General features: G+C 72.4%; 50 protein-coding genes and 1 riboswitch (1 of these 51 cut by a window edge). Of the genes, 17 read left to right on the top strand and 33 right to left on the bottom strand.

What is annotated here, in order from left to right; genetic code table 11:
- Nucleotides 1-229 precede the first annotated feature (229 nt).
- The 8 genes from ACFWJW_RS00465 to ACFWJW_RS00430 all read right to left on the bottom strand — a co-directional run bounded on the left by ACFWJW_RS00465 (nucleotide 230) and on the right by ACFWJW_RS00430 (nucleotide 8,237).
- The gene (locus ACFWJW_RS00465; RefSeq protein WP_387232719.1) at nucleotides 230-367 is read right to left on the bottom strand and encodes a hypothetical protein; all 138 of its coding nucleotides are present in this window, start codon (nucleotides 365-367) and stop codon (nucleotides 230-232) included.
- A gap of 98 nt (nucleotides 368-465) precedes the next feature.
- Nucleotides 466-678 carry a hypothetical protein gene (locus tag ACFWJW_RS00460; protein WP_387232716.1) on the bottom strand — a complete coding sequence of 71 codons (213 nt, stop codon included), beginning with the start codon at nucleotides 676-678 and terminating at the stop codon, nucleotides 466-468.
- Between the two features lie 176 nt (nucleotides 679-854).
- On the bottom strand, nucleotides 855-1,847 hold the full coding sequence (locus ACFWJW_RS00455; RefSeq protein ID WP_387232713.1) for an ABC transporter substrate-binding protein: 993 nt from the start codon (nucleotides 1,845-1,847) through the stop codon (nucleotides 855-857).
- A 2-nt stretch (nucleotides 1,848-1,849) separates the two neighbouring features.
- Nucleotides 1,850-3,847 carry an ABC transporter permease gene (locus tag ACFWJW_RS00450; RefSeq protein WP_387232710.1) on the bottom strand — a complete coding sequence of 666 codons (1,998 nt, stop codon included), beginning with the start codon at nucleotides 3,845-3,847 and terminating at the stop codon, nucleotides 1,850-1,852.
- Entirely contained in the window at nucleotides 3,844-4,014 is a 171-nt protein-coding gene (locus ACFWJW_RS00445; RefSeq protein WP_387232707.1) for a hypothetical protein, read from the bottom strand. Before ACFWJW_RS00445 ends, ACFWJW_RS00450 begins: the two co-directional genes overlap by 4 nt.
- Nucleotides 4,014-5,135 (bottom strand): glycine betaine/L-proline ABC transporter ATP-binding protein, encoded by a 1,122-nt coding sequence (locus ACFWJW_RS00440; protein WP_387232705.1) that lies wholly within the window; start codon nucleotides 5,133-5,135, stop codon nucleotides 4,014-4,016. Before ACFWJW_RS00440 ends, ACFWJW_RS00445 begins: the two co-directional genes overlap by 1 nt.
- Nucleotides 5,135-6,676 (bottom strand): GMC family oxidoreductase, encoded by a 1,542-nt coding sequence (locus ACFWJW_RS00435; protein WP_387232702.1) that lies wholly within the window; start codon nucleotides 6,674-6,676, stop codon nucleotides 5,135-5,137. Before ACFWJW_RS00435 ends, ACFWJW_RS00440 begins: the two co-directional genes overlap by 1 nt.
- Before the next feature lie 58 nt (nucleotides 6,677-6,734).
- On the bottom strand, nucleotides 6,735-8,237 hold the full coding sequence (locus ACFWJW_RS00430; RefSeq protein WP_387232699.1) for an aldehyde dehydrogenase family protein: 1,503 nt from the start codon (nucleotides 8,235-8,237) through the stop codon (nucleotides 6,735-6,737).
- Nucleotides 8,238-8,451: 214 nt separating this feature from the next.
- On the opposite strand from ACFWJW_RS00430, the gene ACFWJW_RS00425 reads away from it, so the two are divergent.
- The 4 genes from ACFWJW_RS00425 to ACFWJW_RS00410 all read left to right on the top strand — a co-directional run bounded on the left by ACFWJW_RS00425 (nucleotide 8,452) and on the right by ACFWJW_RS00410 (nucleotide 11,412).
- Entirely contained in the window at nucleotides 8,452-9,252 is an 801-nt protein-coding gene (locus ACFWJW_RS00425) for a hypothetical protein (protein ID WP_387232696.1), read from the top strand.
- A gap of 94 nt (nucleotides 9,253-9,346) precedes the next feature.
- Nucleotides 9,347-9,919, top strand: coding sequence for a Uma2 family endonuclease (locus tag ACFWJW_RS00420; protein ID WP_387232693.1), 573 nt, complete (start codon nucleotides 9,347-9,349; stop codon nucleotides 9,917-9,919).
- A gap of 232 nt (nucleotides 9,920-10,151) precedes the next feature.
- The gene (locus tag ACFWJW_RS00415; protein WP_387232690.1) at nucleotides 10,152-11,054 is read left to right on the top strand and encodes a TolB family protein; all 903 of its coding nucleotides are present in this window, start codon (nucleotides 10,152-10,154) and stop codon (nucleotides 11,052-11,054) included.
- 148 nt (nucleotides 11,055-11,202) lie between these two features.
- Nucleotides 11,203-11,412 carry a DUF5988 family protein gene (locus ACFWJW_RS00410; RefSeq protein WP_042147532.1) on the top strand — a complete coding sequence of 70 codons (210 nt, stop codon included), beginning with the start codon at nucleotides 11,203-11,205 and terminating at the stop codon, nucleotides 11,410-11,412.
- Between the two features lie 24 nt (nucleotides 11,413-11,436).
- Here ACFWJW_RS00410 and ACFWJW_RS00405 read toward each other — a convergent pair whose 3' ends face one another.
- The 5 genes from ACFWJW_RS00405 to ACFWJW_RS00385 all read right to left on the bottom strand — a co-directional run bounded on the left by ACFWJW_RS00405 (nucleotide 11,437) and on the right by ACFWJW_RS00385 (nucleotide 15,934).
- Entirely contained in the window at nucleotides 11,437-12,492 is a 1,056-nt protein-coding gene (locus ACFWJW_RS00405; RefSeq protein WP_387232686.1) for a hypothetical protein, read from the bottom strand.
- A gap of 2 nt (nucleotides 12,493-12,494) precedes the next feature.
- The gene (locus ACFWJW_RS00400) at nucleotides 12,495-12,869 is read right to left on the bottom strand and encodes a hypothetical protein (RefSeq protein ID WP_386689182.1); all 375 of its coding nucleotides are present in this window, start codon (nucleotides 12,867-12,869) and stop codon (nucleotides 12,495-12,497) included.
- On the bottom strand, nucleotides 12,856-14,727 hold the full coding sequence (locus tag ACFWJW_RS00395) for a hypothetical protein (RefSeq protein ID WP_387232683.1): 1,872 nt from the start codon (nucleotides 14,725-14,727) through the stop codon (nucleotides 12,856-12,858). Before ACFWJW_RS00395 ends, ACFWJW_RS00400 begins: the two co-directional genes overlap by 14 nt.
- A 147-nt stretch (nucleotides 14,728-14,874) precedes the next feature.
- Nucleotides 14,875-15,057 (bottom strand): DUF397 domain-containing protein, encoded by a 183-nt coding sequence (locus tag ACFWJW_RS00390; protein WP_387232680.1) that lies wholly within the window; start codon nucleotides 15,055-15,057, stop codon nucleotides 14,875-14,877.
- Complete coding sequence (locus ACFWJW_RS00385) at nucleotides 14,975-15,934, bottom strand: Scr1 family TA system antitoxin-like transcriptional regulator (protein ID WP_387233411.1); 960 nt, start codon at nucleotides 15,932-15,934, stop codon at nucleotides 14,975-14,977. Before ACFWJW_RS00385 ends, ACFWJW_RS00390 begins: the two co-directional genes overlap by 83 nt.
- Before the next feature lie 204 nt (nucleotides 15,935-16,138).
- On the opposite strand from ACFWJW_RS00385, the gene ACFWJW_RS00380 reads away from it, so the two are divergent.
- Together ACFWJW_RS00380 and ACFWJW_RS00375 are read left to right on the top strand one after the other, a co-directional pair.
- Complete coding sequence (locus ACFWJW_RS00380; protein WP_387232677.1) at nucleotides 16,139-16,528, top strand: hypothetical protein; 390 nt, start codon at nucleotides 16,139-16,141, stop codon at nucleotides 16,526-16,528.
- Nucleotides 16,518-17,687: a glycosyltransferase gene (locus ACFWJW_RS00375; RefSeq protein WP_387232674.1), complete on the top strand. Its 1,170-nt coding sequence runs from the start codon at nucleotides 16,518-16,520 to the stop codon at nucleotides 17,685-17,687. Before ACFWJW_RS00380 ends, ACFWJW_RS00375 begins: the two co-directional genes overlap by 11 nt.
- A 16-nt stretch (nucleotides 17,688-17,703) precedes the next feature.
- Here the strand turns inward: ACFWJW_RS00375 and ACFWJW_RS00370 are convergent, their stop codons facing one another.
- The 6 genes from ACFWJW_RS00370 to ACFWJW_RS00345 form a co-directional block, all read right to left on the bottom strand.
- The gene (locus ACFWJW_RS00370; RefSeq protein WP_387232672.1) at nucleotides 17,704-18,138 is read right to left on the bottom strand and encodes a low molecular weight protein-tyrosine-phosphatase; all 435 of its coding nucleotides are present in this window, start codon (nucleotides 18,136-18,138) and stop codon (nucleotides 17,704-17,706) included.
- Nucleotides 18,135-18,704 carry a DegT/DnrJ/EryC1/StrS family aminotransferase gene (locus ACFWJW_RS00365; RefSeq protein ID WP_387233409.1) on the bottom strand — a complete coding sequence of 190 codons (570 nt, stop codon included), beginning with the start codon at nucleotides 18,702-18,704 and terminating at the stop codon, nucleotides 18,135-18,137. The genes ACFWJW_RS00370 and ACFWJW_RS00365 overlap by 4 nt, the downstream gene beginning before the upstream one ends.
- A 315-nt stretch (nucleotides 18,705-19,019) precedes the next feature.
- A complete protein-coding gene (locus tag ACFWJW_RS00360) occupies nucleotides 19,020-20,012 on the bottom strand; it encodes a malate dehydrogenase (RefSeq protein ID WP_387232669.1) in 993 nt (330 codons plus the stop codon).
- A gap of 457 nt (nucleotides 20,013-20,469) precedes the next feature.
- Nucleotides 20,470-21,561 (bottom strand): helix-turn-helix domain-containing protein, encoded by a 1,092-nt coding sequence (locus ACFWJW_RS00355; protein ID WP_387232666.1) that lies wholly within the window; start codon nucleotides 21,559-21,561, stop codon nucleotides 20,470-20,472.
- Nucleotides 21,562-21,812: 251 nt separating this feature from the next.
- Nucleotides 21,813-22,784, bottom strand: coding sequence for a helix-turn-helix domain-containing protein (locus tag ACFWJW_RS00350; protein ID WP_387232664.1), 972 nt, complete (start codon nucleotides 22,782-22,784; stop codon nucleotides 21,813-21,815).
- Complete coding sequence (locus tag ACFWJW_RS00345; RefSeq protein WP_387232661.1) at nucleotides 22,781-23,737, bottom strand: helix-turn-helix domain-containing protein; 957 nt, start codon at nucleotides 23,735-23,737, stop codon at nucleotides 22,781-22,783. The genes ACFWJW_RS00350 and ACFWJW_RS00345 overlap by 4 nt, the downstream gene beginning before the upstream one ends.
- Before the next feature lie 328 nt (nucleotides 23,738-24,065).
- On the opposite strand from ACFWJW_RS00345, the gene ACFWJW_RS00340 reads away from it, so the two are divergent.
- Nucleotides 24,066-24,479: a peptidase inhibitor family I36 protein gene (locus ACFWJW_RS00340; protein WP_387232658.1), complete on the top strand. Its 414-nt coding sequence runs from the start codon at nucleotides 24,066-24,068 to the stop codon at nucleotides 24,477-24,479.
- 130 nt (nucleotides 24,480-24,609) lie between these two features.
- Here the strand turns inward: ACFWJW_RS00340 and ACFWJW_RS00335 are convergent, their stop codons facing one another.
- Nucleotides 24,610-25,038 (bottom strand): DUF3017 domain-containing protein, encoded by a 429-nt coding sequence (locus ACFWJW_RS00335; RefSeq protein ID WP_387232655.1) that lies wholly within the window; start codon nucleotides 25,036-25,038, stop codon nucleotides 24,610-24,612.
- A 66-nt stretch (nucleotides 25,039-25,104) separates the two neighbouring features.
- Complete coding sequence (locus ACFWJW_RS00330) at nucleotides 25,105-25,959, bottom strand: bifunctional methylenetetrahydrofolate dehydrogenase/methenyltetrahydrofolate cyclohydrolase (RefSeq protein ID WP_042147487.1); 855 nt, start codon at nucleotides 25,957-25,959, stop codon at nucleotides 25,105-25,107.
- A gap of 242 nt (nucleotides 25,960-26,201) precedes the next feature.
- Here ACFWJW_RS00330 and ACFWJW_RS00325 point away from each other — a divergent pair, with 242 nt between their 5' ends.
- Nucleotides 26,202-26,972 carry an RDD family protein gene (locus ACFWJW_RS00325; protein WP_387232652.1) on the top strand — a complete coding sequence of 257 codons (771 nt, stop codon included), beginning with the start codon at nucleotides 26,202-26,204 and terminating at the stop codon, nucleotides 26,970-26,972.
- 116 nt (nucleotides 26,973-27,088) lie between these two features.
- A complete protein-coding gene (locus ACFWJW_RS00320) occupies nucleotides 27,089-27,661 on the top strand; it encodes a hypothetical protein (protein WP_387232649.1) in 573 nt (190 codons plus the stop codon).
- 82 nt (nucleotides 27,662-27,743) lie between these two features.
- Here ACFWJW_RS00320 and purH read toward each other — a convergent pair whose 3' ends face one another.
- Both purH and purN read right to left on the bottom strand, forming a co-directional pair.
- On the bottom strand, nucleotides 27,744-29,327 hold the full coding sequence (gene purH / locus ACFWJW_RS00315) for a bifunctional phosphoribosylaminoimidazolecarboxamide formyltransferase/IMP cyclohydrolase (protein WP_387232646.1): 1,584 nt from the start codon (nucleotides 29,325-29,327) through the stop codon (nucleotides 27,744-27,746).
- Entirely contained in the window at nucleotides 29,324-29,980 is a 657-nt protein-coding gene (gene purN, locus ACFWJW_RS00310; RefSeq protein ID WP_387232643.1) for a phosphoribosylglycinamide formyltransferase, read from the bottom strand. The genes purH and purN overlap by 4 nt, the downstream gene beginning before the upstream one ends.
- A 245-nt stretch (nucleotides 29,981-30,225) precedes the next feature.
- On the opposite strand from purN, the gene ACFWJW_RS00305 reads away from it, so the two are divergent.
- Nucleotides 30,226-31,101 (top strand): hypothetical protein, encoded by an 876-nt coding sequence (locus ACFWJW_RS00305; protein WP_387232640.1) that lies wholly within the window; start codon nucleotides 30,226-30,228, stop codon nucleotides 31,099-31,101.
- A 26-nt stretch (nucleotides 31,102-31,127) separates the two neighbouring features.
- Here ACFWJW_RS00305 and ACFWJW_RS00300 read toward each other — a convergent pair whose 3' ends face one another.
- Entirely contained in the window at nucleotides 31,128-32,732 is a 1,605-nt protein-coding gene (locus ACFWJW_RS00300) for a DUF6350 family protein (RefSeq protein ID WP_387232637.1), read from the bottom strand.
- A gap of 99 nt (nucleotides 32,733-32,831) precedes the next feature.
- Here ACFWJW_RS00300 and ACFWJW_RS00295 point away from each other — a divergent pair, with 99 nt between their 5' ends.
- Nucleotides 32,832-33,761 carry a sigma factor-like helix-turn-helix DNA-binding protein gene (locus ACFWJW_RS00295; protein ID WP_387232634.1) on the top strand — a complete coding sequence of 310 codons (930 nt, stop codon included), beginning with the start codon at nucleotides 32,832-32,834 and terminating at the stop codon, nucleotides 33,759-33,761.
- Nucleotides 33,762-33,870: 109 nt separating this feature from the next.
- Here the strand turns inward: ACFWJW_RS00295 and sucD are convergent, their stop codons facing one another.
- Both sucD and sucC read right to left on the bottom strand, forming a co-directional pair.
- Complete coding sequence (gene sucD / locus ACFWJW_RS00290; protein ID WP_387232630.1) at nucleotides 33,871-34,755, bottom strand: succinate--CoA ligase subunit alpha; 885 nt, start codon at nucleotides 34,753-34,755, stop codon at nucleotides 33,871-33,873.
- Between the two features lie 20 nt (nucleotides 34,756-34,775).
- Nucleotides 34,776-35,951, bottom strand: coding sequence for an ADP-forming succinate--CoA ligase subunit beta (sucC, locus tag ACFWJW_RS00285; RefSeq protein WP_387232627.1), 1,176 nt, complete (start codon nucleotides 35,949-35,951; stop codon nucleotides 34,776-34,778).
- 864 nt (nucleotides 35,952-36,815) lie between these two features.
- Here sucC and ACFWJW_RS00280 point away from each other — a divergent pair.
- A complete protein-coding gene (locus ACFWJW_RS00280) occupies nucleotides 36,816-37,736 on the top strand; it encodes a peptidoglycan-binding protein (protein WP_387232624.1) in 921 nt (306 codons plus the stop codon).
- A 134-nt stretch (nucleotides 37,737-37,870) separates the two neighbouring features.
- On the opposite strand, the gene ACFWJW_RS00275 is transcribed toward ACFWJW_RS00280, so the two are convergent.
- The 5 genes from ACFWJW_RS00275 to ACFWJW_RS00255 all read right to left on the bottom strand — a co-directional run bounded on the left by ACFWJW_RS00275 (nucleotide 37,871) and on the right by ACFWJW_RS00255 (nucleotide 45,329).
- Nucleotides 37,871-39,250: a hypothetical protein gene (locus ACFWJW_RS00275; protein WP_387232621.1), complete on the bottom strand. Its 1,380-nt coding sequence runs from the start codon at nucleotides 39,248-39,250 to the stop codon at nucleotides 37,871-37,873.
- Between the two features lie 94 nt (nucleotides 39,251-39,344).
- Complete coding sequence (locus ACFWJW_RS00270) at nucleotides 39,345-40,205, bottom strand: hypothetical protein (protein WP_387232618.1); 861 nt, start codon at nucleotides 40,203-40,205, stop codon at nucleotides 39,345-39,347.
- Nucleotides 40,206-40,339: 134 nt separating this feature from the next.
- Entirely contained in the window at nucleotides 40,340-41,695 is a 1,356-nt protein-coding gene (locus tag ACFWJW_RS00265) for a VWA domain-containing protein (RefSeq protein WP_387232615.1), read from the bottom strand.
- Nucleotides 41,692-44,178 carry a DUF5682 family protein gene (locus ACFWJW_RS00260; protein ID WP_387232612.1) on the bottom strand — a complete coding sequence of 829 codons (2,487 nt, stop codon included), beginning with the start codon at nucleotides 44,176-44,178 and terminating at the stop codon, nucleotides 41,692-41,694. The genes ACFWJW_RS00265 and ACFWJW_RS00260 overlap by 4 nt, the downstream gene beginning before the upstream one ends.
- A complete protein-coding gene (locus tag ACFWJW_RS00255) occupies nucleotides 44,175-45,329 on the bottom strand; it encodes an AAA family ATPase (RefSeq protein WP_387232609.1) in 1,155 nt (384 codons plus the stop codon). Before ACFWJW_RS00255 ends, ACFWJW_RS00260 begins: the two co-directional genes overlap by 4 nt.
- 167 nt (nucleotides 45,330-45,496) lie before the next feature.
- Here ACFWJW_RS00255 and ACFWJW_RS00250 point away from each other — a divergent pair, with 167 nt between their 5' ends.
- Complete coding sequence (locus ACFWJW_RS00250; RefSeq protein WP_387232606.1) at nucleotides 45,497-46,858, top strand: SWIM zinc finger family protein; 1,362 nt, start codon at nucleotides 45,497-45,499, stop codon at nucleotides 46,856-46,858.
- 68 nt (nucleotides 46,859-46,926) lie between these two features.
- Nucleotides 46,927-48,690, top strand: a complete 1,764-nt coding sequence (locus ACFWJW_RS00245) for a DUF5691 domain-containing protein (protein WP_387232603.1) — start codon at nucleotides 46,927-46,929, stop codon at nucleotides 48,688-48,690.
- Nucleotides 48,691-48,864: 174 nt separating this feature from the next.
- Here ACFWJW_RS00245 and ACFWJW_RS00240 read toward each other — a convergent pair whose 3' ends face one another.
- Nucleotides 48,865-49,323: a cobalamin B12-binding domain-containing protein gene (locus ACFWJW_RS00240; RefSeq protein ID WP_387232600.1), complete on the bottom strand. Its 459-nt coding sequence runs from the start codon at nucleotides 49,321-49,323 to the stop codon at nucleotides 48,865-48,867.
- Nucleotides 49,324-49,691: 368 nt separating this feature from the next.
- On the opposite strand from ACFWJW_RS00240, the gene ACFWJW_RS00235 reads away from it, so the two are divergent.
- Both ACFWJW_RS00235 and ACFWJW_RS00230 read left to right on the top strand, forming a co-directional pair.
- Nucleotides 49,692-50,633: an esterase/lipase family protein gene (locus ACFWJW_RS00235; RefSeq protein ID WP_387232597.1), complete on the top strand. Its 942-nt coding sequence runs from the start codon at nucleotides 49,692-49,694 to the stop codon at nucleotides 50,631-50,633.
- Between the two features lie 286 nt (nucleotides 50,634-50,919).
- Nucleotides 50,920-52,695, top strand: a complete 1,776-nt coding sequence (locus ACFWJW_RS00230; RefSeq protein WP_387232595.1) for a M23 family metallopeptidase — start codon at nucleotides 50,920-50,922, stop codon at nucleotides 52,693-52,695.
- Between the two features lie 118 nt (nucleotides 52,696-52,813).
- Here the strand turns inward: ACFWJW_RS00230 and pcrA are convergent, their stop codons facing one another.
- Nucleotides 52,814-55,267, bottom strand: a complete 2,454-nt coding sequence (gene pcrA, locus ACFWJW_RS00225; RefSeq protein ID WP_387232592.1) for a DNA helicase PcrA — start codon at nucleotides 55,265-55,267, stop codon at nucleotides 52,814-52,816.
- Nucleotides 55,268-55,557: 290 nt separating this feature from the next.
- Nucleotides 55,558-55,742: riboswitch (cyclic di-AMP (ydaO/yuaA leader) on the top strand.
- Between the two features lie 7 nt (nucleotides 55,743-55,749).
- Between pcrA and ACFWJW_RS00220 the strand changes: the two genes are divergently transcribed.
- Nucleotides 55,750-55,863: the 5' portion of an NlpC/P60 family protein gene (locus ACFWJW_RS00220; RefSeq protein ID WP_387232590.1), read on the top strand. It continues 1,035 nt past the right edge of the window; only the first 114 of its 1,149 coding nucleotides appear in the window; it begins with the start codon at nucleotides 55,750-55,752; the stop codon falls past the right edge of the window.

Genomic DNA, 55,863 nt, shown 5'->3' with positions numbered 1-55,863 from the left:
TTCCGGCCGGAGCGGCCCGCCTCGGGCCGACTCGCCGCGGATGACGCGGAGTTGGTGGTCGCGCGGCACCCACGGCGCGCGGAGGTCAGACACGTCATCGACACCGGCGGGCCGGGCAGCCGGCCCCGCAGCTCAGCGGATGCGCAGGCCCGCCGGCGGTGGAGCCGGTGCGGGCGCGCAGGCGGAGCCGGCGGCGCGCCGCACTGAAAGCGTCAGGCCCGCCGCGCGTTCACTCCGCGCTGCGGAGCTTGTCGAGCTGCCTCGCGAGGTCCTTCGTCTCCGCGATCAGCCGGTCGTGCGCCTGCTGCTGCTCCTTGCCGCCCTGCGCCTTGGAAGCCCCACCTTCCCGGGGTGATACCGAAGCCACGGCCCGAACCTGACCTCCGGATTATGAGGGATGACCCTTATGCCCACAATGGCCCATTTACAGCGTTTCGCCCCATCGATGGCCAGTCGGTGGCCGCTCTACCTGCGGGCCGTCCGCGGGTCCCGGTGGGCCGCGGCGGGCCGGCTCGTTCCGTAGCGGAAGTCCTGGAGCTGTTCGGCGGTGGGGTACCACTGTTTGCGGCAACGGCAGCACCACCAGCGCCAGTTGTCCCAGTCGGTGTTGGTGTGCGCGGTGTCCTTCCACAGCCGGTCGTCGCAGTCGGGGGTGGGGCAGGTCGGCGGCAGCGGCATGACGGGCCTTTCGTCGGTGACGGCTGCCCAGCCTTCTGGGCCGGGCGCCGCGCCGCGCGGTGGTTCGCCGGCCGCCACCCGAACGGGTAAGTCCGGCCCGCAAGGCCCCCGGAACGCGCTCGCGGGCAGCCGCACACACCGTGCGACTGCCCGCGGGTTCCGCGCTTCCCGTGCGGCTACTTCTTAGTCAGCCACTTCTTCCAGACCTCCGGGTGCTTCTCCACCCAGCGCTTCGCCGCCTCGTCGGCGGACAGACCGCCCGAGGCGATCGACTCGGAGACCTCGTTCTGGTCGTCCTTGGTCCACTTGAAGTTCTTCAGGAACGCCGCGGCACTGCCGCCCTTCTTGGCGAATTCCGTGTTGAAGTACTTCTGGAGGGGCGTGGTCGGATAGGCACAGTCGATGGACGTGGGGTCCTTGGTGCCCTTCTCCGCACAGGCATCGGTGTACTTGGGAAGCTTGACCTCCTCCATCGGCACCTGATTGAAGAGCCACTGCGGCTCGTACCAGTACGTCAGGAAGGGCTTCTTCTGCTTGGCGAACTGCTGGATCTGGGTGATCTGCGCCGCCTCGGAGCCCGCGAAGACGACCTCGTAATTGAGCTTGAGGTTCTTCACCAGCGCCTTGTCATTGGTGACATAGGACGGCGAACCGTCCATCAGCTGGCCCTTGTTGCCGCTCTCCGAGGTCTTGAGCTGGTCGGCGAACTTGTTGAGGTTCTTCCAGTCCTTGACCTCGGGGTGCTTGTCGGCCCAGTACTTGGGGACGTACCAGCCGATGTGGCCGGTGACGCCGTTGCCGCCACCCGCGGTGATCGTCTTCTTGTCCTTGACGTACCGCTGTTCCTGCTCGGGGTGGCCCCAGTCCTCCAGGATCGCGTCGACCCGGCCCTGGCTGAGGGCGTCCCAGGCGGGGATCTCGTCCACCTGGACGGTGTCGACGTGGTAGCCCATCTTCTTTTCGAGAAGGTACTTGGCGACCGCGACATTGGACTGGGCGCCGACCCAGGTCTGCACCGACAGGGTGACCGACTTGGAGCCCTTGGCCGCCGCGAACGGCGACGCCTGCTTGGTCATGTCGGCCTTGCCGCAGGAGGACAGGGAGAGGGAGAGGACCGCCGTGCCGGCCAGCGCGGCCGCCCCGATGATCATGGTGCGCTTACGGGACATGGTCAGGCTCCCTTCCCCGTCGTGCGGCGTTCCGTGGGCTGGGTGACCCGGTCGAGCATCAGGCCCAGGCACACGATGGCCACACCCGCGACCAGGCCGAGGGCCAGGTCTCCGGTGGCGAGGCCGGTGACGACGTCGTAGCCGAGGGCACCGCCGCCCACCAGGCCGCCGATGATGACGACGGCGAGGACCAGCACCACGCCCTGGTTGACGGCCAGCAGGAGCGCCGGCCGGGCGAGGGGGAGCTGGACCTGGCGGAGGATCTGCCAGCGGGTGGCACCGAGGGACTTCGCCGATTCCATGGCGGCGGGGTCCACCTGGCGCAGGCCCTGGGTGGTGATGCGGATGACGGCCGGCAGGGCGTAGACCACGGCAGCGGCGGCGGCCGGGGCACGGCCCACGGCGAAGAGCGCGACGACCGGGATCAGGTACACGAACTGCGGCATGGTCTGCATGACGTCCAGGACCGGGCGCAAGATCGCTTCGAGGCGCTTGCTGCCCGCCGCCAGGACGCCGACGCCGAAGCCCAGCACCAGGGTCACCACCAGCGCGGCGAGCACCTGGGAGAGGGTGTTCATCGACGGCTTCCACACGCCCAGCACACCGATGGCGGCCATCGCGAGGACGGCGGTCAGCGCGGTGCGCCAGGTGCCGATGAGCCAGGCCAGCGCGGCGACGATGAGCAGCGTGCCGTACCAGGGCAGCGCGGTCAGACCGTCCCGCAGCGGGTTGAGCACCCAGTTGGTGAAGTGCGCGGCCCAGTCGGCGGTGCCGCCGATGACCGGGACTCCGGAGTAGAGGTGGTCGACCATCCACTCCTTGAAGTCGTTGACGGGGCGGGCCAGGTCCACGGCCCAGGCGCCCGGCCAGACCAGCGAGCCGGTCAGCCGCCCGGCCAGGGCGAAGGCGGCGGTGACCACGGCGATGCCGGTCCACGCCTGCCAGCCGCGCAGCCACGCCGGGCCGGTGGTGGTGTCGGCGCCGAGCCGCGCACCGGCCGCGGCCGTGGTGCGGTCCATGACGATGGCCAGCAGCACGATCGGGATGGCGGCGGCGAGCGCGGCACCGACGTCGACCGAGGCGAGCGCCTGGTAGACGCGGTCACCGAGACCGGCGGCGCCGATCATCGAGGCGATCACGACCATGGACAGCGCCATCATGATCGACTGGTTGACGCCGAGCAGGAGTTCCTTACGGGCCAGCGGCAGGCGGGCGGTCAGCAGCCGCTGCCGGCCGGTGGCGCCGAGCGAGGAGACGGCCTCCAGGACGCCCGGGTCGGCACTGCGCAGACCCAGCGCGGTCAGCCGCGCCATCGGCGGCGCCGCGTAAATAACAGTGGCCAGCAGCGCGGCGGGGACGCCGATGCCGAAGACCAGCACGACGGGCAGGAGATAGGCGAAGGCCGGCAGCACCTGCATGGTGTCGAGGACCGGGCGCAGCAGCCGGAAGAGCCGCTCGGACAGTCCCGCGGCCAGGCCGAGCAGCGCGCCGACGACGACCGAGGCGGCGACCGCCACGACCATCAGGGCGAGCGTCTGCATGGTCGGGACCCACATCCCCAGCAGGCCGCTGACCAGGAAGGAGATCAGCGCGGTGGCGGCGATGCGGACACCGGCCACCCGCCAGGCGATCAGCGTGACGCCGGCCGTCACACCCGTCCAGCCGAGCGCGAGCAACAGCAGATAGACGGCGCGTACGGAGATGACCACGGCGTTGGAGAGGTGGCCGAGGAAGTAGACGAACAGCCAGTGGCTGTCGCGGTTGTCGATGATCCAGTCGCTGGTCTTGCCGAGCGGGCCGGAGACGTCGACGGTCAGCGAGGACGGCCAGGCGGCGCCGTACTTGGTGGCCAGCAGCGGCACGAGGACGGCCGCGGCGACGACGAGCAGCAGGAGCTTGGCGAGGCCGCGGCGGTGGAGCAGGAGCTGGGCCGGGCCCTTGGGACTGTCGACGGCGGTCGTGCCGCGCGGAGCAACCGGGGTCGCGGAGACGTTACTCATGCGCGCCCCCGCTTCACGGTGCCCGTGGGCACATTGAGCGCGGCGCAGCGCTGGGCCTCGCGCCAGTGGCGCAGCAGGGTGGCGCGCAGCCGGGCGCGCGGGGTGGCCGCGGGAGCTCTGGAGCCGACGGCGCGGAGGGCGCCGCCGCGGGTGGTCGCGGTGTACATCAGGCAGCCACCTCGCCGTGCTGCGGGCTGTCGACCCGGGCGACCACGTTCAGCAGACAGGCGTGGTCGATGATGCCCAGGCAGCGGCCGTCGTCGACGACCCGGGCCGCGCCGCCGGAGCGGGCGACGGCCTCGATGGCGTCGGAGATCAGGGTGTCGGGGCTCAGCGCCGGACCCTGGTCGGCCTCGCCGTCCTCGGCCGGGCGCATCGCGCGGCGCACGGTCAGCACCTGCTCGCGCGGGACGTCCCGGACGAAGTCGCGGACGTAATCGTCGGCCGGGGAGCCGACGATCTCCTCGGGGGTGCCGAGCTGGACGATCTCGCCGTCGCGCATCAGGGCGATCCGGTCACCGACCCGCAGCGCCTCGGCGAGGTCGTGGGTGATGAAGACCATGGTGCGGCCCTCTTCGCGGTGCAGGCGGACGACCTCTTCCTGCATGTCGCGGCGGATGAGGGGGTCCAGGGCGCTGAACGGCTCGTCGAAGAGCAGCACCTCGGGGTCCACGGCGAGCGCACGGGCCAGGCCGACGCGCTGCTGCTGACCGCCGGAGAGCTGCCCGGGGCGGCGCTTCTCCATCCCGGCCAGGCCGACCTTGTCGACCATCTCGTTGGCCTTCGAGCGGCGCTCCGTCTTGCCCATGCCCTGGATCTCCAGGCCGTAGGCGACGTTGTCGACGACGGTGCGGTGCGGCAGCAGGCCGAAGTGCTGGAAGACCATGGCGGCGCGGCGGCGGCGCAGTTCGCGCAGCGTGGTGCGGTCCATGGCGCGGACGTCCTCGCCGTCCATCTCCAGCTCGCCGCTGGTCGGCTCGATCAGCCGGGTCAGACACCGCACGAGGGTGGACTTGCCGGAGCCGGACAGGCCCATGACGACGAAGACCTCGCCCTTGTGGACGTCGAAGGAGACATCGCGGACGGCGGCCACACAGCCGGTCTGCTCGCGCAGCTCCTGGGCGCTGAGCTCCTTCACGGAGGAGTCGCCGGGGATGCGGTCGGCTTTGGGGCCGAAGACCTTCCAGAGGTTGCGGACGGAGAAGACGACCTCACGGGCGTCCTTCCCGTTCTCGGCGGCCTGGCGGGCGTTGGGTATCTCGGATGCGCCGGCGGAGGTGGTAGCCATCACGCATCACCTCCTTGGGTCGGAGCCTTATGGAGCAGTTCGGCGCACTTCTCCCCCACCATGAGCACGCCCAGCATCGGGTTGACCGCGGGCATGGTCGGGAAGACGGAGGCGTCGGCGATACGGATGCCGGACAGCCCACGGATCTTCAACTCGGGGTCCACGACGGCGAGTTGGTCATCGGCGGCGCCCATCTTGCAGGTGCCGGCCGGGTGGTAGACGGTGTGGGCCGCCTTGCGCACCAGCTCGCTGATCTCCGCGTCGTCGGTGACCTCGGGGCCGGGGAAGACCTCCCGCTTGAGCCACTTGGCGAACGGCTCGGCCTGGGCGATCTTGCGGGCCAGCTTGACGCCGTCGACGAGGGTCCGGCCGTCGTAGTCGTCCTCGTCCTCGAAGTACTTGAAGTCGAGGGCGGGCTTGGCCTCGGGGTCCGCGGAGGTGAGGTAGAGGCGGCCGCGGGAGCGGGACTTGGGGATGTTCGGGGTCATCGACACGCCGTGCTCGGGGCGCTCGTAGCCCAGCCGCTCGGGGTTGTCGGTGAACGGGATCTGGTAGAAGTGGAACATCAGGTCGGGGCCCTTGTGCCCCGGGTCCCGCTTGACGAAGAGGCCCGCGTCGGAGTCCATCGCGGAGTTGCCCGGGATCGGTCCGTTCGTCTCCCAGACGATCACCGACTCGGGGTGGTCGATCAGGTTCTCCCCGACGCCCGGCAGGTCGAGCACGCAGGGCAGACCGAGCGCTTCCAGGTCCTTCTTCGGCCCGATGCCGGAGTGCATCAGCAGCCGCGGGGTGTCGACGGCGCCGGCGCAGACCAGCACCTCACGGGCGGCCTCGACATAGACCTCCTCGCCGTCCTTCGTACGGACGTGGACACCCTTGGCGGTGGTGCCGTCCAGCTCCAGCTTGTGCGCCCAGGTCTCCAGCATCAGCGTGAGGTTCGGCCGGTCACCGGCCTCCATGTGCGGATGCAGATACGCGACCGACGCCGACGACCGCTTGTTGTTCTCCGGGTGGTACGAGAGGTCGAAGAAGCCGACGCCCTCGTCGAAGGGCTTGTCGTTGAAGCCGACGACCTCGGGGACACCGAGGGCCGTCTTGGTGGCCTCGATCCAGTCGGTGGCGATCTGGTTCTGGTCCTTCTTCGCCACCCGCACGATGTTGTTGCGCAGCTTGCCGAAGTAGGGGTCCATCTCCGCGGCGTTCCAGCCGGTGGCACCCGCCGCTTCCCACTCGTCCCAGTCGGACGGCAGCGGCTTGAAGGAGATCAGCGTGTTGTGGGAGGAGCACCCGCCGAGCACCTTGGCGCGGCTGTGCAGGATGTGCGAGTTGCCGCGCGGCTGCTCGGTGGTCGTGTACTCGTAGTCCAGGTCGCCGCCGAGCAGGCCGAGCCACTTGCGCAGCGTCAGCACGTCCTCGCGGTCGATGTCGGACGGGCCGCCCTCGATCACGGCGACGGTGACGTCCGGGTCCTCGGTGAGGCGGGAGGCGATGACGGAACCGGCAGTGCCGCCGCCGACTACGACATAGTCATACACAGGCATTGGGGGTGCTCCTTCTTACAACGTGCGTGGTGCGGGTGGTGCCGGGGAGGCGGGGGTGTCAGCCCGCGAACCAGCGCACCGGCTCCGGCCGGAGGTTTTCGTAAATGTGCTTGCTCTCGCGGTACTCGTCCAGACCCGCGGGGCCCAATTCCCGTCCGATGCCGGACTTGCCGAAGCCGCCCCACTCCGCCTGCGGGAGGTAGGGGTGGTAGTCGTTGATCCAGACCGTGCCGTGCCGCAGCCGGGCGGCGACCCGGCGGGCGCGCGCGGTGTCGGCGGAGAAGACCGCGCCGGCCAGGCCGTACTCAGTGTCGTTGGCCAGCGCCACGGCCTCGTCCTCGGTGCTGAAGGTCTCCACCGTCAGGATCGGGCCGAAGGTCTCCTCACGAACCACCTTCATCTCGCGGTGGCAGCCGTCGAGCACGGTCGGCGCGTAGAAGTAGCCGGTGGCCGGGCGGACGTCCGACGGCTCGGGCCGGGCGCCGCCGCAGCGCAGCTGCGCACCCTCGGCCAGGGCGGAGGCGACATACGCCTCGACCTTGTCGAGCTGCTGCTGGGAGACCAGCGGGCCGCACTCGACACCGTCCTCGGTGCCCCGGCCGAGCTTGATCTTCTCGGCGCGGCGGGCGAGCTCGGAGACGAAGCGGTCGCGCACCGACTCCTCGATGATCAGCCGGGCACCGGCCGAGCAGACCTGGCCGCTGTGGATGAAGGCTGCGTTCAGCGCCTGGTCGACGGCGGTGTCGAAGCCCTCTTCAGTGGCGCAGGCGTCGGCAAACACCACATTGGGGTTCTTGCCGCCCAGCTCCAGCGCGATCTTCTTGGCGCCGGAGACCGCCGCGGCGCCCGCCTTCGTCCCGCTGACGAGACCGCCCGTGAAGGAGAACAGATCGACGTCCGGGTGCTCGGCGAGCCGCTGGCCCACCGGCAGCCCCGCACCGGTGACGATGTTGGCGACCCCGGCCGGCAGCCCGGCCTCGACCAGCAGCTTGACCAGGTGCACGGTCGACAGCGGGGTGACCTCGCTGGGCTTGATCACAAAAGTGTTGCCGGCCGCGAGGGCCGGCGCGATCTTCCAACTCGCCTGGAGCAGCGGGTAGTTCCACGGCGTGATGAGCGAGCAGACACCGACCGGCTCATGCACGATCACGCTGTGCACGTCGGGCGAACCGGCGTCGACGACCCGGCCGCCGCTCTCGTTCATCACCAGGTCGGCGAAGTAGCGGAAGGCGTTGGTGACGTCATCGACGTCGACCCGGCCCTCCTCCAGCGTCTTGCCGGTGTCCCGGCTCTCGATGAGGGCGATCTCCTCGCGGTCGCGCTGGAGCAGGTCGGCGACCCGGCGCAGCAGCGCGGCACGCTCGGCGACGGGGGTCCGGGGCCAGGCGCCCTCGTCGAAGGCCCGGCGGGCGGCCGCGACCGCCGCGTCGGCGTCCTCGGCACCCCCCTCGGCCACCAGCTGGAGCGTCGTCGCGTCGGCGGGGTCGAGGACCTCCCGCGTTTCGCCGGCTGCGGCGGCCTGCCACACCCCGTCTACGTGAATGGTCTCGATTGACGACACGTCGTTCTGCCTTCCGGTTACCGATCTCGTACGCACTGGTGCAACCACTGGCATCACCAGCAACGTGGACCCCTCCCCGGAAGCGGCGGACCTATGCCCAAACATTCATGGAAAGTGACTCGACTCACTGAACGTGCGGCCGAATATCCCGGAACGTACCCTGAATAGCCGTATGTCCCAGGCTGCATTTCCCCTCGGGACCGGAGGTACCCAGATGATCAGCAGACGGCGTGCCGCCACCGCCACCGCGGCCCTGACCTGCGGGGCAGCCCTGATCGCCGGGCCGGCCTGCACCGGCGCCGCGGCGGCCGAGGATCCGGACGGCGGCGAGGGCGACCTCGCCAACAAATCGGCCCAGCAGATCTCCGACGATTCCCTCCACCAACTGGTCGCCGCGAAATCGCTGCGGTTGCGCACCCGGACCAGTGCCGATCCCACCAAACTCGACCTCACCCTCGACCGCGCCGGAAACTGCACCGGCGCCATCAGCAAGGGCGAGCTCGGCCGCGTCGAGCTCGTCAAGCGCGGGAACCAGGTCTGGATGAAGCCGGACGCCGCCTTCTGGAAGAGCCAGCTGCCCGGGAACGAGGGCCGCGACGCCGCCGAGAAATACAAGGACACGTTCCTGCACGGCACCACCAAGGACACCTTCCTCGGCAACCTCTCCGCGGCCTGCGACCTCCGGGCGTTCCAGAAGTCCGCCATACCCCCCGAGCACCCGCCCTCCGGCGCCCCCACGGCCGCGCCCACCCTCACCAAGGGCCGCCCCACCACCCACGAGGGCGCCCGCGTCCTCCCCGTCGTCAAGAAGGCCCAGGGCGCCGTCCAGACCCTCTACGTGGCCATCGACGGCAAGCACTACCCGCTGAAACTCACCGCCGAGGTCGACCACCAGACCGGCACCATCCTGCTCAGCAACTACGACACCCCGGTCTCCACCAAGACCCCGGCCCCCGGCGACACGGCCGATATCTCGGTACTGGAGGACCGGCTCCAGGGGTCACAGAGCGCGTGACCCCTGTTGGTAGCGGTACGTAACCGTTCGTACATACGTATCGTTGAACCGTGCGGCTGCCCGCGGCGCGCGGGCAGCGGGGAGGAGCGGCACGGTGACCATCGAACTGACCGACAGGACCGAGATGGCCAGTGGTAGCGAGCTGGACGACATGTTCGAGCAGATGCACATCCCCCCGGGCTACAAAGCTGAGATCGTCGAGGGGACCATCTACATGGCGCCGCAGCGGGCCACGCACTGGGAGACCATCGCTGACATCTTCGAGCAGCTCCGTACGCGGTATCCGAGGAAGCGCGTGCTGTCCGACGTGCGCATCGACTTCCCCGGCCATCTGAACGGGTTCGCCTCCGACGTGGTGGCGCTGGCCGAGAACGCCACCACGGACGACACAGGCCGCCCGCGCTATCAGGACATCGAGTTCGTCGCCGAGGTGATCTCCCAGAGCACCGGCAAGAACGACTACGGCCCCAAGAAGACGGCCTACGCTCTCGCCGAGGTCCCGGTCTACATGATCGCCGACCCCTACCTCGGCCGGTGCCGCGTCTTCACCGACCCGCAGGACGGCGACTACAAGCTCGACCTCACCGTCGCTTACGGCACGCCCGTGGACCTCTCCCACACGGTCGTCGGAATCACCTTCTCCACCGAAGAGTTCCCCAGGGACTGACCCCACGGGCCGACGGCCTCCCGGCCCCTGCTGGCGATGCGGACGCGGGTCAAGTGGAGGCCCCGTGAAGGGTGTGACGTTTTCTGGATCACCGGCGCTTCTTCATATGCGAGTTCGAATCCCGGGCTCGCATACTCCGAGGCCCCCGGGCCTCGTCACGGAAGGAGCGTACGTGCGGATTTCACGCACTGCGTTGTCCCTCAGTCTTGCTGTCGCGGTGAGCCTGCCCCTTATGGGCAGCGCGTCCGCGGCGGCCCCCTTCACTTCGGAGAGCTCCGGCAGCCTGAGCGAGGACAGGCTGCTGGTGTCCGAGCGGACCAGCGACTACCGCCGGACCGTGGAGATGGATCCCGCCGGCGGAGCGGCCACCCGCACCGTCGCGGACGGCCTGGACGGCGTCTACTCCCCCAGCGGCTCCCAGATCGCCTACATCCGCTACGGCGACACCTGCGTTCCGCAGGGCGAGGGCTGCACCTACCGCCCCGACCTGGTGACGGCCACGGCGAGCGGCGCCAACCAGCATGTCCTGGTCCCGGGAATCGAGAGCGAGACCGGAGAGGTGTATGTCGCCAATCCGGACTGGGCTCCGAACGGCAAGCGCCTCGTCTTCGACTCCCCCCGCGGCATCGAATCGATCAACGCGGACGGAACCGGTTCCGAGACGCTGACCGGCTCGGGGCTCCGCGCCACCTTCTCACCCGACGGCACCCGGATCTCGTACCTCCGGACCACCTCGTACGAGGGCCCCGACGGCACCGAGTACGGCACGGATGTGTTCGTCATGGACCTCGCCACCCGGGAGAGCCAGCAGGTCACCACCGACCACCAGGCCGTGTCGACCCCGGCCGACTGGTCCCCGGACGGCCGGCACCTCGTCTACGGCGGAAGGTACGGCCTGAAGACCGTCGACCTCGCGACCGGTGCGCAGACGGACCTCCACGACGACGCCACCTGGCCCGGCGCCCTCACGGACGTCAGGACCCCGGTGTACTCCCCGGACGGCACCCGTATCGCCTTCTCCGGCTGGGACGACGCCACGTCGACGCGGCGCATCTACACCGTCGCCGCGGACGGCAGCGACCTCCGGACCGTCGCCGAGACCGGTGGGACCCTGACCGACTGGATCGCCAAGTAGCCCCCAGGTGACACCGCGCCGGGCCCGGTGGGGTGACACCCCGCCGGGCCCGGCCGTTCGCGGGGCCGCCGGGTCGGCGTCGGCCGGCCGTCACCCGCGCTGCCGAACCAAAGGGGCCGCGGCCGGCCGCCCGGACGACAATGCAGGCATGGCTGACACCGCGGCGAAAGCAGTGCTCGAAGGCGGTCCCGAGGAGTTCCCCGGGCGGATCGTGCCGATCGATCCGCCCGGGACCGAGCTGAAGATCCCGTTCCGTAACGGCTATGAACACTTCCGGGCCACCAGCCGGCAGCAGAAGACCTCCGAGGGGACGCTGCCCGTCTACGAGTGGTGGGAGCGCACGGAGCTGCCCGGATAGCGAGGCGCCGGGCGCAGGCACCGCTCAGGTGTGGGGGACGAAGGTGCGCAGCGCGATCTCCTGGGTCTGCTCCTGCTCCGGCCAGTCCTCCTCGGCGCCCAGGACGAGCACGGCGAACTGGCGGCCGTCGGCGGCGGTGAAGGCACAGTCGACGACCTTGACGCGGGTCCCGAGCCGCTTGCTGTCATAGGCGTAGACCAGTTGGTTGGCGTCTATGCCCGGTCCCGGGAAACCGAGCGGTTCGAGGCTGATCTCGCGGTAGCCGGGGTTGGCGGACAGGCCCTGGGATGCCTGCCGGAGGGCCTCGCGCGGGGTGATCTCGGGGTCGGTGATCTCGAAGATCTGCACCAGTCCGCGGTCGTCCGGGGCGGTGTAGAACACCCCCGTCTTGCGCTCGCTGCGCGTCCAAGTACCGGGCACCGCGAGGGTGAAGCCCTTCTTGTCGTGGGCGAGGCGGAAGCCGTCCGGCAGGTCGGTGAGGGTGGGCGCGGGCGTGACGCTGTCCGGGGCACCGGTGGACTGCCCGGTGGCCGTACGGGACGGGGCGGATGCCTTGCTGCGGGCCGGGGGGTGAGCGGCGGCCGGATCGTCGTCGTGTCCCCAGAGCAGATAGCCGGCGCCGATGACCGCCGCGATCACGGCCACCGCCGCCCCGGCGACCAGCCCCGTCCGTCGTCGGCCACCGGGGGCGTAGGCGGAGCCTGCTTCGGGAGGGAGATACGGGTCGGGGGTGTACGGGTCAGTGGGGTACCGGTCGGTGGGGTGCGGGCCGGTGGTGTACCAGTCGGTGGGGTGCGGGTCGGCCGCGGGATCCGGTAAGCCACCGGCCAACGAGCTCGGGTGCGGGTAGGGGTAGGTGCCGCGCGGTGCGGCGGGCGCCGGGGGCGGGTCGGCCGGAGGTGCGTCGGACGGGGGCGCGGCGGACCGGGGCGCCTCGGCTCCGCCGTCTTGGGGCCCGCTCACCGACGGCGTGAAGGACGGCCGGGGCGGCATTGGGCCCGTGTAGGGGGCGGGCGGTGGGGTGCCGGTCTCCCAGCGCTGGGTTTCGCTGTTCCAGCGGGGCGGGCCGCCGCGCTTCATGGTCAGCCTCCCGCCAGTGCCGCGACCGCCTGGCTCACCGCGGCGCCGGAGGCCAGCAGGCCCACCACCGCACCGGCGTCCGCGAGCGCCGTACGGAGCCGGGACAGCCGTCCGGGCCCGGCCGCGCCGTGGTCCGCGATCTCCGTCTCCGTTTCGGTGAGTTCCCCGCTCAGGGCCGTGATCTGCGGGCTCTCCACCGCCCGGGACAGATCGTCGCGCAAGGCGCGGACGGCGCGCAGCAGTTCCTCCTGCGCCGGGTCCACCGCCGGTCCGGCCGGGCCCTCGTGGTGGGTCACCGTGTTGTGGTCGCCAATGGCGAAGGCACCCCGGACGCTGCCGATGTGGATGCCGTTTCCGCGCTCGTCAGCCCTTGCCACGCTGGGCACTTCCCTTCGTCCCGTTCCCGCGCGTCGTCCCGTTCCCGCGCGGGGGTGCGGAGTGGTGGTTGATCGTGTTGTGGTCGCCGATGCCGACGGCGCCCTGTGCGGATTCGACATACACGCCGCCCTCGGCGACATGCACGACCCGCTGCTCGAACTCGTCGGTCTGGTAACCCGCCTCGCGCAGCGCCGTGGTCACCCCGGCCGCCACCCGCTGCTGAATGGTCTTCAGATAGCGGGCGACGTCCATGTCCTGGAAGAGCGAGGACTCGCCGAACGAGCCCAGCTCGCGTACGGCGACGCCGGGGCCTTCGGGCAGCGCCCCGCCGTGTCCCCCGGTGGCCAGCCGCCAGGCCGACAACAGTCCGCGGGCCAGCGTGCCGAGGGCGTGCCCGGCGGAGCGGGGCGTTTGGGCCAGCGCCCAGACCGCCTTGCCGAAGTGGTGATGGTGGCGGTACCGGTGGGCGATCCGGTCGGCGTCCTGGAAGCGCTGCCGCAGCGGCCACAGCACATGCGGTGCGACCTCCAGCATCAGCATCCCGCCCTGGGTGTGCACCCGTACGAAGACCGTGGTGACGATGCCCTCGTTCCAGCCACCGACCCGGATGCGCAGGAAGTGCCGCCGGGTCTCGCCGCCTTCCTCGACCGCCGCGGCCCGGTGTTCCTCGAACGCCTCCGGGGCGTACGGCGCCGCCTCCCGGCTCGGCAGCCCCTCGGCCGGCAGGAAGACACACTCGTCGATCTCCAGCGCGCGCAGCCGGTCGCGGACCGCGGCCGCGGACGCCGGCGAACCGTGCGGCGACGGCACCCGCAGCGCCGCCACCAGCGGCACGATCCGGGCCAGGATGGCGCTGTTGTCCAGCGGTTCGGCGACGCGGTCGGCGCGCGGGTTCAGCTCCACCGACAGCGACCAGGTCTTGTACGGCTGCCCGGCGCCGCAGAACGGGTTGGCCGCCCGGTACATCACCAGCGGCCCGTGCTGCTCGGTCCGCACCCGGTCCCGCAGCCGCAGGAAGCGGTAGCTCTCGGAGCGCTCGGCGGGGTCGGACCGGACGTCGGGGAAGCGTTCCCTGGACAGCTCGTGCGCCAGCACCCGGGCGAACTGCCCGCGTTGCAGGGCGACCAGGAGGGCCAGGACCAGCGGCAGCAGCAGCGCGATCCACACCCCGACCAGCAGGCCGGACGCGTGGGTGGCGCCGAAGCCGCTGCCGCTGCCGTAGGGGCTGTCCCACGGGCTTGAGCTGTAGGAGCCGTATTCGTCCGAGGAGTCGTCGCCCGTCAGGGAGTTCAGCACGTCCGGGAGCACCCGGCTGAACAGCCATCCCGGGCCCAGGATGGCGAGCCCGCCGACGACCGCCGCCACCAGCAACGACACATAGAAGAAGGCGAGCGTCAGCCGGCCGTACCAGCGCAGGACGAAGGAGAGGAAGCGGGCCGGCCCCGGCAGGACCGGGGACCGGCGGACGATGCGGGCCAGCGCCATGAGGACGACGGGGAAGACATAGACCCCCGCGAGTCCGGAGGACAGCGGGAGGGCCGCGATCCACAGCAGCAGGATCCCCGCCGCCCAGCCGAGCTGGAGCCGCCGGGCGCGCAGTGCATGGGCCAGCACGCGGGCGGCGTCGATGCCCAGGGAGGGTGCGGCGAACCGCTCCTCGTGGACGTACAGCTCGTCGATGACCGCGTCACGGAAGCTGTCGTCCATGTACGTGCCCGCGCACAGCAGCCGGGTGGCCTCGCTGGCCCCCGGCGGGATCGGGGGGAGCGGCGCCGGGGGCGGGACGCCGTCCGGCTTGCCTAACCGCGGCGGACCGCCGGATTCACCGTGCTGCGCAGGCACATCCGTCCGAGTCATCGGCTTCCCCCATCACCAGACCAACGAGCCGTCGCCGAGGGCCTGTTGAGCAGGCGGGCTGCCGTTTCCGGCCGCGGCGGCGCAGAACCCGCAGCATAAGGGAGTGGAGCGCTCCGTGTCAGCGCGATAACCCAAGGTCGCCGTGGGTCAGACGGCCGAGGGGAACTCCCCGCTCTTGAGGGCCGCGACGAAGGACGACCAGCCGCCCGTAGGGAAGACCAGTACGGGGCCGTCGGGGTCCTTGCTGTCACGGACGGGGACGGAGTCGGGGATACCGGGGGCTAGTTCGATGCAGTTGCCGCCGTCGTCGTGGCTGTAGCTGCTCTTCATCCACGTGAGCGCCACTTCGATGCAGTCGCCGCCATCGTCGTGGCTGTAGCTGCTCTTGATCCATATCGCTGTGCTCAGCTGGTGCTTGTCCATGGTCCCCGTACCCTTCCATGAAGTCGCCGATGAGAGCGGCGGATTCGGGGGCTGACAGAGCATCCGCCCTGAGCACATCATAGGTCTGGCTGTGGCGGGCGAAGGCGGCTGGATCGTCGTGGAAATGGCCGCGCTCCAGAGACTCCGAGTAGAGCCACTCGTCACCGCCGGGCAGCGTGATCAGAGCCATGGAGGCTTTGGGTCGCCGAAGCTCGGCACGGTCGGCCGGGGCAACCTGCACGCGGATGTTGTCGTACTGCCCGACCCTCAACAAGTGAGCACATTGGTCCCGCATGACCGCCGGACTCCCCACAACATTGCGCAGGCAGCTCTCATCCAGAACGGCCACGTAGAACGGGCCGTTGGCGACCAGGAAGCGCTGCTGTCGACTCAGTCGCGCCCGGACTCGCTCCTCCACCTTCTCGACGTTTGTGATGCGGCGACTGAACAGCGCGTGGGCGTAATCAGGGGTCTGCAACAGCCCCGGGATTACCTGCTCTTGATATGCACGCAGCGCCACCGCCTTCGCATCCATCTCCGCCCGCCGCTCGAACCAGTCCGGATGCTGCACTTCGGGATACCAGTCGATCCGCCCCCACAACCGCAGCAGCACTCCGCCCGTCCCCAGCAGCTCGTCGCACTGCTCGGCGAAGGTGTCCTGTGGTACGCGCGTGCCCGCCTCCACGCGGGCGACCTGCGAGCGGTCGCACGGGATCTTGTTCGCCAGCTCCTCCTGCGTGTAGCCCGCCGCCTCCCGGAAGTGCCTCAAGACCTCCCCGAACACGGCGGCATTGGTGGCTGCCGGTCCACTCTCTGCATTGCGTCGTCGTCGGCTCACCGCATCCCCCTTGGTGCCAGAAGGTGAGTGTCACGCGTCTGACGTTGCGACCCGCACTACGGGGCGCAACGCTGAACACACCCAACGTAATGGGTGGGTCTGACAACTGCGCCGGGTTCTCGCGCAACCAACCTCTGGGAGTCAATGAGCATGAGTTACGACCGGGATGCCGTCCCGCCGTTGCCGGGGCTGCGCCTGCTGCCGTGGGAGAGCGAGGGCGGGAAGCCGTGCTTCCTGTCGGCGGACGGGGCCGGGGGCGCGCTGTCGCGGTTGGCCGATGAGATCGAGGCGGAGCTGTTGTGTGACGGTGCCGAGGTGCTCAAGGGCGCGGTGGCCGTACTGGACGACGGCAAGGCGGGCGAGCATGCGTTACGGCGGGCGCTGCGGGCGACCACGCAGTCCTTCGGCGATGTGCTGCGCGTCGCCGACAGCCGGGGCGCGCGCCTGCCCGTGGCGGCGGACGGCGGCCAGGAGGCCGACGAAAGGGAACTGCGGGCCGACCGGGGGGCTGCCGGTAACGTGCCGTGGCGTGACTACTGACGCTCCTCGCACCTTTCGCCTGATCGTCACCGGCGGAGGCACTGGCGGCCACACCTACCCTGCCCTGACGGCGATCCGCACTCTGCAAGCCCGGCTGGCGGCCGGCGGCGGCACTCTCGGCGTTCTCTGGATCGGCACCCCGGATGGTCTTGAGGCTCGTATCGCTCCGGCTGAGGGCATCCCCTTCACCACGGTCGCTACCGGCAAGATCCGGCGCTCCAACAACCCTCTGAAAATGGCCAGCCCGGCGAACATCAGGGACATGGCGCGCGTGCCGCTCGGGGTCGCCCAGGCACGCAAGGTCGTGGCCGACTTCCGGCCGGACGTCGTCCTCGCGACAGGTGGCTACGTTGCAGTCCCGGCCGGGATCGCCGCGCGCATGTGCAAGCGCCCGCTGGTGTTGCACGAGCAGACCGTGCGGCTCGGGTTGGCGAATCGCAAACTCGCCGGGTCGGCTACGCGTATCGCGGTGTCCTCGGAGTCGACGCTGCCGCTGCTGCCGGAGGCGCTGCGCGGTGCCGCGGTCGTGACGGGGAACCCGGTGCGCCCCGAAGTGCTGACCGGGCATGGGGACAAGGCGGTGACGGCGCTGGGGCTCGGCGGGTTCGACCGTCGGCTCCCGACCCTCTATGTCACCGGCGGCGCCCAAGGCGCCCAGCAGATCAACCAGGTCGTGGCGGGCGCGCTGTCGTGGCTGCTGGAGCGTGCCAACATCATCCACCAGTGCGGGCCGGCGAACGTTGATGCTCTGCGGCAGCATGCGGCGGGCCTGCCCGCTGAACTCGCGGCCCGGTACCACCTCACGGGGTTCGTGGGTGCGGAGCTGCCTGACGTCTTGGCTCTCGCCGACGTCGTGGTCTCTCGCAGCGGTGCCGGCACCCTCGCGGAGCTCACGGCCCTCGGAAAGCCAGCCGTGTTCATCCCGCTGGCCTCGTCGGCGGGGAATGAGCAGGCGCACAACGCACGGCACTTGGAGGAGGCCGGCGCCGCCGTTGCTCTGCTCGATGACGTCACTGCCGGTGCACTGAAGAATACGGTCGGGTCGCTGCTCACGGATCCCGCGCGGCGCAAGGCGATGGCGGAGGCGGCCCGGGCGCACGGGCGGCCCGACGCGGCGGACAGGCTGGTGGATGTGCTCCTGTCCGCCGCCTCCGGTTGAGCGGCGCACCGGTGCGTTACGGGACGTGCTGGACAGCGCCTTCCTCGATGAGGGCGACGACGACGGCAAAGTCCTCCGGCCCTTTGCCCCAGGGATCGGGGACGTCCCGGTCCCCGAGGTAGCGGGCGAGCTTCGGCGCCGTCGCCTCGTCGGAGAGGGCGCGGAGCGCGGTGAGGTTGCCGGTGTCCATGGCGAGCACTGCGTCCGCCCACTCCAGCAGGGCCTGGCTGATCTGCACGCCGCGGTGTGGGGTGAGGTCGTAGCCGGCCGCCGCGGCAGCGGTGACCATCTCAGGGTGCGCTGGGCGCCCGACCCACTTGTCCCGGGTGCCGGCCGAGCGTACCTCGACCGCCGAGCCGCCCAGCTCAGCGAGGATGAGCGCGGCGAGCGGTGAACGGCAATGGTTGCCGAGGCAGACGGTCAGCAGCCGACGGGGACGGGTGCCGGTCACCGGTCCGTCTCTGCCGCGAGGGCTGCCCGGAGTTCGCCGGTGATGTGTTCGGCGGCGGCCTCCGTGAGGTGCTGTTGGAAAGGGAGCGTCATGATCTGCCCGCCCAGACGCTCGGTCACCGGCAACGGCCGGTGCCACGCGGCGAACGCCGGCTGCGTGTGGTTCGGCGGGTAGTGCACGCCGACGCCGATTCCACGCTCCAGCAGCGCGTGGAATACCCGGTCGCGGCGGCCATCGAGGACGCGGACGGCGCACAGGGCCGGGACCGTACGGTCTACGTCGGCGTCGACCAGGCTGACGCCGTCGATCCCGTCAAGAGCCGCGGCGTATGCGCGCCAGAGCGCGCGGCGCCGGGTCTCCGCCTCCGCGAAGTGGACGAGCTGCACCAGGCCCACCGCGGCGTTGAGCGGCGACATCTGCACGCGCATCCCGAACCCGTCAATCGTGTACGTCGTCGCCTCCGCGCGCCGGGCCGCGGACTCAGGAGGCGGGCGACCTCGACGCAGGACAGGCGCAGACCGGCGCGGTACGGACGACGCTGGACCGATACCGCCCGCATGTGGCATGCCCTGGGCGACGGCCGCCAGACCTTCGCTGCGCTGCGGCGCGTCGAGCATGAGGCGCCGCAGGAAGTGCGACGGCCGGCGCTCCGCGCCCTCACCTCCGATCTGCTGTACGGCTCTGCCCGGGTGCCAGGGGTTCGGGAGTTCGCGGCCCGCACAGGAGCGTTGACCTCCTGAAGCCAAAAAGCCACAAACCTCAGCGGTCGTCCCCACATGACCGGGACCGGGCCGACATGACCGAGCCCGCACGGCCGTTGTGGACCGTACGGGCTCAGTGAGGCTGCGGTGCCGCGCACGTGGGGCGGCCGCGGCGGTGGGTCAGCCGAGGAGGCCGAGACCGCGGACGGCCTCGCGCTCCTCCGTCAGCTCCTGCACGGACGCGTCGATGCGCTCGCGGGAGAAGTCGTTGATCTCCAGGCCCTGGACGATCTCGTACGCGCCGTCCTTGGTGGTGACGGGGAACGAGGAGATCAGGCCCTCCGGGACGCCGTAGGAGCCGTCCGAGGGGATACCCATCGAGGTCCAGTCGCCGGCGGCGGTGCCGTTGACCCAGGTGTGGACGTGGTCGATGGCGGCGTTGGCGGCGGAGGCGGCGGAGGACGCGCCACGGGCCTCGATGATCGCCGCACCGCGCTTGGCGACGGTCGGGATGAAGTCCTCGGCCAGCCACTTCTGGTCGTTGACGACCTCGGCGGCGTTCTTGCCGGCGACCTCGGCGTGGAAGATGTCCGGGTACTGGGTGGCGGAGTGGTTGCCCCAGATCGTCAGCTTGCGGATCTCGGACACCGGGGTGCCGGTCTTCTTCGAGAGCTGCGAGAGCGCGCGGTTGTGGTCCAGGCGGGTCATCGCGGTGAAGCGCTCGCGCGGGACGTCCGGCGCGGCGGCCTGGGCGATCAGGGCGTTGGTGTTGGCGGGGTTGCCGACGACCAGGACCTTGATGTCGTCCGCGGCGTGGTCGTTGATGGCCTTGCCCTGCGGCTTGAAGATGCCGCCGTTGGCCTCCAGGAGGTCGCCGCGCTCCATGCCCTTCGTACGGGGGCGGGCGCCGACGAGCAGCGCGACGTTCGCGCCGTCGAAGGCCACGTTCGGGTCGTCGGAGATGTCGATGCCCTGAAGCAGCGGGAAGGCGCAGTCGTCGAGCTCCATGGCGGTGCCCTCGGCGGCCTTCAGACCCTGGGGGATCTCCAGGAGGCGCAGCTTCACCGGCACGTCCGCGCCGAGCAGATGACCGGAGGCGATGCGGAAGAGCAGTGCGTAGCCGATCTGGCCGGCGGCGCCGGTGACGGTGACATTGACGGGAGTGCGGGTCATGGCGATCTCCTGCGCGGTGTGTTCCGGGGGCAAGCCCCTGGACCACCATGGTTGGCGGTGGGTGTCCCTGCCCAGCTATCAAGGTCTCTTGGTATCGAGAGACCCGGCCGTCAGGCTATCGGACCCCTGCCGGGGGCAGGCGCCGGGCCGGTGTGCAACACCTCACCGGGTGCCCCGGGACGTCCGTACGGCGGTCCGGAACCGGGCTTGCGGGGTCCGGTGCGCGCTCCGCGCGGGCCCCCGTGGGCGAGGGCGGCGGCCACCCGCTCTAAGGAGGGGGGAGTGCGGGCGGCCGCCGAGTTGTGCCACACCCGTGGGGGGATATTCGTCGCCTGCCCGGGATCCCGGAGGGCATGCCCCCCGTCTTTCGGACATCCTCCGCGGAGGGTGATCCCGGGTCTGCGGGCCGGCCGGGCGGCTCCCGCGCGGTGCGGTGGCCGCCCGTGCCAGGGGCGCGCTAGCGGACCGCGGCGCCGGCCGACGGGGCGGGTGCGCCGGCGGGCGTGGCCGGAACCGGGCGGGAGCAGCCCTTCACGCCCGCCACGGTCGTGCCGCAGGCCGCGACCTTCGCCGGGTCGCCGGTCACCTCGACCATCGGGGTGTAGGCGGCGCCGTTCTTCTCGGCCCGGGCCGTGGCGCTGTGGCCGCCGGCGCTGAGGGTGGCCTGGTCGCCCGGTGCCGCCCGGCTGATCCGGGCCCAGGCGGTGTGGCAGATCTTGCTGTAGCGGACCTCTATCACCGCCCGGCCGGCCCGGCCGCGGGACGGGGTGATGGCATGCCCGCCGCCGCAGCCCATCGCCTCCGGGTCCTTGCCGACGCAGCCGGCGCCGGTGCAGCGCACCCCGGCCGGCAGCACCTGCTTCGCGCTCGGTGCGGCCGCGGGGCGGGGGGCCGCCGCTTTCTTGGCCGTGCCGGTGCCGGGGTTGAGCAGGAGGAAGGCGGCCCCGGCCACCAGCGCCACACCGGCCGCGCCGGCGGCGGCCATGAGTATTCGGCCGCGGCGGGTGCGCCGGGCCGGGCCCTGGTCCGTGGGCGCCGCGGCCGGGGACGGGCCCGCGGCCGCCGCCCATTCGGGAAAGTCCGCGGCCGACGGGGTGTCCGTGCGTCGCTGTTGGGGTACCAGGGGCGGCTGGGCCGTGCCGGACGCCTGTGCGGTCTTTGTCCCCTTGGTGAACTTCGCGCTCTTCGCCGGGGGTTCGGCCTGGTCGGCGTCCCAGCCGAGCGCGGCGCGCGCCTGGGCCACGCTGATCGCTTCCATGGTGACGTCCTGCCGCATCTCGTCGCGGCTCCAGGCCCGTTCGGCCAGCTCCCACAGCGTGGTGAGGTGGGCGGGCTGGGCACCGGTCGCCTCGGCGAGCGCGACCACGGCGCGCTGCGGTGGCAGCAGCCGCCCGTTGAGATAGCGCTCCCAGGACGTTTTGCTGTAGCCCGTGGCGTCCGCGAGGGCGGCCACACTCAGGCCGCTGCGGTCCACGAGCCTGCGCAGCTGACCGGCGAACTCCCGCACCTGCGGATCCAGTTCCTCCGGCAGCGCCTTCCAGCGAGGCATTGCCTCCCCCTATCCCCCCGCGTACGTGCCCGAGCGCGGCCCCCGGCCCGCACTCCTTGCTCCCCGTCAGGACGCCCCCGGCCAGGACGGCGTTCCCCTTCACGGGCACACGGGAACATGCGGACATAGGTCACCCGTCCGTGCGCCCGTGACCCGAGCAGTGTGGCATTTCCGACGGAGTCCGGACGACTTCCGTACGTATCCTGACAAGAACCGGCCAGGATGGCATCAATATAGGCCCCGGTCAGGCACTATGCCGAGAAGCATTCTCTGGCCCCGCCGTCCGCCGGATAGAGGCACAGCCGGACGCCCTCGGGCCCGCGGGCCGCCGCCATCGGCGTGACGAGCGCGTCCTCGGCGTCGAACCGGTCCAGCACCCGCACCGACCGCGGCGCCACCCCCGGCACCACCACCTCGACCCGGTCCCCGATCCGGCCGCCCCGGACCCGCCCCCAGACCGCGCCGCACACCGTGCCGTAACGGAGCTGCACTTGCTCCCCGCCGGCCGCGGTGCGCTCCACGGGCGTCCGCACCAGCTCCGGGAGATCGCAGCGCATCGACTCCGGGTCCTTGCCGTCGCACGCCGTCGCCCGGCAGCCGGTCAGCTCGGGGGCGGCGGGCACGTCGCCCCCCACCGGGCCGGCCGCGCCGACTGCCGTCCAGACGGCCAGCGCCGCGACGAGCGCGACCCCAGCGGCCCCGGCCCCGGCCGCCACGCCCGCCAGCCGCCGGGCCGGCCGCGGCGACCACCGGGGCGTGACCTCGCGGCCCGCCGGGGGCCCGGCCGTCTCAACCGCGGCCGTACGCCTCGCACTTGCCCTGCCCGGCTCGTGGGCCGTCGCGCTCCCCGGCCCGTTTTTGACCGCCACGCTCCCCGGCCCGTTTTGGGCCGCCACGCTCCCCGCCTCCCGGGGCTGCGCCTCCCGGGCCTGCGCCTGCGCCGCGCCGGTCCGGCCGCGTCCGCTCCAGGCCGCGTCCGCCAGCTCCCACAGCGCCAGCAGCCGGCCGGCCGGTTCTCCCGCCAGCCGGCACAGCGCCTCGACCGCGTCCCGGGGCGGCAGCTTCTTCCCGTTCAGATAGCGCTCCCAGGACGACTTGCTGTACGGGGTGCGGGCGGCGAGCGCGGCCAGGCTCAGCCCGGTGCGCGCCCGTAACTCCCGCAGCCGCGCGGCCAGCCGGGAACTCTCGACACCGTCCCGCGGCGCACCGCCGGGCCCGCTCACCGGCGCAGCGCCTTCCAGGTGGCGGGGTCCACGATGCCGTCCGTGGGCAGCCCCGATCCGGCCTGTAAGCGCTTGACGGCGCGGAGGGTGCGGCCGCCGACGACGCCGTCCACCACGCCCGGGTCGTACCCGTGGCGGCGCAGCAGACACTGCGCCTCGACGACGTCCCAGCCCTTCGCGCCGCTGCCGAGGACCGCCGTTCCCGTAAGGCTGTGCCCGGCATACAGGGCGCCGTCCCGGCGCTGGAGACGGCAGCCGAAGGTCTCCCCCGGCCGGGGCGTGAACTCCGGTGCGGCACCGGCGTCGCGGCCGGCCATCGCGGCGCCCGCTCCGCGCCCGGCGGCGAGGTCGTCCTGCCAGGGGCGCAGCACCGGCAGCGCCACGACGAGCACGGCCAGCGCGCCCAGGACGAGCGGCCCGAGCGGCACCTGGCGGCCGGCGCCGGGAGCGGTGTGCGCGGCCGGGTGCCCGGCGGTGAGCGGCGCCTCGTCCCCCGCCGCCGCCCGTGGTGGAGGCCCAATCCGGCCCGGCGGGACCGGTGGGCCCAACGGGACCGGTGAACCCGACGGGGCCGGTGGGCCCGACGAGACCGACCGGACCGACGAGACCGACGAGACCGACGAGACCGATGGGGCCGACGGGGCCGGCAGGTCCTGCGGCCGGGCCTCCGGCACCGCCCCCCGTCCCGCGCTCCACGCCTGCGCGGCGACCTCGTGCAACGCCAGCAGGCGGGTCACATCGGCCCCGCAGAGCCGCGCCAGCGCCTCCACGGCACCGGCCGGCGGCAGCTTCTTGCCGTTGAGATAGCGCTCCCAGGACGACTTGCTGTACGGCGTGCGGGCGGCGAGCGCGGCCAGGCTCAGCCCGCTGTGGTCCTTCAACCTCCTCAGCTGTACGGCCAGTTGCCGCACCCGATGGTCCAGCGATGCGGGCAGCCCGCTCCAACGCGACATGTCCCACCCCATACGCGTTCGTTCTCCCCCGAGGCCATGGCCCCCTTTGTCGCCGATGATGGCGCGGATGCCGCCTCCGTTTCCGCCCTTTGCCGTCCGTATGCCGTCCGGACCGCTGTCCGGGCCGCTGTCCGGCCCCCTCCCCGTCCCACCGGAGCCTCCGGCGCGGTGACGTCCCCGCAGGTCAGCGGGTGGGACATCCCACGGCGTCCCCACCGGGGCGGTCCCCTTGGCCGGACAACGGCGGGTGGGCGCACAGTCGGTGGCGCAAACAGCGGGCGGCGCGGTCGACGCGCCGCCGCCCTCTGAACGGGGAGGAACCCACACCATGAACGTCCGCAAGCGCATCGCCCTCGCCGCGGCCGCCGCGGCGGTCTCCGGAGGGCTGGCACTGGCCCCCGCCGCGGGCGCGTCCGCCGCCCCCGCGGCGGCCAAGCACGGCTCGGTCACCGTCCAGCGGGCGCCGTCCAACTGCCCCCGCACCTATCTGTGTGTCTACCCGAAAGCGAACTTCAAGGGCACGCCGAAGAAGGTCAGGTCGAACAACCGGAACCTCAAGCCCTATGGCGGCGCCTTCAACTTGCCGCTGTCCGCGTACAACAACGGCTCCCAGTGCAGCGTGACCGTCTACGAGAAGGCCAACTACCGGGGCCGGCACGCGAAGCTGAACCGTGGCACCGGCTGGCGGTTCATCGGCAGCAACCTCATGACCATCTACTCCAACAAGTGGTGCGTGCGCTGACCCGGCCGGCCGGGTAGGCATCGCGTCACTCGCGTCACAGCACGACGGCGGCCCGCCTTCTCCCGAGGGGGAGGGGCGGGCCGCCGTCATCGCAATGCGGCCGTGCGGCCGTGCGCTCAGCCGCTCCGGGTCAGCGCACCGTGAAGTGCACGATGTCGTCCAGGAACGGGATGTGGATCCACGGCTTGGGCTGCACCATCAGCGACAGCATCACGATCACGAAGCCGAGCAGGCCGTAGGTCGCCATGTCCGTGAAGCGGGAGCGGACGGCGAGCATGCCCACCGACGGCAGCGCCCACCGCAGCACCGCGCCGGCCAGGAGAGCGAGCCCGATCACCAGCGTGCCGATACGGAACGCGTCGAGCGCCACGAGCAGCAGTCCGGCCGCGACCCCGCCCATGACGCTGAGCAGCGGCCACTGCCGGGCGGGCGCGGGGTAGCCGCCCGCGGCGGCGCGGCCGCCGCCTTCCGGGCGGGCCGTGTCGCGGGTCAGCGTCGGAAAGCGGCGCGAGGAGCGCTGCGGCTCGGAGGCTCCATCCGAATGCACGTCGGCACCCATGGCGGGCAGTCCCTTCCGGTCTCCGGATACGTCTGTCACGGACAAGGGTCTCAGGTCCCGCCGCGCTCAGCCGGCCGCGCGCTCGGCGGCCTCGACGACGTTGACCAGCAGCTGGGCGCGGGTCATCGGGCCGACACCGCCCGGATTGGGGGCGACCCAGCCGGCCACCTCGGCGACGCCGGGGTGCACATCGCCGACGATCTTGCCGGCCTCGTCACGGCTGACGCCGACGTCCAGGACGGCCGCGCCGGGCTTGACGTCCTCGGGCTTGATGATGTGCGGCACACCGGCCGCGGCGACGATGATGTCGGCCTGCTTGAGGTGCGACGACAGATCCCGGGTGCCGGTGTGGCACTGGGTCACCGTGGCGTTCTCCGACTTGCGGGTGAGCACCAGCGGCATCGGGCGGCCGATGGTGATACCGCGGCCGACGACCACCACGTGCGCGCCCTTGATCTCGACCTCGTGCCGCCGCAGCAGCTGGACGATGCCGTACGGGGTGCAGGGCAGCGGGCCCTCGATGCCGAGCACCAGCCGGCCCAGGCTCATCGGGTGCAGCCCGTCGGCGTCCTTGGCCGGATCCATCAGTTCCAGGACACGGTTGGCGTCGATGCCCTTGGGGAGCGGGAGTTGGACGATGTAGCCGGTGCAGGCGGGGTCCTCGTTGAGCTCCCGTACGACGGCCTCGATCTCCTCCTGGGTGGCGGTCTCCGGCAGTTCGCGCTGGATCGAGGCGATGCCGACCTGGGCGCAGTCGCGGTGCTTGCCGTTGACGTACCAGCGGCTTCCCGGGTCGTCGCCGACCAGGAGGGTGCCCAGACCGGGCTGCACGCCCTTGGCCTTCAGGGCCTCGACGCGGGTGGCGAGCTCGGACTTGATAGCGGCTGCGGTGGCCTTGCCATCCAGAATCTGGGCAGTCATACCCCCCATCCTCCCGGATGAGGGCGGTCACGTTCCAATCAGGGCATGCGGGGCGCCGGTGGCCGGAATTGATCATTGCACTTGGACAACGGTGAGACCCCTTGACTGGACAGAGTGAATGCGCAACTAGAAGGATTGACGCCGCAGTGCCGCAGGCTTCGTCGGGGGGTGGCCAGTGAATCCTGTTTTTCCTCCGCGTCACGCCTTGTGTCCCCCACTGACCCAACGGAGGAAAACAGCAGATGAGCTTTGGTGACCCGAACAACCCGTACGGCCAGCAGCAGCCGCCGCAGGCGCCGCAGGGCCCGTACGGCCAGCAGCCCCCGGTCCCGCCGCAGGGCCAGCCCGGCTACGGCTACCCCCAGCAGGCCCCGCAGCAGCAGCAGCAGCCGTACGGCTACCCCCAGCAGCAGGCCGTCCCGCAGCAGCAGCAGGCGTACGGCGGCTACCCGCAGCAGGGCGCGCCTTACGGCCAGCCGGGGATGCCGGGCATGGGCATGCCCATGGGCTACGCGAGCTGGGGTGCCCGGCTGGGCGCCTTCCTGCTCGACGGCCTGATCATCGCCGCGGTGCCGATCATCCTGTACATCATCGCGGGTGTCATGGCCGCCAGCTCCGCCTCGTCGGCGGCGAACGTGGACACCTCGTCCTGCCCGCCTGGTGACGTGCAGTGCATCAGCGACGCCTACAACACGGCCGCGGACAGCGCCACGCCGGTCGGCGCCCTCATCGTCATGGTCCTCGCGTGGCTGATCATGATCGGTGGGACCTTCTTCCTCATCGCCAAGGAAGGCGCCTCCGGCCAGACCCCGGGCAAGAAGGCGCTGGGCGTCAAGGTCATCAAGGAGGCCACCGGCCAGCCGCTCGGCTTCGGTATGACCTTCGTGCGCTACCTCTGCCGCTACCTGAACGGCCTGCTGTGCGGCCTCGGCTGGCTGTGGCCGCTGTGGGACGACAAGAGCCAGACCTGGGCGGACAAGCTCGCCGGCACCGTGGTCGTGAGCGTCAAGTAAGCCCGCTCTGGGCTGCACGGACGCCCTGAAGAGCCCGCGAAGGCCCCCTCGCAGCCGCGACCGGGGCCTTCGCGGCGCTCGCCATTCCGCCTCAAGTCGCCCGAAGGACACCGCTCGTGAGCTATCCCAACCAGAATCCCTACGGTCCGCCGCCGGGTCAGCAGCCCAACTACGGCTATCCCCAGCAGCCTCCGCAGCCGCAGCAGCCGATGGCCCCGTACGGCGGCTACCCGGGCGGTCCCATGCCCGGGATGCAGCCGCAGTACCCCACGGTGATGCCCGGTGGCGTCAAGGCCGCCCGGGTGCTGCTGTTCGTGCTGTCCGGTCTGAACCTCATCGGCCTGATCCTCGCGGTGATGGGGCTGGGCGGTGTCAGCAAGGCTTCGCACAACGCCTCGCCGTACGCCGCCGCGGATGACATCACGGCGATGAACGTCGGCAAGGGCCTGCTGATCGCGGTGATCGTGATCATCGTGATCTTCACCGGTACCGCGATCACGCTGGCCCTCCAGTTCGCCAACGGCGGTGGCGGGGTCCGGGTCGGCACCATCGTCTTCGGTGTCGCCAACATCATCCTGAGCCTGTGCACCTTCCCGATCGGCCTGGTGCACACGGTCCTCGGCGTCCTGGTGCTGGTCTTCGTCTCCAAGGACGAGGGCAACGCCTGGTTCAACCGGCCGCGTTACTGAGCACGGCGGACGCGAGCGACCAAGAGCGACCGAGGGCCGCACCCCGCGCGGGGTGCGGCCCTCGGGGCGTTTCTGCGGCGGCTCAGTGGAAGAAGTGCCGGGTGCCCGTGAAGTACATCGTCACGCCGGCCTGCTTCGCGGCCTCGATGACCTGCTCGTCGCGGACCGAACCACCGGGCTGGACCACGGCCTTGACGCCGGCGGCGGTCAGGATCTCCAGGCCGTCCGGGAACGGGAAGAACGCGTCGGAGGCGGCGTACGAGCCCTGCGCGCGCTCCTCGCCCGCCCGCTCGACCGCGAGTTTCGCCGAGTCGACGCGGTTGACCTGGCCCATGCCGACGCCGACCGAGGCGCCGTCCTTGGCGAGCAGGATCGCGTTGGACTTGACGGCGCGGCAGGCGCGCCAGGCGAAGGCCAGCTCGGCCAGTTCCCCGGCGGACAGCGCGGCACCGGTGGCCAGCGTCCAGTTCGCCGGGTCGTCGCCCTCGGCCTGGAGCCGGTCGGTGACCTGGAGCAGCGCGCCGCCGTCAACCGGCTTGACCTCTACCGGGTTCGAGGGCGCCTCGGGGCAGCGCAGCACGCGGATGTTCTTCTTGCGGGCGAGGATCTCGACCGCGCCGTCCTCGTAGCCGGGGGCCACGATGACCTCGGTGAAGATGTCGGCGACCTGCTCGGCCATCGCCACGGAGACCGGGCGGTTGACGGCGATGACGCCGCCGAAGGCGGAGAGCGGGTCACAGGCGTGCGCCTTGCGGTGCGCCTCGGCGACATCCGCGCCGACCGCGATACCGCAGGGGTTGGCGTGCTTGATGATCGCGACACAGGGTTCGCTGTGGTCGTACGCGGCCCGGCGCGCGGCGTCGGTGTCCGTGTAGTTGTTGTACGACATCTCCTTGCCGTGCAGCTGCTCGGCCTCCGCGAGCCCGCCGCTGCCGTCCACGTACAGCGCGGCGCCCTGGTGCGGGTTCTCGCCGTAGCGCAGGACGTTCTTGCGGGAGTAGGTGGCGCCGAGGAACTCGGGGAAGGCGGAGTCGTCCGCGCTGTGTCCATCAGCGGCTCCGCCGCGGGCGTCGAGGAACCAGGAGGCGACCGCCACGTCGTACGCCGCGGTGTGCTGGAACGCCTCCGCCGCCAGCCGCTTGCGCCCGGCCAGTTCGAAGCCGCCGTCGGCGACGGCCTTGAGGACCTCGCCGTAGTGGGCGGGGTTGACGACGACCGCCACCGAGGGGTGGTTCTTGGCGGCGGCGCGGACCATCGAGGGGCCGCCGATGTCGATCTGCTCCACGCACTCGTCGGGGGTGGCGCCGGAGGCCACGGTCTCCCGGAACGGGTAGAGGTTGACGATGACCAGGTCGAACGGCTCGACGCCGAGCCCGGCCAGCTGCTGGCGGTGGTCCTCCAGGCGGAGGTCGGCCAGGATGCCGGCGTGCACCTTCGGGTGCAGGGTCTTGACCCGGCCGTCGAGGCACTCGGGGAAGCCCGTCAGCTCCTCGACCTTGGTGACCGGCACCCCGGCCGCGGCGATCTTCGCGGCCGTCGATCCGGTGGAGACGAGCTGGACGCCCGCCGCGTGCAGACCCTGTGCCAGCTCCTCCAGCCCGGACTTGTCGTAGACGCTGACCAGCGCGCGGCGGATGGGGCGCTTCGTGCCTTCGGTGGCGGTCACGAGATACGTACCTTTCGTCCCTCAATGCGGTAGCCGTGCCGGGCCAGATGCCCCACGACCTCGACGAGCAGCGATCGCTCGACTTCCTTGATGCGCTCATGCAGCGCGGATTCGTCGTCCTCGTCCCGGACCTCGACCACGCCCTGGGCGATGATTGGGCCGGTGTCGACGCCGTCGTCGACGAAGTGGACGGTGCATCCGGTGACCTTCGCGCCGTACGCGAGTGCGTCGCGCACGCCGTGGGCACCGGGAAAGCTCGGCAGCAGCGCCGGGTGGGTGTTGACCGTGCGGCCACCGAAGCGGGCCAGGAACTCCTTGCCCAGGATCTTCATGAAGCCGGCCGAGACCACCAGGTCGGGCTCGTAAGCGGCGGTCGCCTCGGTGAGCGCCGCATCCCAGTCCGCGCGGCTGTCGTAGTCCTTGACCCGGCAGACGAACGTCGGCAGCCCCGCGGCCGCGGCGCGCTCCAGCCCCACGATGGCGCCGCGGTCGGCGCCGACGGCCACGATCTCGGCCCCGTACGCCTCCGGGCCCTGCGCGGCGATGGCGTCCAGCAGCGCCTGGAGGTTGGTCCCCGAACCGGAGACGAGCGCGACGATGCGGGCCGGGCGGCCGGGACGGGCGGGCTGGACGGGGGGTGGGGAGGAAGCCACGGCGGGGCTCTTTTCCGATCTCGCGTGCTTTGTGTGGTCATACAAGACTGCGGGTACCGCAGATCCGGGGAACCCTACGAAGGCGCCGACCGTCAGCAACGATACCGGCACACCGCGCGGCCCCCACGGGACGGGGGCGGGCACGGGAGGTAGCGTCAGGCGTAAGACTGCATGCAGTTCGTGGTAACCACGCGCCGGCCGCCAAAACCCGTGCGCGGACGAGACAAGGGGAAGAAACACCTCCGATGACGGACCGACGCCGCCGCGCGGCCCTCCTGCTCCCTCTGCCCGCCACCGCCCCCGGGGTGGTGCTGCTGCCGCGGGAGCGCAAGTCGTCGTCCTCATCGTCCTCGTCGTCGGAGCCCACCGGCCCGGATTCCCCGGACACCGAGCGGGACAACCCCTTCGCCCCACCGCCGGCCGGCACCCCCGACCAGGCATGGCGCCCGCGCCACCGCACCCGTTCCGGCCAGAACGGCGACGGCGACGAGGAGCAGCCGCAGGACGAGCCGACGCCGAGCTGGGGCAGCCAGTGGAGCCCCCGGCAGCCGGGGCGGCAGAGCGGCGGCTTCGGCACCCGGCCCGGCGGCCGCAACGGCCAGCAGGGCGGCCCCGGTGGTCCCGGCGGCCCCGGCGGACTGCGCTGGGACCCCACCGACCCGGCCCAGCGCCGGGCCCGCTACGCACTCCTCGCCGGCATGTGGTCGTTCTTCTTCGTGCTGTTCAGCCTGCCGGAGGTCGCGCTGCTGCTGAGTGCGCTGGCGATCTACTGGGGCATCAGCGCGCTGCGCGCCAAGCCGAGCCCCGCGAAGGCGTCCGCCGCGGCGACCACCGCCGCCATGGAGGGCCGCCCCGCGCCCGCCGCCGAGCAGCCCGACCGCGACGGCCGGCCCGGCGCCCCGGCCGCGCCGGGCTCCACCCGGCCGCAGGTCACCTCGGCGATCGCCGGGCTGGTGACCGCGTCGCTGGCGCTGATGATGGTCGCCGCGACCTTCACCGTGCAGATCGTCTACCGCGACTACTTCACCTGCGTGAGCGACGCCCTGACGCAGTCGGCCGGCAAGTCCTGCGAGAACCTGCTCCCCAAGGAACTGCGGCCGCTGCTGAGCACGCAGAAGTAGCGGAGCGCTCCGCGGAGGGCGCCGTATCAGTCGTCTGCGGGTGCGTCGGGGCCGGTCGCGCAGTTCCCCGCGCCCCCGAGGGGCGCGGTCGTGCCGCACCGAGCCGCGGCGAGGGCGCTGGGCGGGTCCGTGCCGTCGTCGTCGTTCTCGGTATCGCTGTCCTTCTTGATGTCACTGTCGTCCGTCGCGGCGCCATCTCCGCCGTCCGTCGCGGCGCCGGCCTCGTCCTTCGTGCTCACCGGCTGCCGCGGGGCCGGTTCGTTCTGCGGGGCCTCGGCTGCCCGTCGTCGGGCCCGCAGCCACCAGACCCGGAGCGCGACCGCGGCCGGGACGCCGGTCAGGGCGGTCCAGGCCGCCGCCGCCAGGCCCGTACGCCACCAGCTCGGGCCGAAGGCGGCGAGCGCGCCGGTGCCCAGTGCGCCGCCGGCGAGGCCCGCGAGCGCGGCCATGACCACACCGCAGAGGCCGGCCCCCAGGGCCGCCACACAGGCCGTCGGCCACCAGGACCAGGGCGCCCCCGGGGAGCTCGGCGCGGTGGCGGAGCGGGCCACTTCTCGGGCGAGCAGCGCCCCCGCCACCACGGGCACGACGGCCACCGCCCAGGTCAGCGGGTTTCCGGGGCCGGCGTCGGGCAGTCCGCCGAGCAGTGGCAGCTGCGGCAGCACGGGATGCGCCGAGGTCCCCAGCGGGGCGACCGTACTGCCCGCGCCGACGGTGAACCCCGGCCCCAGGCCGTAGGCGGCGCCCCAGACGGCCGCGTTCGGGAGCAGGGCCAGGCACAGCAGCAGCACGGTGGCGCGGCCCGCCCAGTCGGGGGCCAGCTGGAGGAGGTCGTCGCGTACCCGGCCCGCGTGCAGGCCGAGCGAGAGCAGGGTGAGCAGAGCGCCGGCCGCCAGCAGGGCGCCGAGGGCGGCGCCGGCGGCCCGGCACACGGCGCCCCGGCGGGCGGCGGCGACCCGCGAGCCGCCGAGGAAGGCGCGCAGCCGGCGTGGTGCCCTGGACCTGAGCCGCAGGATCCTGACGGGCAGCAGCTCGGTGCCCGGGTGCCGCAGGAGGCGCCAGGCCGTGCCGCCGAGGATGGCGGCCGTGGTGGCCGGTACGCACAGCAGCACGCTGAGCGGCTCGGCCCGCAGCCGGCCGCCCGAGGCGTAGACCAGCGCCCCGGCCACGATCAGCAGATACCCGGCGAGCAGGGCGCCGAGCAGGGTGCGCGGCGCGACCGTATGGGCGGCGTCCGCGGCCTGGCCGGCGGACGGGGCGCGGCCGGGCGGGCCGTCGGCCGAGGTGGCCAGGGCGTGCCGGGCGGCCCGGTGGAGCAGCCAGACCGGGAGGACGGCGAGCAGCAGCGGGGGCACGGCGACCGGGGCGGAGGCGTGCGCGGTGCTGCGTACGAGGTCGCCGCCGTGCGCCAGCAGCCACAGGTCGGCGGCGAGATGCAGGGCCCGGGAGGGGTCGCTGTCGGGGTAGGGGGAGGCGACCCAGAGCAGCAGCACGGCGACCGTCAGCGCGCCGAGGCCGAGACCGGCGGCCGTCACACCGCCGAGGAAGGCCGCGCCGATGGCGGAGGAACGCTGGGCGGCGGCCCGGCCGTGCGAGGACAACGTGGGGCCGCGCTCGATCAACTGGCTCACGCCGCCATGCTGCCAACAAGACACCTTTCGGCCATGTACTGGTGAAATGCCCGACGTGTCGCACCGCGCCGGTGCGGCGGGTTTTCCACACTGCTCGGTATGACCCAGCGCGAGCAGGCCGCCACCGCCTTCGACGATCTCCACACCCGGCACGCAGCGGCGCTGAACCAGCAGGCGTATCTGCTCACCGGACGGCCGTGGCTCGCCCGGCGGGCGGTGGAGCGGGGGTTCCGGCTGGCCTGGGAGCGCTGGCCGGAGGTCGCGGTGGATCCGGATCCGGCGGGGTGGGTGCGGGCGGCGGTGTACGAGTACGCGCTGTCGCCGTGGCACCGGCTGTGTCCGGGGCTGCGGACCGCCCCCGGCCTGCGCGAGGAGTCGGCCGCCGGGCCGTCGGACCGCGCGCTGCCGGCGGCCCTGCTGAGCCTGCCCGCCCGGTACCGGCGGGTGCTGCTGCTGCACGACGTGGTCGGGCTCGGGCCGGACGGGACCGCGGCCGAGATCGAGGCGAGCGTCCCGGCCACTACGGCGCGGCTGGCGCATGCGCGCGAGCGGCTCGCCGAGCTGCTGCCGGGGCTGGGGCTCGACGGGCAGCCACCGCTGCGGCAGCGCGAGATCCTGCGGGCCCGGATCACCGCGCTGCCGCCCGTGCCTCCGACGGCGCCGTCCACCGCGGCCGACGTACGCAGCGGCAGCGAGCGCAGCGCCCGGCGGACCACCCGGGCGGTCTTCGGGGGGACCGGGCTGTTCGCGCTGGTGACGCTGGTGATGATGGCCCTCACCCCGGACCACTCCACGCCGCCGGAGCGGGCCCGGGCGACCGCGCCGCACACCCGGCCGGCACCGGCACCGGCCCGGCACCGGGGCACGGAGGCCCGGGACCAGCGGAACGCGGCACGGGAGCAAGGGAATTCGGCCCGGAACGCGGCACGGGAGGAAGGGAACGCGGCCCGGGACGCGGCACGGGAGGAAGGGAACGCGGCCGTACGGAAGAGGATCCGGCAGGCCCGGCTGGCGCCCGAGCTGCGCTGATCCGTACGGCCCGCCCCCGGGAACGGGCGCGGGCCCGCACCCCGAGGGGTACGGGCCCGCGTCCGGGGCACTGCGCCGCGGGACGGGTCCGGCGGCGCGGGAACGCCAATCAGCCGCCGAGGATCTCGCGGGCCAGCCGCGCGGTCTCGGACGGGGTCTTGCCGACCTTGACGCCGGCGGCCTCCAGGGCCTCCTTCTTCGCCTGGGCGGTGCCGGAGGAGCCGGAGACGATGGCGCCGGCGTGGCCCATGGTCTTGCCCTCGGGCGCGGTGAAGCCCGCGACGTAGCCGACGACCGGCTTGGAGACGTTGGCCTTGATGAAGTCGGCCGCACGCTCCTCGGCGTCGCCGCCGATCTCGCCGATCATCACGATCAGGTCGGTGTCGGGGTCGGCCTCGAACGCCTCCAGGGCGTCGATGTGCGTGGTGCCGATGACCGGGTCGCCACCGATGCCGACGGCCGAGGAGAAGCCGATGTCACGGAGCTCGTACATCATCTGGTAGGTCAGCGTGCCGGACTTGGACACGAGACCGATGCGGCCGGGCTTGGTGATGTCGCCCGGGATGATGCCGGCGTTGGACTGGCCGGGGGTGATCAGGCCGGGGCAGTTCGGGCCGATGATCCGGGTCTTGTTGCCCTTGGCCTGCGCGTACGCCCAGAAGGCGGCGGAGTCGTGGACCGCGATGCCCTCGGTGATCACGACGGCCAGCGGGATCTCGGCGTCGATCGCCTCGACGACGGCGGCCTTGGCGAAGGCCGGCGGCACGAAGAGCACGGACACGTCGGCGCCGGTCTTCTCCATCGCCTCGGCGACGGAGCCGAAGACGGGTACCTCGGTGCCGTCGAAGTCGACGCTGGTGCCGGCCTTGCGCGGGTTCACACCGCCGACGATGTTGGTGCCGTCACCGAGCATCAGCTTGGTGTGCTTCATGCCAGTGGCACCGGTCATGCCCTGGACGATGACCTTGCTTTCCTTGGTCAGGAAGATAGCCATGGTTGTTGTGTCCTCGTCCTTTACTTAGCAGCCAGCTCGGCGGCCTTGTCGGCCGCGCCGTCCATGGTGTCCACACGCTGCACCAGCGGGTGGTTGGCCTTCGACAGGATCTCGCGACCGAGCTCCGCGTTGTTGCCGTCGAGGCGCACGACCAGGGGCTTGTTGACGTCCTCGCCCTTGGACTTGAGCAGCTCCAGGGCCTGCACGATGCCGTTGGCGACCTCGTCACAGGCGGTGATGCCACCGAAGACGTTGACGAAGACGGACTTGACGTCCGGGTCGCCGAGGATGATCTCCAGGCCGTTCGCCATGACCTCGGCGGAGGCGCCGCCACCGATGTCGAGGAAGTTGGCGGGCTTGACGTTGTCGTGCTTCTCGCCGGCGTAGGCGACGACGTCCAGGGTGCTCATGACGAGGCCCGCGCCGTTGCCGATGATGCCGACCTGGCCGTCGAGCTTGACGTAGTTCAGACCCTTGGCCTTGGCAGCAGCCTCGAGCGGGTTGGCTGCGTCCTTGTCCTCCAGCGCCTCGTGCTCCGGCTGACGGAACTCGGCGTTGGCGTCCAGCGAGACCTTGCCGTCAAGGGCGATGACCTCGCCGCTGGCGACCTTGGCCAGCGGGTTGACCTCGACGAGGAGCGCGTCCTCGGCGATGAAGGTCTTCCACAGGGTGACCAGAACGTCGGCGACCTTCTCGGCGACCTCGGCCGGGAACTTCGCCTGGGCGACGATCTCGCGGGCCTTCTCGATCGTGACGCCCTCGTTGGCGTCGACCGGGACCTTCGCGAGCTCGTCGGGCCGGGTCGCCGCGACCTCTTCGATGTCCATGCCGCCGGCGACGGAGGCCATGGCCAGGAAGGTGCGGTTGGTGCGGTCGAGGAGGTACGAGACGTAGTACTCCTCGGCGATCTCCGGCGCGGTCTCGGCGATCATCACCTTGTGGACCGTGTGGCCCTTGATGTCCATGCCCAGGATCTGACCGGCCTTCTCGACCGCGTCGTCCTCACTGGTGGCCAGCTTCACGCCGCCGGCCTTGCCGCGGCCACCGACCTTCACCTGCGCCTTGACGACCGACTTGCCGCCCAGCCGCTGGGTCGCCTCGCGCGCCGCCTCAGGCGTGTCGATGACTTCACCGGCCAGCACCGGTACACCGTGCTTGGCGAAGAGGTCCCTCGCCTGGTACTCGAACAGGTCCACGCGCGTCCGTCCCTTGTCTTCTCAGAATCGCCGTAGTGATCGCGGTTCGTTCGTCTGCGATGGGCGTGCCGCGAAGGGCAACGTGACGGCGCTGTCACAGGGGAGGCGTACACGGAGACCGGATACGCGGCATGTCCGTCCGGCAGGTTATCGCCGCAGGAGCTGAGGCCCTAAATCGCAGATCACACTCCAGCGGTGATTACCATCACAGATCTTTTGGCCAAGTTACGCCTCCCTGAGATTTCCGCATGTTGTCGGGTGGATTTCCTCCGTCCCGAACGCATATGTGGTGGGGACGCGCTCCGCGCCCGGCCGGCCGCCAGCTCCGTTGTCACTCACCGTGCGCTCGGGTGTGGCGCACGGTTCGCGATCTCCTCCCGATACGCCCCCGTGCGCCCCGTCTCATGCGATTCCGGTTCCGGTGTCGCGGGAATCCAGTTGGGAAGAAGTGGCGACTCCCGCGCACAAGACCTCCGCAGGCGGTGTCCGGAATGGCCTCTTGACCCTTCAACTCCCGCTTACGGACACTGTGTTGAGCACATACGCATACTCACGCATCAGGAGTCACACACCCCTGCCCCGCCCGCCCTCCCCCTTTCTCGATTTCCCGGTGTCCGCGCACTCGGCGCCCGTAGGGATAGGCGGGGAATGCCGACACATACGCCATCCCCCACGTTTATGCGGAAGAGCTTCCCCGCCGCATCCGCGGCATCACCACCGTCACCCCATCCGTCACCCCGTCCGTCACCCGGCCCGTGACCGCTTTCGCCGGCGCACCCGGCGCACACCGCTCCACCGGCCGATACGGATCACCGGCTGCGCCGCCCCGGCCGCAGCCGCGGTCGACGAGGAAGGAATCGCCTGATGGCCACCCCGCTGACCGCGAGCCGGCTGCTGAAGGCACTGCGCGACGAGGGCCTGGTGGTCCATGAAGTCCGCAGCTGGCGTACGCACAACCGCAATGCGAAGGGCCCCTGGGGCCCGACACACGGCGTGATGATCCACCACACCGCCACCGAGGGCACCGACACCTCGGTGGACCTCTGCTACGACGGACGCTCCGATCTGCCGGGGCCGCTGTGTACGGGCGTGATCGACAAAAAGGGCGAGGTCCATCTCGTCGGCAACGGCCGCGCCAACCACGCCGGGCTCGGCGACGGTGACGTACTGCGCGCGGTGATCGACGAGGACCCGGAGCTGCCGGCGGACAACGAGGCGGACACCGACGGCAACCGTCACTTCTACGGCTTCGAATGCATCAACCTCGGGGACGGCAAGGACCCGTGGCCCGAGGAGCAGCGGGTCGCCATGGAGAAGGTGTCGGCCGCGATCTGCCGGGCGCACGGCTGGAACGAGCGCTCGGTGATCGGCCACAAGGAGTGGCAGCCCGGGAAGGTCGATCCGCGCGGTATCGCGATGGACGACCTGCGCGGCCGGATCAAGAAGCGGCTGGCGAAGCCGGCGGAGGGCGCGCCGGAAACGGACGGTACGGAGCCGGACGGCTCGGGGCCGACCCCGCCGGAACCGCAGCCTCCGCGCTACGAACCGTTTCCCGGCCGGGACTTCTTCCGGTCGGGGACCAGCAGCCCGGTGGTCACGGCCATGGGTGAACGGCTGGTCGCCGAGGGGTGCGGCCACTACGAAGAAGGCCCCGGGCCGGAGTGGACCGAGGCGGACCGCGCGTCGTACGCGGCCTGGCAGCGCAAGCTCGGCTTCCACGGCAAGGACGCGGACGGGGTGCCGGGGCGGGTGAGCTGGGAACGGCTGCGGGTGCCCAACTCGTAGCGGACGGCGGCTCGTTGCCGCCCAAAAAACACCAAGGCCGGGCGAACCTCCCCCACAGAGGTCCGCCCGGCTGTTCATGGGTGTTCCGGCATCGGTCGCCGCCGCGACCGGGAGCCGGTGGTGCCGGCTTCGGCTCAGACGGCCTGAACCGGGAGGGCCGGCAGCGCCGGGATGTTGGCGGCGTTGGTCAGGTCGGCCAGGTCAGCGGGCACGGCCGGGAGGGCCGGGACGGCGACGGCGTCGGTGAGGTTGGCGGGGACCGCGGGCACGGCCGGGGTGGCCGGGAGGGCGTCGGTCACGTTGGCCGGGACGGCCGGGACGGCGGGGGTCGCGGGCACGGACGGGGTGGCCGGGACGGACGGGACGGCGGGGGTCGCGGGCACGGACGGGGTGGCCGGGACGGACGGGACGGCCGGCACGGACTTCGCCGGGGTCAGGCCGCGGACGCCGGTGACGGCCTGGCCGGCGGTGTCCTGGGCGTCGGTCACGACGACGGTGGCCAGGCCCTGCGCGAACGGGGCGGCGTCAGCGGCCGCACCCTGGGCGAACGCCACCGCGTCGGTCGCCTTGCCCTGGGCGAACGGGGCGGCCTTGGCGACCTCACCCTGAGCGAACGGCGCGGCGTCGGTGGCCACGCCCTGGGCGAACGGCACCGCGTCGGCCGCGGCGCCCTGCGCGAACAGCTGCGCCTGGCCGCCGACGACGGTCACGAACGGGGCGGCCTGGCCGGCCGCGTCACCGGCGAGCTGACCGGCACCGCCGACCGCCCCCTGGGCGACCGGCACGACCTTGACGACGACCCGGCGGGCGACGGGCGGCAGCACGTCGTCGGCGGTCTGGTCGACGACCGGACGCGCGGTGGCCAGCGCACCCTGGGCCTGCTTCGTCAGCTGCTCGGGACGGATGCCCGCACCGGCGAGACCGGCCAGCAGGTTGTCGGCCGAGCCGGGGGCCTTGGGCAGCGCGGGGGCCTTCGGCAGCGCCGGGGTGCCGGGCAGGGACGGGACGCCCGGGGTGGCGGGCAGCTTCGGAACGGCGGGCAGCATGCCGTCCGTGAGGCGGCCGGCCTGGCCGAGGTCGGCGCCCTTGGCGGCCTTCTTGACGGTCTTGACGGCCTTCTTGGCCTGCTTCAGGCCGGCGGCCTTGCGCGCCGCACCGGTGTCCGGCAGACCGGCGCCGCTGACCTGCTTCTGCACGCCGCCGGCCGCACCGGTCACGTCGCCGGCCTGCGGCAGCTTGCCGGTGGGCAGGTTCTCGGCCGACACGCCGCCGAGGGCGCCGGTGGCCTTGCCCGCCACCTCGCCGACCGTCTTCTCGGCGGTCTCGGCGGTCTTGGTCGCGGTGCCGGCCAGATCGCCGGTGGGCAGGTGCTTGGCGGTGTCGGTGACCGTGCCGGTGGTGGGCAGGTCCGAACCGACGGGCAGCTCGGCGGCGTTGGCGCCGGCGGTGCCCAGGGCCCACAGACCGGTGGCGGCAGCGGCAACGACGATGGAACGACGGATGTGGGAGCGCATGGAGGTGAAGTCCTTCGAATTCGGAGGGGTTTGACGGGCAGACCTGTCCCGCCCCCGCGCGGCAGGTCCAGTTACAGACGCGGAGCGGTCTGCCCTAGCCCGGGAATTCGAGGATTTCTTCGGCACGCCGACGCGTCGGAGCGCCATCGGCCGTGCGGACGCCACCGGGCAGCAGCCGGAAGCGCGTGGGGTCCGCCGGGGCGGCGGCGTACTGGTCCCCGCCACGGGGGCCGTGGCCGTCACCGGCGGTGTGCGAGGCGGGCGCCGCCGGGCCCTGCGGGTACTGCCCCGGAAGGCCGTCGTGGCCCGGGTCCCGCTGCTCGTGAACGGTGGCCGAGGAGCCCTCGGAGACCGGCTTGCGCAGGTCGTCGAGGAGCTGAACCGCCTCGGCGGCGGCAGCGCGGTCGACCGTGGCAGCGGTCCGCGAACCGGCCGACGGCGCCTCGCCCGGCGTACGGCCGTGCCCGTGCGGGCCGCCGTCTCCGGGGTGTCCGGCGTGCTCACCGGACGGGAGGTGCACGGGCAGCGCGGCACCGGCCGAGTCCCCGATCTCCCGTACGACGCGGCCCACCGGCTCGGTGACCGGTGCGGTCTGCTCGACGGCGGGCCGGACGGCCTGCGTCACCGCGTCGGACGCGGCGTGGGTGCGCTCGGCGAACCGCGCGCCGGACTCCTCGCCCCGCTCGGTGACCGCGGCGCGGGAACCGGACAGCCGGCTCGCCCCGTCCCGGGTGGCGGCCCGGTCCGGGGTGGACGCCTCGGCGGCGGGCCGCGCCGGGGCCGTTGCCCCGGACAGCTCCGCGCTCCCCGTGCGGTCGTCGGCATGGGCGCCGGGACCGAAGGCGAAGCCGAGGGCGACGAAGCCCACCAGGAAGAGCCCGGCCAGCAGCGCACGCCGCACGGCCACCGTGCGCGGCAGGCGCACAGTGGCAGGCAGGGCGAGCACAGCAGACAAGGGGGGACCTTCCCATACGGACGGGGACAGCCGAGGAACCTGCCCTCGGCGTCACGCGCGTCGCGGGCGATCGAGCGATGAGCTGATACTTGCATGAGCAACCAGGTGCCACGCAAGTCCCCCCGCGCCACCTGTCACCGTTGCTCCGCCATGTCCGGTATGGGCAGCGGCCGTTTCTCGATCGCGGCCGCCATCACGTCCGGGAAGAGGTCCGGGGTGCAGGCGAACGCCGGTGCGCCCAGGGCCGCGAGGGCCGCGGCGTGCTCCCGGTCGTAGGCGGGCGTGCCCTCGTCGGACAGGGCGAGCAGCGTCACGAACTGCACTCCGGACGCCTTCATCGCGGCCACCCGCTTGAGCATCTCGTCCCGGATGCCGCCCTCGTAGAGGTCGCTGATGAGGACGACGACGGTGTCGGCGGGGCGGGTGATGCGGGACTGGCAGTAGGCGAGCGCGCGGTTGATGTCCGTGCCGCCGCCGAGCTGGGTGCCGAAGAGGACCTCGACCGGGTCGTCGAGTTGGTCCGTCAGATCGACCACCGAGGTGTCGAAGACGACCAGCCGGGTGTCGAGGGTCCGCATGGAGGCCAGCACCGCGCCGAACACCGAGGCGTAGACGACCGAGGCGGCCATCGAACCGGACTGGTCGATGCAGAGCACCACGTCCTTCTTCACCGACCGCGCGGCGCGGCCGTAGCCGATCAGCCGCTCCGGGACGACCGTGCGGTACTCGGGGAGGTAGTTCTTGAGGTTCGCCCGGATCGTGCGGTCCCAGTCGATGTCGCGGTGGCGCGGCCGGCTGATACGGGCGGAGCGGTCCAGGGCGCCGGTGAGGGTGGCGCGGGTGCGCTGCGCCAGCTTCTTCTCCAGCTGTTCGACGACCTTGCGGACGACGGCGCGGGCGGTCTCCCTGGTCGTCTCCGGCATGACCTTGTTGAGCGACAGCAGGGTGCCCACGAGATGCACATCGGCCTCGACGGCCTCCAGCATCTCCGGCTCCAGCAGGAGCGTGGACAGCCCCAGCCGGTCGATGGCGTCCCGCTGCATCACCTGCACCACGGACGACGGGAAGTACGTCCGGATGTCGCCGAGCCAGCGGGCCACCCCGGGCGCCGAGGCCCCGAGCCCCGCCGAACGCCTGCCGCCATTGGCCGTCTTGGCGCCGCGGCCCTTCTCCCGGCCGTAGAGCGAGGCCAGCGCCCCGTCCATCGCGGCGTCCCGGCCGCTGAGCGCACACCCCGTCCCGTCCGCGCCGCCACCGCCGAGCACCAGCCGCCAGCGGCGCAGCCGTTCGGCCTCGGGGGTGGGGGCGGCGGCCGGGGTGGCGGGCGGAGCGGCGGCCGGGTCGTCGGGGGTGGGCGTGGGCGTCGTCGTGGTCGCGGTGGTGGCCGTGGCCGGGGCGGTGGCCGTGGTCGTGGCCGTCGGGGCCGGTGGCGTGGTGGCCGAGGTCGTGGCTGTGGTGGTGGCCCTCGGGTCCGGTGTCGTGGTGGTCATGTCCGTGCCCCCGTGAGGTCGTCGGCCGGGCGGGAGCCGCCGGCCGGGCGGGATGGGTCCGGTTGCTCGTCGTCGAAGCCGTGCTGTCCGATGCCCAGCAGGGTGCGGAGCGTGGGGAGGACGGCCGCGGCGCGGTCGCGGTCCAGGCCGGGGCCGAAGCCGGGCACGGCCGCGTCCGGGGCCTCACCGGCCGGGTGGCGGGGTGCCGTCGCGGGGCCGCGGCGGACCAGTTCGCCGAGGGTGCGCCGCACTCCGGGCTCGTACTCCGCGAAGGTGCGGCGCAGCAGCGGGAGTACGTCGGTGAACGCGGCGTCCGGCACACCGGTCAGCCAGCCGTCGACCAGCGCCAGCAGGCGGGCGTCATGGACCAGCAGCATGCCGCCGTCCCCGCCGCCGACGAAGCCCTCGATCCAGCCGGCGGCCTCGATGGGCGGGGTGCCCGGCGACAGGGCGAGCCCCATCAGCCGCTCCGCTCCCCCGTCGCCCAACTCACCGTCGTCCAGCAGGAGCCGGGTCGCCCGGCCACGGAGCAGACCCGGCACGGCGTCCCGTTCGCTGACCGCCCGCAGCACCCCGGCCCAGCGGGCCCGCAGCTGCCTGCCTCCCGTCCGCCGCGCGCTCTCCGGCTGGCCGAGCAGGCCGACGGCCTGGTGGGTGGCGTCGAGATGGCCGCGCATTTCGGCGGCGCCGTCGGCGTCCAGCCCGAGGCAGGCCGGTGGCAGTCCGACGAAGACCCGCTCGGCCAGGCCGGTGGCCACCTCGCGGAGCGCGGCGGCGTCCGTGCCGCGCACATCGCCGTAGCGCACGGACCGTACGAGGGCGGGCAGCGCCTGGGCGAGATGGCCCACGTCCGCGTCCAGCGCCGCGCGGTCCGACAGCGCCTGCATCACCACCGGGAGGGCGTCGGGGAGTTCGGCGAGCAGACAGCGCTCGGCGAGCGCCGTGACCTCGGCGAGGCCGGCTGCCCCGGCCGCCTGGGCCGCGGCCTTGGCGGTGGCGGCCGAGAGCACGGTCGTGCCCCAGATGCCGGCCTCCGCGACCCGTACGGCGAGCTCCGGCTCCCAGCGCAGCCGCCAGGTCTCCCGGAAGGTGCCCGTGCTGCCGCGGGAGCGCGTCGGCTCGCCCCAGGGGATGCCGAGCAGCCGCAGCCGGTGCAGCAGCCGGCTGCGCCCGGCGTCGGTCTCCTTGCGCAGGTCCAGCTCCAGTTCCCGTTCCAGAGCCTCGGGTTTGAGCCGCAGCGTCCGCCGGCTGCGGTCGATGTCCTGTTGCAGCGGCACCGCGGGGGCGTCCTCCGGGACCTCGCCCAGCACCTCCCCGACCACCAGCCGGTCGTGGATCAGCGAGGACGGGGCGTCGGTGCCGTCACCCATGACGGCGCGCACCGCGTCGTCCAGCTCCGTCAGCCCGGCGAGCGGACGGCCGCGGACCGTGGCCAGCCCCTCGGCGAGCCGGACCGCTTCGATGACATGCGCCGACGAGACGGCGTAGTCCTCCTCGCGGAGCAGCCCGGCGACCTTGGTCAGCCAGCGTTCCACCGGGCGGTCGGGGGCGCTGAAGAGATGGCCGTACCAGCCGGGGGAGGCGATACCGGCGCCGTAGCCGCTGCGGCGGGAGAGCCGGCGGTGTGTCCAGGGCACCCAGGTCACCGCCGTCTTCACCTTCGGCAGGCCCTTGAGCAGCTGCCGGTCGGCGGTGATCGTGGTGCGCCGCGCCAGGGCGGGGACGTGCCAGGCACCGCACACCACGGCGAGGCCGTCGCCGAACTCCCGTCGCGCGGCCCGCAGCCGGAGCCGCATATGGGCCTCCCGCACCGGGTCACCGTCATGGCCCCCGTCGCCGTAGGTCTCCCGCAGCGCGCCCATCGCCTCGGCCAGCGCCGCGAACGGCGCCAGCGCGTCCGCGCCGGCTCCCCCGCCCCCGCGGTGCTCGATCACGTCCTCCCACCAGCGCTCGGGGTCGTCGTACCCGGCCGCCTCGGCCAGCACCCCGATCGGATCGATCCGCACCTCGGCACCGGAGCGGGCCTCCTGCCCGCCAGCCGCCTCGTCCGCCGCCTCCGGACCGTCCGCCGTCTCCGGACCATCCGCCGTCGCCGGACCGGACGCAGTCGCCGGACCCTCCGCCGTCGCCTCGTCGTCCCCCCGCGCCAGGGAGTGCGCCGCGGGCAGATCGATGAAGCGGACGGGGACGCCGTGTGCCAGCGCCCAGCGCAGCGCCACCCACTCCGGGGAGAACTCGGCCAGCGGCCAGAACGCGGCGCGGCCGGGGTCGTCCTGCGCATGGGCGAGCAGCGCGACGGGCGGCCGCATCCCCTCCCGGGCGGCCAGCGGCACCAGTTCGTCCGCCTCCGGCGGCCCTTCGATCAGGACCGCGGCCGGCCTGCACTGCTCCAGGGCGGCCCGCACCGCCCGCGCCGATCCGGGGCCGTGGTGGCGCACCCCGAGCAGCACCGGCCCGCCCCTGTCGGCCGTTCGCTCGCTCATGCGCTCACCTCACGGCAGGCGCGGTAGAAGTCCTTCCAGCCGTCGCGCTCGCGCACCACGGTCTCCAGATACTCCTGCCATACGACCCGGTCGGCCGCGGGGTCGCGCACCACGGCGCCCAGGATGCCCGCGGCCACGTCGCCGGAGCGCAGCACACCGTCGCCGAAGTGGGTGGCCAGCGCCAGGCCGTTCGTCACCACCGAGATCGCCTCGGCCGTGGAGAGGGTGCCGGACGGCGACTTGAGCTTGGTCCGGCCGTCGGTGGTGAGGCCGGACCGCAGTTCCCGGAAGACCGTGACGACCCGGCGGATCTCGTCCAGGCCCTCGGGTCCGGCCTGGAGGTCCAGCGAGCGCCCGATCTGCCCGACCCGGCGGGAGACGATGTCCACCTCCTCGTCCGGGGTGGCGGGCAGCGGGAGTACGACGGTGTTGAAGCGGCGGCGCAGCGCGCTGGAGAGTTCGTTGACGCCGCGGTCGCGGTCGTTGGCGGTGGCGATCAGGTTGAAACCGCGGACCGCCTGCACCTCCTGCCCCAACTCCGGGATGGGCAGGGTCTTTTCCGACAGGACCGTGATGAGCGTGTCCTGTACGTCGGCGGGGATACGGGTCAGCTCCTCGACCCGCGCGGTCATGCCCTGCGCCATCGCGCGCATCACCGGGCTGGGCACCAGTGCCTCGCGGCTGGGGCCGTGCGCGAGCAGCCGGGCGTAGTTCCAGCCGTAGCGGATCGCCTCTTCAGGGGTGCCGGCGGTGCCCTGCACCAGGAGGGTGGAATCGCCGCTGACGGCCGCCGCCAGATGCTCGGACACCCAGGTCTTCGCGGTGCCGGGCACGCCCAGCAGGAGCAGTGCGCGGTCCGTCGCGAGGGTGGTCACCGCGACCTCGACGATCCGGCGCGGGCCGACGTATTTGGGGGTGATGACCGTGCCGTCGGCGAGGGTGCCGCCGAGGAGGTAGGTCGCGACCGCCCACGGCGAGAGCCGCCAGCGCGCCGGCCGCGGCCGGTCGTCGGCCGCCGCGAGGGCCCGCAGCTCGCCCGCGAAACTGTCCTCGGCATGCGGCCGCAGCGCCTCGCCGCCCGCGGCTTCCGGCGCCGCCCCCGCGGTCCGCCGGCTCGTGTCGTCGGTCGTCCGGAAGCTGTTCGCGGACATGGTTCCCCCTCGTCGCACGGTGTGCGGCCGGCACCTCGAAATCGCGGCGGCCGCTTGCGGAATCCACCCTGCACCACGCCACTGACAATCACCCGAAATGCAGCTCCGGCCTGCGAGTTCGTCGCGGCCCACGGCGATTGTCAGTGGTGCGTCGTAGCGTCGAAGACATGAATCCGCAGGGGGAACGCTGGACGACGGATCAGGTGCGCGCACTGGCACCTGACGAGGCATCACGCAGAGCGGGCGGCAAGCTCGCGGCGCCCGGACCGTGGTCGGAAACGGGCGCGGACGGGGGCGCGGTGTGGGGGCGGTGCAAGGGCAGCGGCAAGCAGCCGTATCAGACGGTCGTGGACCTCAACGGTCCCGCTTTCACGTGCAGTTGTCCGAGCCGTAAGTTTCCCTGCAAGCACGCCCTGGGACTGCTGCTGCTCTGGGCGGGCGACGGCGGAGAGGTGCCGGCCGGGGAACCGTCCCCCTGGGCGGACGAATGGCTGGCCGGACGGCGGGAGCGGGCCGCGCGGGCCGCGGGCGCGCCCTCGGGCACGGGCGCCCCGTCGCGGGCACCCGCGGACCCGGAGGCCGCCCGGCGGCGGGCGGAGCGCCGGATGCAGCGGATCGGCGCCGGCGCCACGGAGCTGGAACAGCGGCTGGAGGATCTGCTCCAGTCCGGGCTGGCATCGGACGGGAGCGGGGCCGGCTCCTGGGACGAGACCGCGGCCCGCATGGTCGACGCCCAGGCCCCCGGACTCGCCGCGCGGGTACGGGAGTTGTCGTCGGTGGTGGCTTCCGGGCCGGACTGGCCGGCCCGGCTGCTGGAGGAGTGCGCACTGCTGCACCTCCTCGACCAGGGGTTCCTCGGTATCGAGCGGCTGCCGGGCCCGCTCGCGGCGACGGTCCGCGCGCGCGTCGGGCTGACCACGGAAGCGGCGGACCTGCTGACCGGCGTCGATGCGGCGACGATCCGGGACCGCTGGCTGGTGCTCGCCCAACAGGACAGCGACGACGGCAAGTTGCTCACCCGCAGAATCTTCCTGCGGGGCGAACGGACCGGCCGGATGGCGCTGCATCTCTCCTTCGGCGGCTCCACCGGCCGCCCCCTGGACCTGGCGCTGCCGCCCGGCCTGGTGCTCGACGCGGACCTCGCCTACTACCCGGGCGCCCGCCCGCTGCGTGCCACCTTCGGTGCGCGGCACGCCCCGGTGACCCACGGGTCGGTACCCCCCGGCGGTGGCATCGACGCCGCCCTGGCCGCGTACGGCGATGCGCTGCGCGACGACCCGTGGCTGGATTCCTGGCCGGTGGTGCTCAGCGAGGTCACCCCGATACCGAGCCACGACGGGACGGGCTGGCAACTGGCCGACGCGGACGGCGAGTCGGCGCTCCCACTGGACCCGCGCTGCGTCGGCCGGACGAGCCCGTGGCAGCTGGTCGCCCTGTCGGGCGGGGCACCGATCACGGTCTTCGGTGAGTGCGGCCACCGCGGTTTTCTGCCGCTGACCGCCTGGGACCCCACCCCGGTGCCCCTGTGACCCGCGCCCCGGCCACGACACCCCGGCCCGCCCGGACGCCGTCCACCACCGATGCCAGGAGGAAGGGCATGACCCGCACCACCCCCACCACGTCACCCACCTCACCCACTACCCCCTCCACGTCACCCACCGCGGCCGCCCCCGCTCCCTGGTCCGCTCTCGTGAGCGCCGCGCTGCTGGGGACCGAGCGGCGGACACCGCCGGTGGCGGCGCGGCCGGGGCAGGGCGCCGCGGCCGCACTGCTGGACGCGGCCGCGGTGAGCACCGTGCGCCGGCGCGCCGCGCTGCGCCCCGCGGTGGCCGGTGAGCGGCCCGCCCCGGCCCCGGCCGACCCGAGGCCCCTGCTCCCGCCCGCGGCCCGCCGCCGGCTCTCCCTGCTGCTCGCCGACCGCGGCGCCGGCCCAGGCGGCAGCCGCCGTGGCACCGCCCCCGACCTCACCGAGCTGCTGCCCCAGTGGCTGACCGCCGCCGTCGCGTCCGGGTACCGCGCCCCGGAAGTCCTGCTGCCCGCGCTGCTCGACGCCGCCCGCGCCCGTACGGATCTGCGGCCCGCCGCGCTCGCCCTGGCGGGGCCGCGGGCCCGGTGGCTGGCCCGGCTCAACGACGAATGGAAGTTCGCGCTCCGGGAGACCGGCAGCCGGGCCGGGCTCCCCGGTGACGGTGACCCCGCGGCCGTACGGCGCACCTGGGAGGAGGGCCTGTTCGCGGAGCGGGTCGCCCTGCTGACCGCCTTGCGCCGCCAGGACCCGTCCGCGGGCCTGGCACTGCTGACCACGACCTGGTCCACGGAACGGGCCGAGGACCGCCTGATGTTCCTCGACTCGCTGCGCGAGGACCTCTCGGCGGCCGATGAGCCCTTCCTCGAACAGGCCCTGTCCGACCGCAGCCGCAACGTCCGCGCCACCGCCGCCGAACTGCTCTCCACCCTGCCCGGCTCCGCCCTCGCGGCCCGTATGGCGCGGCGGGCGCACACCTGCATCGGCCTGGACCGTACGGCCGGCGCACCGCTGATCGCGGTGGAGGCGCCCCATGAGTGCGATCCGGGGATGCAACGGGACGGCGTGGCCCCCAAGCCGCCCTCCGGACGGGGCGAACGGTCCTGGTGGCTGAGCCAGTTGGTGGAGGCCACACCACTGGACGGCTGGCACGCACGCTTCGGGGGCCGGGACGCGGCCGCGATCGTCGCGCTGCCGGTGGGCGACGACTGGCGGACGGAGCTGCACGATGCCTGGTGCCGCGCCGCCGTGCGCCAGTGGAACGCCGACTGGGCCCGGGCGCTGCTGGGCGCGCCGGCCGCGCCGGCCCAGGCCGCCGAGGTCGCCCCGGCCGGCTCGTCACGGGATCTGACGAAGCTGCTGACCGTCCTCCCCGAGGACGAACGGGCCCGGTGGGTGGCGGAGTTCATCGCGGCGCACGGCCTGTCGGAGGCATTCCGGATGCTCGGGGTGTGTGCGGTCCCGTGGGCCGAGCCGCTGGGCGGAGCGGTGGTCGACGCCCTTGACATCGCCCGGGACGCGGGCAGTTATCCCTGGAGCTTCAGCGGGGTGATGGGCCTGGCCGAGCGCTGTCTGGACCCGGCCGCCGCGGACCGGCTCGACATGCTCACGGCCGTCACGGACGAGCCGGAGGGCGCCTCGCCCGGCTCCGGCGGCTACTGGTCCGAGGCTTTCCAGCGCCTGGTCGGCACCCTGCGCCTGCGCGCCACGATGCGTACGGAACTCACCCCGCCACCCACCGGCGACGACACCGGGACCGGTCCCGGCGCGGCCCGCGGTGCCGATACCGCACCCCTCACCCCCGACGGGGCCACACCGGGCGCCCGCGTGCCATGACCACGCACAGCAAGACGGCGCACACCAAGGCCACGGGCGCCAGGACCACGCACATCAAGGCCACCGGCGCCACTGCCGCGCACTCCGTCGCCGCGCGTATCAGAGCCCGCCGCCCCGGGCCCCCCGCCGCGGCCCGGCCGCCGGGCCGGGCCGCCGCGCCGGCTCCGCGGTGTCTCAGACCGCCAGCGAGCGGACGTTCGTGTGGACCCACTCCACGATCGAGGCGGTCGTGGCGCCCGGCGTGAAGATCTCCGCGACGCCCTGGGCCTTGAGCGGGGCGATGTCCGCCTCGGGGATGATGCCGCCGCCGAAGACCTTGATATCCGCCGCGTCCCGCTCCTCCAGGAGGGCGATGACCTTCGCGAAGAGGGTGTTGTGCGCCCCGGAGAGGATGGACAGCCCGATCGCGTCGGCGTCCTCCTGGATCGCGGTGTCGACGATCTGCTCGGGGGTCTGGTGCAGCCCGGTGTAGATCACCTCCATACCGGCGTCGCGCAGCGCCCGCGCGATGACCTTGGCGCCCCGGTCGTGCCCGTCCAGGCCCGGCTTGGCCACCACTACACGGATCGGCCCCGACCTGCCCGCCGCGCCCTGGCTCTCCGCTTGCGCTCCGTCATGCCGAGCCACACTCATCACTGCCTCCAAGCCATGCACGGCACTGTGGTGCCGCCGAGCCGACAATCGATCGCGCGACCGCGATCCGGCGGCCACGAGCGTGAACGAACGTTATCGCCAGCATCCCGTACCCAGCCGTTTCGTGACATCCGGGGAGGGGGAAATCACACATGGGACACGTTCGCTACGCGCCGCGTCCCGCGTGTCGTGCCGCCGGAGCCGGGCGGCGCAGGGCGCGGGCCGGGCGCACGGGGAGCCACCGCCGGGCCACCGAGCCGCCGGGCACGCATCAAGATCAGCCGCCTGCCCGCATCGCCACCCAGGGCTTCCCACGAGGGCATACGGGGGTCGACGCCGCCTTCCGCGTGCCGTTCGGGAGGTCGGCCATGCAGGCCCTGCCCTTTCTCTCCGCACCCCTTTTGCTCTCGCGCCTCGCTTCCGCACCCCTCCGGTGCGTGCGCCTGCTCCCCGCTCGCGCCGCCGCGCTTCCACTGCGCAGCACGGTCGTGGACCTGGCGATCCTCGCCGGCCATCTCCTCCTCTATCCGACCGGCATCTCCCAGGAACGCCCGCTGCCACGGCCCGCACCCCACCCCGCGGCCGGGCCCCCGGAAGGGTTCCTGACGCCGGAGGCGCCCGAGGCACCGCAGCCGACCCCCGGCGCGCCCACACTGCTGCCGACCGAGGGCCGGGCCCATCCGCCGGTCCTCCTGCTCCATGGCTTCATCGACAACCGCTCCGTCTTCCTGCTGCTGCGCCGCTCACTGCACCGGCACGGCTGGCGCCATGTCGAGGCGCTCAACTACTCCCCGCTGACCTGCGATCTCCGTAAGGCCGCCGAGCTGCTCGGCCGCCATGTGGAGGAGGTCTGCGCCCGGACCGGCCATCGCCGGGTGGACCTCGTGGGCCACAGCCTCGGCGGGCTCATCGCCCGCTATTACGTCCAGCGGCTGGGCGGCGACACCCGTGTCCGCACGGTGGTCACGCTCGGCACCCCGCACTCCGGCACCCGTATCGCGCCCCTGCTGTCGGCGCACCCCCTCGTCCGCCAGATGCGCCCCGATTCCGAGGTGATAGCCGAGTTGGCGCGGCCCGCACCGAATTGCCGCACGCAATTCGTCGCTTTCTGGAGTGCCGAGGACCAGGTGATGGTTCCGGCCACAACGGCGAGAATCAGTCACCCTGATTTGCTCGCGTACAACGTGCATGTCGCCGGTGTCGGACATCTCGCCCTGCCGGTCAATGGCGCCGTCGCCGCCGGAATACGGGAAGCACTGGCCGCGGCGGAAACGGCGGAAGGAGCCGCGGACAGCATTTCGGTGGCCTGACCCGGCCGGGCACGATGATCTGCCAGGCATCCACCCGGCGCGACGACCTGCCAGGCGTCCGCGGGAGGCCGTCAGGGCGCCGTCAGGGCGCCGTATCGGCGACATGATCTTGACGTGGAGTCGAACAAACTTCGAACGAGGCGCCAAGAGCTCGCATGGGGACTGCCGAAAGGCGGCCAAATGCCCGATCTGGCCTAGCCCAAAACCAGTTGAAGATTGTCGCCGTCGCGTACCGCCGGGTACAGTCGCCGCTAATTCTCCTGCTGCCGAGGCGAAAGAGAAGTTGGTGAACGACCGTCACCCCTCGGGGGCCCAGCCTCCGACCGGCACTCCTGCCGACGCCTCGTATGCGCATTACCCGGCCTACGACTCCTATGCACCGCAGGCCCCGGCCGGTGTCGCCGAATACGGCGACGGCGACCCCCTCTTCGGCTCACTCCCCGGCTCGTACGAGACCGGTATGTACGACACCGGCACCTATGACACCGGGATGTACGACACCGGCACGCACGCGGCGGGCGCCTACGGCATGAGCGTCTACGGCACCGGCACCTACGGCACCGATACCTATGACACCGGGGCATACCCGGCGGGCGACGGCTACGCCACCGGCGCGTACGACACCGGCAGCTACGCCTCGCCCCAGTGGGACACCGGCGCATGGGAGACCGGCGGATGGGACACCGGCGCCCACGCCCTCGCCGACCCGCACCCGGCCGACGCGGGCTACGACCCGTACGCACACACCGCCTACGACGTCCCGGCGCACGACACGACCGCGCACGACGCAACCGCGTACGCCTCGTCCGGGTACGAGACGGCCGGTTACGACGCCACCGCGTACGGTCACGGCGGCTACGACACCGGGAGCTATCCCACCGGCGCGTACGACACCGGCAGTTACGCCACCGGCGCGTACGAGGCCGCCGACTCCTTCGACGCCTTCGACCGGCAGGCCACCGCACTCCAGGAGACCGCGAGCTACGAGGCCACGGCGATCTGGTCGACCACGGACCAGGACCTGATCGCCAACATCCCGGCGCAGGCCGGGCCGCCCCCGACCGACACCCTCCAGTGGGACAGCGCCACTTGGAACGAGGCCGGGCACTTCAGCAACAGCGGCCCCGACAGCGACCGGGCCGCGGACGACCCGTACGACACCGGCCGGGCCGAGAGCGACGACCACTCCCCCGCCGACGCCGAGGACTACAGCGAGGCCGCGGCCGTGGCGGACGCCATGACGCAGGCCATGCCGATCACCCCCGCGGCCCCCGCCCCCTCCGGACGGCGGGTCGCCGGGCCGGACGCCGGGAAGGCCGTCCGCGGCCGGGGCCGGCGGCGTACGGCGAAGCGGTCGGCGCTGCTGACCGTCGCGGTGCCCTCGGTCGCCGCCATGGGCGTGTGCGCGGTGGCCGCCGCGTCCGTCACCGGCTTCGGCGGGGACGACCAGGGCGAAGCGACCGCCCAGGCCGCGCCCGACGCCGCGGCCGTCAAGCCGTCCGCGGCCAACAACAAGCTCGACACCCAGCTCGCCGGACTCAGCGCCAGCGCCGACGACTTCCGCGACCGGGCCAGCCGCACCCAGGAGCGGATCGACCTCAAGGAGCGCCAGGCGCAGGAGCGCAAGCGCAAGGCGGAGGAGGCGGCCCGCAAGGAGGCGATGCGGCCCAAGTTCCTGCTGCCGGTCAAGCAGCACGGGCTGAGCGCCCAGTTCGGCCAGGCCGGGGTGAACTGGATGTCGCTGCACACCGGCATCGACTTCCCGGTCAGCTACGGCACTCCGGTCATGTCCGCCACCGACGGCACCGTACGCACCCAGTGGAACTCCGCCTACGGCAACATGGCGATCGTGACGGCGCCCGACGGCACCGAGACCTGGTACTGCCATCTCAGCAGCACCAAGATCCGCTCCGGGTCGGTCAAGGCCGGTGACCAGATTGCCTATTCGGGCAACTCCGGCAATTCCACCGGACCGCATCTGCACTTCGAGGTGCGTCCCGGCGGCGGCGCGGCGGTCGACCCGCTGCCGTGGCTGCGCGACCACGGCCTCGACCCGAACTGAGCCCCTGAGACCCGAACCGACCTGACTGGCCTGTCCTGGCCTGGCCTGGCCTGATCGCCGACGGCTCCGTCGAAGCCCCCGAGGTATGCCCCCGGGGGCTTCCGGCTCTCAGTTTCCGTTACAGCTTCTCCACCGGCGCGTACCGCAGCAGCAGCCGCTTGGGCTTCTCGCCGCCGAAGTCGATCGTCGCCTCGGCGTTGTCACCGCTGCCCTTGACGCCGACGACCGTGCCGAGGCCGAAGCTGTCGTGTGTGACGCGGTCGCCGATGGCCAGCGAGACCGCCGGGCGGTCGGAGGTGCGGCGGGTCGCGAAGCCGCTGGGGCCCTTGGCGCGCGACGACGAGAGGGAGGAGGCGAAGCCGCCTCCGCCGCCCGCCGACAGTCCGCCCATGGAGGCGGACGGCGTCGCCGGGCCCGTCCGCTTCCACTCCACGTAGTCGTCCGGGATCTCCTCCAGGAACCGGGAGGGCGGGTTGTACGAGGGCTGGCCCCAGGCGCTGCGCATCGTCGAGCGGGTGACGTAGAGCCGCTCGCGGGCGCGGGTGATGCCGACATAGGCCAGCCGGCGCTCCTCCTCCAGCTCCTTGGTCTGGCCCAGCGAGCGCATGTGCGGGAAGACGCCGTCCTCCATGCCGGTCAGGAAGACCACCGGGAATTCCAGGCCCTTGGCGGTGTGCAGCGTCATGAGGGTGATCACGCCGCTGCCTTCCTCGTCCTCGTCCGGGATCTGGTCGGAGTCGGCGACCAGGGCGACCTGCTCCAGGAAGTCGGAGAGGGTGCCCGGATTGTCTTCGCCGCGGTCCTGCTCGAACTCCAGGGCCACGGCGGCCAGTTCCTGGAGGTTCTCGATCCGGGTCTCGTCCTGGGGGTCCGTGGATGCCTGGAGCTCGGCGAGGTAGCCCGTACGCTCCAGGACCGCTTCCAGGATGGTGGCGGGGCCGGCGCCGGACTCGACGATGGTCCGCAGCTCCTCCATGAGGACGTTGAAACGCTTGACGGCGTTGGCGGAGCGGGCCGCCATGCCGTATGCCTCGTCGACCCGGCGCAGCGCCTGCGGGAAGGTGATCTTCTCGCGCGCCGACAGGGCGTCGATCATCGCTTCGGCGCGGTCGCCGATGCCGCGCTTGGGGACGTTCAGGATGCGGCGGAGCGGGACGGTGTCCTCGGGGTTGCTGAGCACCCGCAGGTAGGCGAGCACATCGCGGACCTCCTTGCGCTCGTAGAAGCGCACGCCGCCGACGACCTTGTAGGGCAGCCCGACCCGGATGAAGATCTCTTCGAAGACACGGGACTGGGCGTTGGTGCGGTAGAAGACGGCGACATCGCCGGCCCTGGCGTCCTTGGCGTCCGTCAGCCGGTCGATCTCGTCGGCGACGAACTGGGCCTCGTCGTGCTCGGTGTCGGCGACATAGCCGGAGATCTTGGGGCCGGCGCCGGCGTCCGTCCAGAGGTTCTTGGGGCGGCGGTTCTCGTTGCGCTCGATGACGGCGTTGGCGGCGGACAGGATCGTCTGCGAGGAGCGGTAGTTCTGCTCCAGCAGGATCGTGGTCGCGTCCGGGTAGTCCTCCTCGAACTGGAGGATGTTGCGGATCGTGGCGCCGCGGAAGGCGTAGATCGACTGGTCGGCGTCACCGACGACGCAGAGCTCGGCGGCGGTTTCGGCGGGGCCGACCAGTTCGCGTACGAGGGTGTACTGGGCGTGGTTGGTGTCCTGGTACTCGTCGACGAGGACATGGCGGAAGCGGCGGCGGTAGTGCTCGGCGACGTCCGGGAACGCCTGGAGCAGATTGACCGTGGTCATGATGATGTCGTCGAAGTCCAGGGCGTTGGCCTCGCGCAGCCGTGCCTGGTACATCGCATACGCCTCGGCGAGGGTCTTCTCGAAGCCGTCGGCCGCCGTCCCGGCGAAGGTCTCCTCGTCGATGAGCTCGTTCTTGAGGTTGGAGATCTTCGCGCTGAAGGACTTGGGCGGGTAGCGCTTGGGGTCCAGATCCAGATCGCGGCAGACCAGGGCCATCAGGCGCTTGGAATCGGCGGCGTCGTAGATCGAGAAGGACGAGGTGAAGCCCAGCTTCTTGGACTCGCGGCGCAGGATGCGGACGCAGGCGCTGTGGAAGGTGGAGACCCACATGGCGTTCGCGCGCGGGCCGACCAGTTCCTCGACGCGCTCCTTCATCTCACCGGCGGCCTTGTTGGTGAACGTGATCGCGAGGATCTGGCCGGGGTGGACATGCCGCTCGGCGAGCAGATGCGCGATGCGGTGGGTGAGCACCCGGGTCTTGCCGGAGCCGGCGCCGGCGACGATCAGCAGTGGGCCGCCCGTATGCACCACGGCGGCCTTCTGCTCGTCGTTGAGCCCCTCCAGCAGCGTCGCCGGGTCGATGGCGGGGCGGGCGGCGCCGTCGCGGTAATACGACTCCCTGGGTGCGGGCGCGTCGAACCTCCCGCCGAAGAGGTCGGCGGGGATCTCCTCCGGGGCCGGGCCGTGCTCGTCCTCGGGAGGCGGAGGGTGTTCCTCCTCGCCCTTGTGGCCGAGGTCCGCCAGGAAGCTGTCGTCAAAGAGGCTGCTCATCGCCCACCGAGTCTAGGCCGCCGCACTGACAGTCCGCCGCGGAGTGGCGGATTGCGGGCCGTCTTCGGGCGGCCCCGGGCGCAGCGGCAGGTCAGGGGGCCGGCGGCCAAGCGCCGGCCGGGTGGCGCTTCGGTTACCCGAACCCGACATCTGCCACAACAACCCCCGCATCGCGTTCAGGTCACGAAAAGGTTTCGGGCATATCGAACATCAGCCTTCACAGGAGCCACACGAGTTGGCTAACGTCCTCGCTCAGGCAGCCCGCCTCCCCGCGGACGACAGGTTCGCACGGGCCGCCGACGCCGAGTCCGGCCCTGCCCTCAGGCACCCGGAGCCGGGGACCCACCAGCACCACCGGGGTGAATCGATCCGTACGGCCGTCGCCAGTGGACGTCCGGACCGTAGGGCAAGCCTTCCGTCAGCGACACCGCCCGAACCCGACAGCTAACCCGGTAGGCGGTCCACGGAAGGAGTTGCCGGTCTTGGCGTCGCATCGCAAGCCGCGCACCAGCGTTCTCGCCTCACCCACCGGGCGCCGTACAGCGGCCGGTCTCACCACTGCCGCCCTCGCCTCGGTCACCCTGCTCTCGCAGTCC

The sequence above is a fragment of the Streptomyces sp. NPDC127097 genome (genome assembly GCF_042724075.1).
GTDB lineage: Bacteria > Actinomycetota > Actinomycetes > Streptomycetales > Streptomycetaceae > Streptomyces.
The sequence above is the reverse complement of the archived record's forward strand: the minus strand, read 5'-3'. Positions and strand labels throughout refer to the sequence as shown.

Excerpts from the sequence above, each read along its gene's own strand:
- ACFWJW_RS00460 (WP_387232716.1), bottom strand. The coding sequence starts at position 678 with ATGCCGCTGCCGCCGACCTGCCCCACCCCCGACTGCGACGACCGGCTG.
- ACFWJW_RS00455 (WP_387232713.1), bottom strand. The coding sequence starts at position 1,847 with ATGTCCCGTAAGCGCACCATGATCATCGGGGCGGCCGCGCTGGCCGGC.
- ACFWJW_RS00450 (WP_387232710.1), bottom strand. The coding sequence starts at position 3,847 with ATGAGTAACGTCTCCGCGACCCCGGTTGCTCCGCGCGGCACGACCGCC.
- ACFWJW_RS00445 (WP_387232707.1), bottom strand. The coding sequence starts at position 4,014 with ATGTACACCGCGACCACCCGCGGCGGCGCCCTCCGCGCCGTCGGCTCC.
- ACFWJW_RS00440 (WP_387232705.1), bottom strand. The coding sequence starts at position 5,135 with ATGGCTACCACCTCCGCCGGCGCATCCGAGATACCCAACGCCCGCCAG.
- ACFWJW_RS00435 (WP_387232702.1), bottom strand. The coding sequence starts at position 6,676 with ATGCCTGTGTATGACTATGTCGTAGTCGGCGGCGGCACTGCCGGTTCC.
- ACFWJW_RS00425 (WP_387232696.1), top strand. The coding sequence starts at position 8,452 with ATGATCAGCAGACGGCGTGCCGCCACCGCCACCGCGGCCCTGACCTGC.
- ACFWJW_RS00415 (WP_387232690.1), top strand. The coding sequence starts at position 10,152 with ATGGGCAGCGCGTCCGCGGCGGCCCCCTTCACTTCGGAGAGCTCCGGC.
- ACFWJW_RS00410 (WP_042147532.1), top strand. The coding sequence starts at position 11,203 with ATGGCTGACACCGCGGCGAAAGCAGTGCTCGAAGGCGGTCCCGAGGAG.
- ACFWJW_RS00405 (WP_387232686.1), bottom strand. The coding sequence starts at position 12,492 with ATGAAGCGCGGCGGCCCGCCCCGCTGGAACAGCGAAACCCAGCGCTGG.
- ACFWJW_RS00395 (WP_387232683.1), bottom strand. The coding sequence starts at position 14,727 with ATGACTCGGACGGATGTGCCTGCGCAGCACGGTGAATCCGGCGGTCCG.
- ACFWJW_RS00390 (WP_387232680.1), bottom strand. The coding sequence starts at position 15,057 with ATGAAGAGCAGCTACAGCCACGACGACGGCGGCAACTGCATCGAACTA.
- ACFWJW_RS00380 (WP_387232677.1), top strand. The coding sequence starts at position 16,139 with ATGAGTTACGACCGGGATGCCGTCCCGCCGTTGCCGGGGCTGCGCCTG.
- ACFWJW_RS00365 (WP_387233409.1), bottom strand. The coding sequence starts at position 18,704 with ATGCCACATGCGGGCGGTATCGGTCCAGCGTCGTCCGTACCGCGCCGG.
- ACFWJW_RS00360 (WP_387232669.1), bottom strand. The coding sequence starts at position 20,012 with ATGACCCGCACTCCCGTCAATGTCACCGTCACCGGCGCCGCCGGCCAG.
- ACFWJW_RS00355 (WP_387232666.1), bottom strand. The coding sequence starts at position 21,561 with ATGCCTCGCTGGAAGGCGCTGCCGGAGGAACTGGATCCGCAGGTGCGG.
- ACFWJW_RS00345 (WP_387232661.1), bottom strand. The coding sequence starts at position 23,737 with ATGTCGCGTTGGAGCGGGCTGCCCGCATCGCTGGACCATCGGGTGCGG.
- ACFWJW_RS00340 (WP_387232658.1), top strand. The coding sequence starts at position 24,066 with ATGAACGTCCGCAAGCGCATCGCCCTCGCCGCGGCCGCCGCGGCGGTC.
- ACFWJW_RS00335 (WP_387232655.1), bottom strand. The coding sequence starts at position 25,038 with ATGGGTGCCGACGTGCATTCGGATGGAGCCTCCGAGCCGCAGCGCTCC.
- ACFWJW_RS00330 (WP_042147487.1), bottom strand. The coding sequence starts at position 25,959 with ATGACTGCCCAGATTCTGGATGGCAAGGCCACCGCAGCCGCTATCAAG.
- ACFWJW_RS00325 (WP_387232652.1), top strand. The coding sequence starts at position 26,202 with ATGAGCTTTGGTGACCCGAACAACCCGTACGGCCAGCAGCAGCCGCCG.
- ACFWJW_RS00305 (WP_387232640.1), top strand. The coding sequence starts at position 30,226 with ATGACGGACCGACGCCGCCGCGCGGCCCTCCTGCTCCCTCTGCCCGCC.
- ACFWJW_RS00295 (WP_387232634.1), top strand. The coding sequence starts at position 32,832 with ATGACCCAGCGCGAGCAGGCCGCCACCGCCTTCGACGATCTCCACACC.
- sucD (WP_387232630.1), bottom strand. The coding sequence starts at position 34,755 with ATGGCTATCTTCCTGACCAAGGAAAGCAAGGTCATCGTCCAGGGCATG.
- ACFWJW_RS00280 (WP_387232624.1), top strand. The coding sequence starts at position 36,816 with ATGGCCACCCCGCTGACCGCGAGCCGGCTGCTGAAGGCACTGCGCGAC.
- ACFWJW_RS00275 (WP_387232621.1), bottom strand. The coding sequence starts at position 39,250 with ATGCGCTCCCACATCCGTCGTTCCATCGTCGTTGCCGCTGCCGCCACC.
- ACFWJW_RS00265 (WP_387232615.1), bottom strand. The coding sequence starts at position 41,695 with ATGACCACCACGACACCGGACCCGAGGGCCACCACCACAGCCACGACC.
- ACFWJW_RS00260 (WP_387232612.1), bottom strand. The coding sequence starts at position 44,178 with ATGAGCGAGCGAACGGCCGACAGGGGCGGGCCGGTGCTGCTCGGGGTG.
- ACFWJW_RS00255 (WP_387232609.1), bottom strand. The coding sequence starts at position 45,329 with ATGTCCGCGAACAGCTTCCGGACGACCGACGACACGAGCCGGCGGACC.
- ACFWJW_RS00250 (WP_387232606.1), top strand. The coding sequence starts at position 45,497 with ATGAATCCGCAGGGGGAACGCTGGACGACGGATCAGGTGCGCGCACTG.
- ACFWJW_RS00245 (WP_387232603.1), top strand. The coding sequence starts at position 46,927 with ATGACCCGCACCACCCCCACCACGTCACCCACCTCACCCACTACCCCC.
- ACFWJW_RS00240 (WP_387232600.1), bottom strand. The coding sequence starts at position 49,323 with ATGAGTGTGGCTCGGCATGACGGAGCGCAAGCGGAGAGCCAGGGCGCG.
- ACFWJW_RS00235 (WP_387232597.1), top strand. The coding sequence starts at position 49,692 with ATGCAGGCCCTGCCCTTTCTCTCCGCACCCCTTTTGCTCTCGCGCCTC.
- pcrA (WP_387232592.1), bottom strand. The coding sequence starts at position 55,267 with ATGAGCAGCCTCTTTGACGACAGCTTCCTGGCGGACCTCGGCCACAAG.